General features: G+C 71.9%; 56 protein-coding genes and 3 pseudogenes (1 of these 59 only partly in view). 33 read left to right on the plus strand and 26 right to left on the minus strand.

Features of this window, described 5'->3' with window-relative positions; all coding sequences use genetic code 11:
• Positions 1-34 precede the first annotated feature (34 nt).
• A complete protein-coding gene (locus tag CRV15_RS30070) occupies positions 35-1,225 on the minus strand; it encodes a M20 family metallopeptidase (RefSeq protein ID WP_003957379.1) in 1,191 nt (396 codons plus the stop codon).
• Positions 1,226-1,244: 19 nt separating this feature from the next.
• The gene (locus tag CRV15_RS30075; RefSeq protein WP_230864326.1) at positions 1,245-1,841 is read right to left on the minus strand and encodes an XRE family transcriptional regulator; all 597 of its coding nucleotides are present in this window, start codon (positions 1,839-1,841) and stop codon (positions 1,245-1,247) included.
• A 766-nt stretch (positions 1,842-2,607) separates the two neighbouring features.
• Here CRV15_RS30075 and CRV15_RS37085 point away from each other — a divergent pair.
• Entirely contained in the window at positions 2,608-2,856 is a 249-nt protein-coding gene (locus tag CRV15_RS37085) for a hypothetical protein (RefSeq protein ID WP_230864325.1), read from the plus strand.
• The gene (locus CRV15_RS30090) at positions 2,853-3,113 is read left to right on the plus strand and encodes a hypothetical protein (protein WP_003957374.1); all 261 of its coding nucleotides are present in this window, start codon (positions 2,853-2,855) and stop codon (positions 3,111-3,113) included. The genes CRV15_RS37085 and CRV15_RS30090 overlap by 4 nt, the downstream gene beginning before the upstream one ends.
• A 160-nt stretch (positions 3,114-3,273) precedes the next feature.
• Here the strand turns inward: CRV15_RS30090 and CRV15_RS30095 are convergent, their stop codons facing one another.
• Positions 3,274-3,756 (minus strand): DUF397 domain-containing protein, encoded by a 483-nt coding sequence (locus tag CRV15_RS30095; protein ID WP_230864324.1) that lies wholly within the window; start codon positions 3,754-3,756, stop codon positions 3,274-3,276.
• On the opposite strand from CRV15_RS30095, the gene CRV15_RS30100 reads away from it, so the two are divergent.
• The gene (locus CRV15_RS30100; protein WP_003963077.1) at positions 3,722-4,084 is read left to right on the plus strand and encodes a hypothetical protein; all 363 of its coding nucleotides are present in this window, start codon (positions 3,722-3,724) and stop codon (positions 4,082-4,084) included. The genes CRV15_RS30095 and CRV15_RS30100 overlap by 35 nt on opposite strands.
• Positions 4,085-4,526: 442 nt before the next feature.
• On the opposite strand, the gene CRV15_RS30105 is transcribed toward CRV15_RS30100, so the two are convergent.
• From CRV15_RS30105 to CRV15_RS30150, 10 genes and pseudogenes are all read right to left on the minus strand, one after another.
• A complete protein-coding gene (locus CRV15_RS30105) occupies positions 4,527-4,904 on the minus strand; it encodes a hypothetical protein (protein WP_003957371.1) in 378 nt (125 codons plus the stop codon).
• Positions 4,905-5,121: 217 nt separating this feature from the next.
• Positions 5,122-5,304, minus strand: a pseudogene (locus CRV15_RS30110) (transposase); the annotation flags it as partial.
• Between the two features lie 107 nt (positions 5,305-5,411).
• On the minus strand, positions 5,412-5,588 hold the full coding sequence (locus tag CRV15_RS30115) for a hypothetical protein (protein WP_003957366.1): 177 nt from the start codon (positions 5,586-5,588) through the stop codon (positions 5,412-5,414).
• A gap of 153 nt (positions 5,589-5,741) precedes the next feature.
• Positions 5,742-6,155, minus strand: a complete 414-nt coding sequence (locus CRV15_RS30120) for a hypothetical protein (RefSeq protein WP_003963078.1) — start codon at positions 6,153-6,155, stop codon at positions 5,742-5,744.
• Complete coding sequence (locus tag CRV15_RS30125; RefSeq protein WP_009999093.1) at positions 6,148-6,606, minus strand: hypothetical protein; 459 nt, start codon at positions 6,604-6,606, stop codon at positions 6,148-6,150. Before CRV15_RS30125 ends, CRV15_RS30120 begins: the two co-directional genes overlap by 8 nt.
• A gap of 310 nt (positions 6,607-6,916) precedes the next feature.
• Entirely contained in the window at positions 6,917-7,477 is a 561-nt protein-coding gene (locus CRV15_RS30130; RefSeq protein WP_003957362.1) for a GNAT family N-acetyltransferase, read from the minus strand.
• On the minus strand, positions 7,474-8,982 hold the full coding sequence (locus CRV15_RS38040; protein WP_003957359.1) for an NsdA family TPR-like regulatory protein: 1,509 nt from the start codon (positions 8,980-8,982) through the stop codon (positions 7,474-7,476). The genes CRV15_RS30130 and CRV15_RS38040 overlap by 4 nt, the downstream gene beginning before the upstream one ends.
• Before the next feature lie 431 nt (positions 8,983-9,413).
• Positions 9,414-9,617: a hypothetical protein gene (locus CRV15_RS30140; RefSeq protein WP_003957357.1), complete on the minus strand. Its 204-nt coding sequence runs from the start codon at positions 9,615-9,617 to the stop codon at positions 9,414-9,416.
• A 60-nt stretch (positions 9,618-9,677) separates the two neighbouring features.
• Positions 9,678-10,535 carry a formylglycine-generating enzyme family protein gene (locus tag CRV15_RS30145; RefSeq protein WP_003957356.1) on the minus strand — a complete coding sequence of 286 codons (858 nt, stop codon included), beginning with the start codon at positions 10,533-10,535 and terminating at the stop codon, positions 9,678-9,680.
• Between the two features lie 9 nt (positions 10,536-10,544).
• Complete coding sequence (locus CRV15_RS30150; RefSeq protein ID WP_003957355.1) at positions 10,545-11,327, minus strand: aminotransferase class IV; 783 nt, start codon at positions 11,325-11,327, stop codon at positions 10,545-10,547.
• Positions 11,328-11,613: 286 nt separating this feature from the next.
• Between CRV15_RS30150 and CRV15_RS36390 the strand changes: the two genes are divergently transcribed.
• Both CRV15_RS36390 and CRV15_RS30160 read left to right on the plus strand, forming a co-directional pair.
• Positions 11,614-12,123: a hypothetical protein gene (locus CRV15_RS36390; protein ID WP_009999098.1), complete on the plus strand. Its 510-nt coding sequence runs from the start codon at positions 11,614-11,616 to the stop codon at positions 12,121-12,123.
• 74 nt (positions 12,124-12,197) lie between these two features.
• Entirely contained in the window at positions 12,198-13,115 is a 918-nt protein-coding gene (locus CRV15_RS30160; RefSeq protein WP_009999099.1) for an SAM-dependent methyltransferase, read from the plus strand.
• Positions 13,116-13,682: 567 nt separating this feature from the next.
• Here the strand turns inward: CRV15_RS30160 and CRV15_RS30165 are convergent.
• The 4 genes from CRV15_RS30165 to CRV15_RS30180 all read right to left on the minus strand — a co-directional run bounded on the left by CRV15_RS30165 (position 13,683) and on the right by CRV15_RS30180 (position 18,185).
• Positions 13,683-14,588, minus strand: a complete 906-nt coding sequence (locus tag CRV15_RS30165; RefSeq protein ID WP_044972731.1) for a phosphotransferase family protein — start codon at positions 14,586-14,588, stop codon at positions 13,683-13,685.
• 33 nt (positions 14,589-14,621) lie between these two features.
• On the minus strand, positions 14,622-16,013 hold the full coding sequence (locus CRV15_RS30170) for an NsdA family TPR-like regulatory protein (RefSeq protein WP_003963084.1): 1,392 nt from the start codon (positions 16,011-16,013) through the stop codon (positions 14,622-14,624).
• Positions 16,014-16,430: 417 nt separating this feature from the next.
• Positions 16,431-16,910, minus strand: a complete 480-nt coding sequence (locus tag CRV15_RS30175; protein WP_003963085.1) for a hypothetical protein — start codon at positions 16,908-16,910, stop codon at positions 16,431-16,433.
• 15 nt (positions 16,911-16,925) lie between these two features.
• Positions 16,926-18,185, minus strand: a complete 1,260-nt coding sequence (locus CRV15_RS30180) for a helix-turn-helix domain-containing protein (RefSeq protein WP_009999100.1) — start codon at positions 18,183-18,185, stop codon at positions 16,926-16,928.
• A 485-nt stretch (positions 18,186-18,670) separates the two neighbouring features.
• Here CRV15_RS30180 and CRV15_RS30185 point away from each other — a divergent pair, with 485 nt between their 5' ends.
• The 19 genes from CRV15_RS30185 (at position 18,671) to CRV15_RS30275 (ending at position 37,556) form a co-directional block, all read left to right on the plus strand.
• Positions 18,671-19,480, plus strand: coding sequence for an ATP-binding protein (locus CRV15_RS30185; RefSeq protein ID WP_003963087.1), 810 nt, complete (start codon positions 18,671-18,673; stop codon positions 19,478-19,480).
• Positions 19,481-19,566: 86 nt separating this feature from the next.
• Positions 19,567-20,112, plus strand: coding sequence for a hypothetical protein (locus CRV15_RS30190; RefSeq protein ID WP_003963088.1), 546 nt, complete (start codon positions 19,567-19,569; stop codon positions 20,110-20,112).
• Positions 20,109-20,321 (plus strand): DUF5999 family protein, encoded by a 213-nt coding sequence (locus tag CRV15_RS30195; protein WP_003963089.1) that lies wholly within the window; start codon positions 20,109-20,111, stop codon positions 20,319-20,321. Before CRV15_RS30190 ends, CRV15_RS30195 begins: the two co-directional genes overlap by 4 nt.
• A gap of 208 nt (positions 20,322-20,529) precedes the next feature.
• Positions 20,530-20,904 (plus strand): hypothetical protein, encoded by a 375-nt coding sequence (locus tag CRV15_RS30200; protein WP_106437491.1) that lies wholly within the window; start codon positions 20,530-20,532, stop codon positions 20,902-20,904.
• Between the two features lie 161 nt (positions 20,905-21,065).
• Positions 21,066-21,440: a hypothetical protein gene (locus CRV15_RS30205; RefSeq protein WP_009999105.1), complete on the plus strand. Its 375-nt coding sequence runs from the start codon at positions 21,066-21,068 to the stop codon at positions 21,438-21,440.
• A gap of 110 nt (positions 21,441-21,550) precedes the next feature.
• Positions 21,551-22,792 (plus strand): DUF6624 domain-containing protein, encoded by a 1,242-nt coding sequence (locus CRV15_RS30210; RefSeq protein WP_003963092.1) that lies wholly within the window; start codon positions 21,551-21,553, stop codon positions 22,790-22,792.
• A gap of 184 nt (positions 22,793-22,976) precedes the next feature.
• Positions 22,977-24,719, plus strand: coding sequence for an ATP-binding protein (locus CRV15_RS30215; RefSeq protein ID WP_003963093.1), 1,743 nt, complete (start codon positions 22,977-22,979; stop codon positions 24,717-24,719).
• 75 nt (positions 24,720-24,794) lie between these two features.
• Positions 24,795-25,235: a roadblock/LC7 domain-containing protein gene (locus tag CRV15_RS30220; RefSeq protein WP_009999107.1), complete on the plus strand. Its 441-nt coding sequence runs from the start codon at positions 24,795-24,797 to the stop codon at positions 25,233-25,235.
• 1 nt (position 25,236) lies between these two features.
• Positions 25,237-25,620, plus strand: coding sequence for a DUF742 domain-containing protein (locus tag CRV15_RS30225; protein WP_003963095.1), 384 nt, complete (start codon positions 25,237-25,239; stop codon positions 25,618-25,620).
• Positions 25,607-26,188 carry a GTP-binding protein gene (locus tag CRV15_RS30230; protein WP_003963096.1) on the plus strand — a complete coding sequence of 194 codons (582 nt, stop codon included), beginning with the start codon at positions 25,607-25,609 and terminating at the stop codon, positions 26,186-26,188. The genes CRV15_RS30225 and CRV15_RS30230 overlap by 14 nt, the downstream gene beginning before the upstream one ends.
• Positions 26,185-26,763, plus strand: coding sequence for a GAF domain-containing protein (locus tag CRV15_RS30235; protein ID WP_003963097.1), 579 nt, complete (start codon positions 26,185-26,187; stop codon positions 26,761-26,763). Before CRV15_RS30230 ends, CRV15_RS30235 begins: the two co-directional genes overlap by 4 nt.
• A gap of 40 nt (positions 26,764-26,803) precedes the next feature.
• Entirely contained in the window at positions 26,804-28,009 is a 1,206-nt protein-coding gene (locus CRV15_RS30240; protein WP_003963098.1) for an acyl-CoA dehydrogenase family protein, read from the plus strand.
• A 64-nt stretch (positions 28,010-28,073) separates the two neighbouring features.
• Positions 28,074-28,619: a hypothetical protein gene (locus CRV15_RS30245; protein WP_003963099.1), complete on the plus strand. Its 546-nt coding sequence runs from the start codon at positions 28,074-28,076 to the stop codon at positions 28,617-28,619.
• 85 nt (positions 28,620-28,704) lie between these two features.
• Entirely contained in the window at positions 28,705-29,769 is a 1,065-nt protein-coding gene (locus CRV15_RS30250) for a cytochrome P450 (protein ID WP_003963100.1), read from the plus strand.
• A 120-nt stretch (positions 29,770-29,889) separates the two neighbouring features.
• Positions 29,890-30,354, plus strand: coding sequence for an NUDIX hydrolase (locus CRV15_RS30255; RefSeq protein ID WP_003963101.1), 465 nt, complete (start codon positions 29,890-29,892; stop codon positions 30,352-30,354).
• A gap of 340 nt (positions 30,355-30,694) precedes the next feature.
• On the plus strand, positions 30,695-31,483 hold the full coding sequence (locus tag CRV15_RS30260) for a Scr1 family TA system antitoxin-like transcriptional regulator (RefSeq protein ID WP_170220923.1): 789 nt from the start codon (positions 30,695-30,697) through the stop codon (positions 31,481-31,483).
• 168 nt (positions 31,484-31,651) lie between these two features.
• Positions 31,652-32,617 carry an endonuclease/exonuclease/phosphatase family protein gene (locus tag CRV15_RS30265; protein WP_003954304.1) on the plus strand — a complete coding sequence of 322 codons (966 nt, stop codon included), beginning with the start codon at positions 31,652-31,654 and terminating at the stop codon, positions 32,615-32,617.
• A gap of 193 nt (positions 32,618-32,810) precedes the next feature.
• On the plus strand, positions 32,811-34,583 hold the full coding sequence (locus tag CRV15_RS36395) for a hypothetical protein (protein WP_003963103.1): 1,773 nt from the start codon (positions 32,811-32,813) through the stop codon (positions 34,581-34,583).
• Between the two features lie 207 nt (positions 34,584-34,790).
• Positions 34,791-37,556, plus strand: coding sequence for a DEAD/DEAH box helicase (locus tag CRV15_RS30275; protein WP_003954306.1), 2,766 nt, complete (start codon positions 34,791-34,793; stop codon positions 37,554-37,556).
• Positions 37,557-38,030: 474 nt separating this feature from the next.
• On the opposite strand, the gene pip is transcribed toward CRV15_RS30275, so the two are convergent.
• Both pip and CRV15_RS30285 read right to left on the minus strand, forming a co-directional pair.
• The gene (pip, locus tag CRV15_RS30280) at positions 38,031-38,993 is read right to left on the minus strand and encodes a prolyl aminopeptidase (RefSeq protein ID WP_003954307.1); all 963 of its coding nucleotides are present in this window, start codon (positions 38,991-38,993) and stop codon (positions 38,031-38,033) included.
• A 261-nt stretch (positions 38,994-39,254) separates the two neighbouring features.
• A complete protein-coding gene (locus CRV15_RS30285; RefSeq protein WP_003954309.1) occupies positions 39,255-40,373 on the minus strand; it encodes a hypothetical protein in 1,119 nt (372 codons plus the stop codon).
• An 859-nt stretch (positions 40,374-41,232) separates the two neighbouring features.
• Between CRV15_RS30285 and CRV15_RS30290 the strand changes: the two genes are divergently transcribed.
• The 6 genes and pseudogenes from CRV15_RS30290 (at position 41,233) to CRV15_RS30310 (ending at position 45,153) form a co-directional block, all read left to right on the plus strand.
• Positions 41,233-42,168, plus strand: coding sequence for an MFS transporter (locus tag CRV15_RS30290; protein ID WP_003954310.1), 936 nt, complete (start codon positions 41,233-41,235; stop codon positions 42,166-42,168).
• Complete coding sequence (locus CRV15_RS30295) at positions 42,165-42,635, plus strand: NUDIX hydrolase (protein ID WP_003963105.1); 471 nt, start codon at positions 42,165-42,167, stop codon at positions 42,633-42,635. The genes CRV15_RS30290 and CRV15_RS30295 overlap by 4 nt, the downstream gene beginning before the upstream one ends.
• A gap of 37 nt (positions 42,636-42,672) precedes the next feature.
• Positions 42,673-43,731: a bifunctional class I SAM-dependent methyltransferase/NUDIX hydrolase gene (locus CRV15_RS37540; protein ID WP_003963106.1), complete on the plus strand. Its 1,059-nt coding sequence runs from the start codon at positions 42,673-42,675 to the stop codon at positions 43,729-43,731.
• Entirely contained in the window at positions 43,728-44,282 is a 555-nt protein-coding gene (locus CRV15_RS30305) for an AAA family ATPase (RefSeq protein ID WP_003963107.1), read from the plus strand. The genes CRV15_RS37540 and CRV15_RS30305 overlap by 4 nt, the downstream gene beginning before the upstream one ends.
• Positions 44,283-44,354: 72 nt before the next feature.
• A pseudogene (locus tag CRV15_RS37795) lies at positions 44,355-44,417 on the plus strand (PIG-L deacetylase family protein); the annotation flags it as partial.
• A gap of 88 nt (positions 44,418-44,505) precedes the next feature.
• Positions 44,506-45,153, plus strand: a complete 648-nt coding sequence (locus CRV15_RS30310) for a PIG-L deacetylase family protein (protein WP_009999115.1) — start codon at positions 44,506-44,508, stop codon at positions 45,151-45,153.
• A 642-nt stretch (positions 45,154-45,795) separates the two neighbouring features.
• On the opposite strand, the gene CRV15_RS30315 is transcribed toward CRV15_RS30310, so the two are convergent.
• From CRV15_RS30315 to CRV15_RS30345, 6 genes are all read right to left on the minus strand, one after another.
• Positions 45,796-46,602: a hypothetical protein gene (locus CRV15_RS30315; RefSeq protein ID WP_009999116.1), complete on the minus strand. Its 807-nt coding sequence runs from the start codon at positions 46,600-46,602 to the stop codon at positions 45,796-45,798.
• A 369-nt stretch (positions 46,603-46,971) separates the two neighbouring features.
• The gene (locus CRV15_RS30320; protein WP_003954316.1) at positions 46,972-47,763 is read right to left on the minus strand and encodes a phosphotransferase family protein; all 792 of its coding nucleotides are present in this window, start codon (positions 47,761-47,763) and stop codon (positions 46,972-46,974) included.
• A gap of 56 nt (positions 47,764-47,819) precedes the next feature.
• Positions 47,820-48,566, minus strand: coding sequence for an AAA family ATPase (locus CRV15_RS30325; protein ID WP_003954317.1), 747 nt, complete (start codon positions 48,564-48,566; stop codon positions 47,820-47,822).
• Positions 48,567-48,573: 7 nt separating this feature from the next.
• Positions 48,574-49,500, minus strand: coding sequence for a radical SAM/SPASM domain-containing protein (locus tag CRV15_RS30330; protein ID WP_230864323.1), 927 nt, complete (start codon positions 49,498-49,500; stop codon positions 48,574-48,576).
• Positions 49,482-49,829, minus strand: coding sequence for a YbbN family protein (locus CRV15_RS30335; RefSeq protein ID WP_009999118.1), 348 nt, complete (start codon positions 49,827-49,829; stop codon positions 49,482-49,484). The genes CRV15_RS30330 and CRV15_RS30335 overlap by 19 nt, the downstream gene beginning before the upstream one ends.
• A gap of 981 nt (positions 49,830-50,810) precedes the next feature.
• A complete protein-coding gene (locus CRV15_RS30345; protein WP_003963115.1) occupies positions 50,811-53,222 on the minus strand; it encodes a tetratricopeptide repeat protein in 2,412 nt (803 codons plus the stop codon).
• A 942-nt stretch (positions 53,223-54,164) separates the two neighbouring features.
• Between CRV15_RS30345 and CRV15_RS30355 the strand changes: the two genes are divergently transcribed.
• On the plus strand, positions 54,165-54,905 hold the full coding sequence (locus CRV15_RS30355; protein WP_003954324.1) for a PIG-L deacetylase family protein: 741 nt from the start codon (positions 54,165-54,167) through the stop codon (positions 54,903-54,905).
• Positions 54,906-54,967: 62 nt separating this feature from the next.
• Here the strand turns inward: CRV15_RS30355 and CRV15_RS30360 are convergent.
• A pseudogene (locus CRV15_RS30360) lies at positions 54,968-55,315 on the minus strand (GFA family protein); the annotation flags it as partial.
• Between the two features lie 201 nt (positions 55,316-55,516).
• Here CRV15_RS30360 and CRV15_RS30365 point away from each other — a divergent pair.
• Together CRV15_RS30365 and CRV15_RS30370 are read left to right on the plus strand one after the other, a co-directional pair.
• Entirely contained in the window at positions 55,517-56,710 is a 1,194-nt protein-coding gene (locus CRV15_RS30365; protein ID WP_003963116.1) for a nucleotide sugar dehydrogenase, read from the plus strand.
• A 166-nt stretch (positions 56,711-56,876) separates the two neighbouring features.
• Positions 56,877-57,076, plus strand: partial view of a helix-turn-helix domain-containing protein gene (locus tag CRV15_RS30370; protein ID WP_009999123.1) — the 5' portion only. It continues 793 nt past the right edge of the window; only the first 200 of its 993 coding nucleotides appear in the window; the start codon lies at positions 56,877-56,879; its stop codon lies off the right edge, out of view.

Genomic DNA, 57,076 nt, shown 5'->3' on the forward strand with positions numbered 1-57,076 from the left:
CGGTCTGGGGAGAATCTGGGACGCGTATGGGACGTCAGCCGTCCAGGAGGTCGAGGACAGCCTGGTGGTAGACGCCGTACACCGTGGGGAGTCCGGCCAGATGGGCCCGTTCGTCGATGCCGTGCAGGCCCTCATACGGCACGCCGAACCCGGCAGTCGCGGGGATGCCCTCCCCTGCGAGGAGGTTGCCGATGTTCGACGGTCCCGCGGTCTTCGCTCTCACCGTGAGACCCGCCTCGGTGGCGGCGGCCAGGAGGGCGGCGGCGGGCTGCTCGTCCTCGGCGAGGCGGAACGGGGGCCAGGCCGCGACCGGGGTGACCTCGGTGGGCCGCGGACCGGGCAGGCCGGTGTCCAGTTCGGCGACGGCCTTGCGGACCAGCGCCTCGGCGTCGTGCGCCCCGAAATGGGGGGTGGTGCGGACGTCGATGTGGAGATCGCACCGGTCGGGAACGGCGGAGAAGCCCTCGCCGCCGTGGAAGGCGGTGACCGACAGCTTCGGCGGCAGCGGAAAACCCGACGAGCAGTCGACGCCGGGGAGTTCGGCGGCGTCGAGGAGGCGGACGAGGTGCGCGGCCCGGGAGACGGCGCCGACGACGTTTCTGCTGGACCCGGAATGGCCGGACGGGGCGTGAACGGTGAGGGCGGCCCGCCACAGTCCCCGTCCGCCGACCACGACCTCGTCCATACCGGGGTAGCCGATCATCACCCCCGCCGGACGGACCGCGGCCGGGTCCGCGAGGTAGGCGCGGGCGCCGCCGAACCCTCCGGTGTGCTCGTCCACGTCCAGCAGCACCGCGAGCCCGCCGCGCAGAGACGCGGCTCGGGGGGCGAGGTCGGCGGCGATGTGGCAGAACACCGACGCGGCGAGCTTGGAATCGGCCGCACCACGGCCACGCAGCCATCCGTCCACCACGTCCCCGCAGTCCGGGGGGAACGACCACGCGGCCTCGTCCCCGTAGGGGGCGGTGTCCACGCAGGCGTCCAGCGTCCACCACGGGCCGGGCAGCCCGCCGCGGATCTCCACCAGGAGCCCGACCAGTTCCCCGGCACTGTCGTGCAGACGGCGGTGCGGCAGGCCGCGGACGGACAGCCAGCCCTCCAGCACGCCCAGCACCGGCCCGTACGGGTCGATCCCTCCCCGGCTCGGACGCCGGATCAGCTCGCTCGCCAGCTCGACCACCGACGCCATCCGGGTGCGGACAGTCGGCTGAAGATCCTCGCTCATCGGTTCTCCCCACGACATCTCAGGTGTGCCGTACCGGCAGTGCGCGGACGGCCTCGATCGTCTCCACCGGCCGCGCGGACGCGCACGCCTCCCGCCCATGGTGGACCAGCCCCACCGCCCCTTCACGGCTGAGCAGGACCCCGCAGTCGAAGGCGTCCTGCCCGTGCAGGCTCGGCAGCGGCACCACCGCGGCCGATTCGGAGGCGACGAAGAACCGCTCCAGTACCTCGGCCGGCTCCACGAGCCCGATGTGCAGTGTCTTCACGCCGTTACGGCGCGCAGACGGGTCCCGCAGCTCCAGCAACCGCACCAGGTGATCGGCGAGTACCCGGTGGCGCGGCGGCCCGTACAGTACCCGGTAATGCACCACGTCCGGCCGCTGGGCCACCATGTTCTCGATCGCCGCCAGATACGCCCGCTCCCGGGAACGCGACCCGGTCACCACCAGCTGCTCCCGCGCCCCCGACACCACCGAGATCATCGCCTCGACCAGATCCGACCAGCGGGTCAGCACCCTGACCACCGCCGCCGGACCGGACGTCTCCAGCGCACCGGCCACCGTGCCGTCCTGATGCGCGAACAGCACCTCCGGCCGCGCCCCGTACAACTCGCACAAGCCGGCCCGGTTCCGTAACCCTGTACGGCGCCTGCCGGACTCCCACGCACTCATCAGACTCGCGTCCGTCGCCCCGCCCGTAATCGCGTTCAGCGCGTCAGCCGCCTCGTCCAGCGTCATGTTCCGCGCCAGCCGGGCCCGCCTCAGTGCCGATTCCACACCACCGGCCACCGGATCACCGCCCCTCCCACCACCTCAGCCCAGCTCGTCACCAGCCCCGGAAACCCGTTCCTCCGGAGCCGGCCCGCAATCACTCGGCCCAAGCCTCTCCGCACAGCCACCACCGCACTCCACAGCACGTAGTTGAGAAACCGCACAGTGTCACGTACTTGAGGCCGGCACCAGGGCGGAGCCGCGGCAGATCGCCACCGCCCGGCGGCGTTCCGTGTTCCACACCGACCTCGCCCGCGCGTACGCCCAGCTCCCCCGGCACCGGGAACACGCCGTGCGACACCTGCTGGACACGGAAGCGTCGGCGCCCCAATAGATCCATGTCGATCCCATCGCCCAGGACACCGCCCACCTCGTCACCGGCGCCCGTGCCGCCTCCGAACGTCGCGTCCTCGCCGGGCTTGCGCACCGGATGAGCCTGCCGGTGTGAAGGGCGAGGTCCCTCTTCCGGGCGGCGCGCATGGCTCCGGTGAAGGCCCCTGAGCTGCTGCGCGCCCCCTCTTTCAGCGTCTTCGGGTGGGCGCTTGGGCCTACGCTTGGCCAGGTCATGCGCACGGTGGTGGCCGTGTCGGCGGAGATGGGAGGACCTTCCGGTATGCCTGAGCACAGTTCGATGAGATGGACCGTCCGGCACGAGGAGCGGGTGGAGGTCCCGGCCACGGTGGACGGCATCCGGGCCGCGCTGCCCGAGGAGCAGCGGCGGCGGTTCGAGGAGGAGCTGGGGCGGGCGACGGTGGAGACCGTCGCCGACGTGGTGCGGCACTGGGTTCTCGACCTTGCGTCCGGTCCGGAGGACGAGGACGAGTTCGCCCGGCTTGAGGCGGAGAACCGGGGTGCCGCGTGAGCCGGTACGAGATCGCGTATGCCCCGGTGGCCGAGGCGACGCTCAAGCAGTACGCCGGGGAGCGGGGCTTTCGTACGGCGATGGCGTCGACGCTGGGCCGTGACCCGTACGGGCACGGTTCCAGGGCGGTCGGAGGCGAGCGTGACCGCCGTGAGGCGACCGTCGCGGGGGTTTTCATCCGCTTCTACGTCGCGGAGAACGTCGTGAAGATCACGGTGGTCCGGATGGTGCCTGCGCCGTGCCAAGGGCGGCTGTAGATGTCTGTGGTCCACTCACCCGGGGTGAGTGGACCACAGTCGTGTGCGGAGCTGAACGCCCGCGCGCAGGCCTCGCCCAGACACGGTCGCGGGAGTTCCGCCGGGGGGCGCGGCGAGGACGTTGGCTATGGGTCTGGTGCTCGGCTCCGGGCGCGGTGGGTCAGCTGGGCTGGACGAGGTGGTCGAACTCGCCGTCCCGTACGCCGAGGAGGAAGGCCCGCAGCTCGGTGGGGGTGAAGATGTGCGGGGTGCGGTCGGGGTTCTTGGTGTCGCCGATGAGGATGTGTCCGTCGAGGGCGCCGATCCGGATGCAGTGGCCTCCGCCTCCGCTGTGGGAGGAGACGGTCCACTGGACCCGGGTGAGGTCGAGGCCGGCACGGCCGGCGGCGGACAGCATCTGGGCACGGACTTCTTCGGTGCGGTGCCGGGCGCGGCACAGGGTGGCGATGTCGTCGCGGAGGTACTGGACCAGGGCGGTGCGGCCGTGGGCGCCGCCGTGGCGTTCGTCCATGGCGGAGAACGCGGTGACCATGTCGCGGACGGCCGCGACTTCGGCCATGCCGACGGTGCGGCCGGTGTGTGCGGCGCGGGTGCGGGCGGCGATCTCGGTGACGTGGGCCAGGGGCAGGGCTGCGGCGGCCACCGAGAAGGAACGGACCCGGGACTTCACCTTCCGCAACCAAGACGGCATCCGTCTGCTCTCCTTCAGCGGCGACAGCAGCACCCCCACCGTCGCCGTCGTCGACTACCTCGACCTGAAGAACACACCACCGCGCACCCTGGCCGTCGACCGGGCGGCGGTAATGGCCGACGTCGTCACGGAGCTCCACCAGCTCGCCGACTGTCTGAACGCCGCCGTCGTCATCGTGGAACAGCTCACCCGGGCTCCCTTGACCGGGACGCCCCCCGGGCGGCTCACGGACATGAAGCACGAGAAGCCCCTCCTCGCACACGCCGAGACCCAGATCTGAGCCTGTGCCGCGCTTACGGAGCCTTATCACTGATTCCTCTCGTACACCCTCTGATCTCGCTCGCCGGACCCGGCTCGTCTGGTAGTTTCGAGCAGTCCCGGCTTTATCAGTGCTGCTCCCCGCCCTTCCCGACGTCTCCCGGGTCAGACTGCGCTCAGCTCCTCGCCAGGCTGCTGCCACAGTCTGGCGAGGAGGTCTTGCACCTCCTTCGGTTCACCCCGCCTCACGACGCACCGCCTCGTGGCACACCCACCAGATATGACAAGACCGCCACTTCGTGTTAAGTGGCGGTCAGTCTTGCGTCAATCCTGCTCTGGGCGCGATCCGTTTGAAAGCGGATCTGTACCCCGTCGGAGCAATCTGCTGGCATGGGCACTTTGTGCAGACACTCCGCCGTGCAGGCAGATCCCGTAGGTGCCGGAGGTCAGCTCATCATTCCGGGTCAGGCGAACTTCTCGTACCTGATGGTCCTGTCGGACTGGATGTACATATTGTATTCACCTTTACCGGAGGCGTTGTCTCCCTGCACGTGCTGGCGGAGGCTGTAGTCCAGTTGGGTCGTGTACCAGACGTAGTCGCCGCTCTGGAAAATCTGCAGCCGGTTGGCCGGGTCATCAGGTCCGATGGTGACCTCGATGTAGTGGCTCTCGTTCATTTCGGCCTGGCTGTCACACCAGGGCGTCCACATGGTGCAGGTGTTGTTGTTGCCGGCGTCCAGCACGAGCTGGTTTCCGGGCTTCGCAGGACTCTCCTGGTTGACTATTTTTGCCGTCTGGTCGGTCTGGTCATAGATCCGGTCGACCGAGCGAACGTCAGACATACTCACCTCTCGCAGCCACGCAGATGAAAAGCTCCGCACTAACTACCTCGCGGCCCGCGCAAGGCGGGTCACGGCGGCGATTTCAGACTGGAAGTTAATCCGTCAAATCTAACCGAACTATTAATGCGACAGCGAAGTTAGCACGGCGCACCAGACTACACAATAATGAAATTTGGCCATTATTACTGAGGTTGAACTCGTGATGTCGCTGGGTTGCTCAAGTGGATCTGATGGTCAGGCCGGTCTCGGCGAGGCAGCCGTCTATGAGGTCGCTGCGGTACTGGATGTGCCGTAGGCCGCGGCGGATGCGCTGGACGAGGTGTTCGGGGGTGTGGAAGGCGACGTTGGAGAGCCGGCCGCGTCGCAGGAGGGACCAGATCCCTTCGACGGGGTTGAGGTTGGTTAGGGCCGCCGACGGCCGCCCTAACCACGCGGGTGGTTTGAACCCGTCGCCCATCACAGGCTGGGACTGTGACGGACACCCCTGCCCCTCGGGGTGTTCGCCGCTCAGTGGATTCCCCAGCGGGCGGTGCGGTGGCCGGTCTGGAGGGTGTGAAGGCGGTGGTGGAGTTCGCGGCCGGCGCCAGGGTCCTGGTGGTCGGCGCGGCGGATGAAGGAGCCGGGGGTGCGGAGGTCCCGTATGCGGGTCAGCTCGGGCAGGCCGGGCCAGGTCGGACTCACCACCCCGGCCGCGAAACCTCTTACTTGATCACCCGGACCGGATGGTCCCGAACCGGTCTGTCAGAGTGGCCGGACCGGGCGGTTCCGGCACCGTTGGCCGCGTGGGTGTTGCACGCGGGCGGTGAGTCGCAGGCGAGGCCCGACACGGATGCTGGTCTATGCGGGGCGTTGTTCCCACGGGGTGAAGGTGCGGTGCAGTGCCTTGTCCGGGTTGAACGGGGGGTTGATGCCGCGGTGTCCGATCCGGCCGCCGGTGTATTCCAGCTCTCCGTCGCGGGCGCGGAAGTACAGGGCGCCGTCGCCGCGCTGGACGGCCGCGATGTCTTCTTCCAGTTGTGCCAGTTCGTTCTCGTCGCCGGGTTCCCAGTCGTATTCGCTCCAGGTGATGCCGCTGACGGAGAGGAGGGTGGTGCCGGGGAGGATGACGGCGGTGAGGTCGGTGGTGGCGTTGCCGGTGGCGAGGAGGACGCAGAAGTCGTCGGACTCGACCAGGTGGGCGTTGTAGGTGGTGGCGGCTCTGCGGAAGATCGCCCGCACGGGGTGGATCGGGGGGTCGGTGCTGTCAGTCACAGGGGTTCTTCCGCGGGTCTCCGGCTCCCCAGTTTCCGTAGCGCATTTTTCCGTCCACCTTTCCTGATACACGGAACATGATGCGGTAGGTGCCTTTCTGGCACTTGGTGTAGTGCGTCCAGGCGACGTACTTCTTGCCGAGTTTGACGGGAGTGTACGGCTGGGGGCGGTTCCTGGTGGCGTTCCGCCAGGTGCCGCGGGTCTTCTTCTGGAGCTTCGTGTCGATGACCAGTTTGCTGACGGGCCGGTTGCCGGCGCAGACGGCGGTGGCCTTCGCGATGATCACCTTCCGGCCGTACTGCTTCTCCTGTCCCCTGGACTTGTGCGGCGAGGCGCCCTTGGCGCCGCAGGCCACCTTCCGCGCCGCCGGAGCGGCCTGCGCCGCGGTAGCCGCCGGCAGTGGGGCGGCGACGAGCGCGAACAGCACGGCGGCGGTGAGGAAACGGGTCACGATCGCACTCCCGGGTTCAGGGCCTGGCCGACACCCGCGATCAGAGCGCAACCGCATACCCTTCTGAGGGGTGTTCGCCGGCGGTTCACCTTCCGGCGGGCGCACAGACCGCACGGCGAGTGCGCCCCCGGCTGCACCGCCCGGCCGGGCGCCGGAAGGCACATCGTTCTCCGGAGCCGCGGCTGGGCCGCCTGGATTCAGGTGACCGTGTCGCTGACAGGCCGACCGGGTGTCAGGGACCTCCTTCCTGCCGGCCTGCATGCCGCTGGGGAATCCTTTCTGACTTCCAGGGGCGGGACCGGGCGCTGGTTCAGGAGGTGCTGCCGAGGTCGAGGATCATCGCGTTGTAATAGGGGGCCTCGTCCCAGGGGTGGGAGAGGCCCACGGTGCGGTAGCCCCACGCCTCGTAGGCGGACCGTGCCGGGGCCGCTTCCGGTTCGGGCCGGACCGTGAGTGTGACCCGCTCCACGGGCAGCCCTTCGAGGAGCGCGGTGTGGAGGGCGGTGGCGATTCCCCGGCGGCGTGCTTCCTTGCGTACGGCCAGTTCGATGATGACCCAGGTGCGGCGGCCGTCCTCACGGGTGAGGTCGCAGGGAAGCGGCTCCTGGACGTTGGCCCACCACCGGGTGTCGGCCGGGAGGAGAAAGCCGTAGGCGAAGCCCGCGATCCCGTTGTCGGTGCGTGCCAGGATCAGGCGCATTCCCGGGCGCCGGGTGTGATGGTCATAGTGGTCGATGAACTGCCGGACATCGCTGGGGCCTTCCGAGTAGGGAGGTTCGGCGTAGACCTCTTCGTAGACGGCGAGGAAGGTGTCGAGCTGCGCGGCGGCGTCCTGTCCCTCATACCTGTCATACCTCGGGCTGGTGGTCATGCCACGTCCCCGGTCCTCAGACGTTCGGTCAGACTGTCGGCGGCGTCCTGCGCGCCTGTGGTGCCGATGGTGCGCAGCGAGGTGGTGACGCTGTCGAGTTTGCGGGTGACCCGGCCGGATTCGACCTCGTCGAGGTGCTGTACACCCTCCATGGCGCAGGCGGCGGCTTCTTCGGCTTCTCCGGCTTTGAGGAGGATGTCTGCGGCGGTGAGCCGGTACAGCGCCCGGTTGCGTCCGTAGATGCTGTCGTGATGGGCGAGGGCTGCGCGGAGGAAGTGGGCGCCGGCGTGGTGGTGGCCGAGGTCGGAGTAGAGCAGTCCCTGGAAGTAGTCCAGCTCGGCCGGTCCGTGGAAGCTGGTCCACTCGGGGGCGGGGCGTCCCCGTCCGTCACGGTCGATGAGGCGGATGGCGTCGGCCATGCGCCGGCCGGCTGCCTTGCTGTCGCCCATCAGAGCGAGCGCACGGGCTTCCCGGGCGGCGATGAGTGACTGGACGGTGGGCGAGCCGAGCCGGGTGGCGCGTTCCTGGGCCGCTCGTGCGAGGTCGAGGCCGTCGCGGAAGCGTTCCTCGTGGCAGGCCTGGAGACTCATCGACGAGAAGATGATGATCTCCAGGTTGACGTCGCGCAGCATGGTTGCCGTGGTCAGGGCTTCGCCCCAGTAGCGGCGTGCGTTGTTCTGGTCGTCGGCGTCGTAGTAGAGCCATCCGCAGTGTTCGGCTATCTCGCCTGCGAGGAGGTGGAGCTGGCGGCCGATCGTGTCGGGGAAGTCGCTGGTGTTGATGATGCGGCGGACACGCCGCAGGTGTCGTACGGCAAGGGAACGTACGTCGCCGCCGCCGAAGGCGTTGTCGAGCTGGAAGAGGCCTCGCAGGCCGGCCCGGAGTTCAAGGAGATGGGATGTGCCGATGACACCGGACGGACCCGGTCCGGGCACCGGCCGCCCCTGAGGTGGCAGCCTCATTCCGGCTGCCGCGCCAAAGGTGTCGGCAACGAACGCACGACGATTCACGCCTGGATCGCCTCTCTGTGAGGGGGATTCTGCACTCCCCACAGTGACACCAAGCGGTGGGTCATGGAACCCGAGTTCGGTCGGGCAGGTGCCGAACATCGCGTGCAATACCCGCCACGCACGGGCTCTCGGCGTGGGAGGCAGTGGCTGACGCCACCGGCGGAACTGGCGGTCGGTCAGCGTGACCGATTCGCCCAAAACATCGGCAGCGGCGTGGAATGCCCGCAGGAAGTCCGCCGGACGTTCCCATCCGTGCAGTCGGCAAGCATCCTCGAAGGGGGTAGAAGCAGCCACATCGTCACCTCCGGCTAACTCAACGTTCGCGAGCGTAGCGGCTCTTGGAGGGGTGGGAGACCCGACTCGGCGAAGAGTCCGGCTGAAAGTCCGGTCGAAAGTCCGCCGCTCCGGACCCGCCCGGGGTTTTCTCTTGCACGAGGACGCCAACGCGGAACACACCCGCCGGGGAGCGCACAACAATGGCCAGTGCACATGCACGACGTGGGCAAGGCCCGGGCCTTGCCGGGTCGCCGGGACAGCCCAGCGAGATCACCTGTCGGGAGACCGGCTGCCTGAACCGAACCGGTGCCGGTGACGCTGCCGGACATCGGCACACTCGCCCTGCGGCTCCGGGCCGCCGGCTGCGCACCACCATCGCCCAGACCGCTCGACCGGGCGGCGCCCTCCGGCGTCCCGGGCACCTGCGGCCCCGGGGGAGCGCACCGCTGACGGCTGCCCGGAAGCGGAAGCGCGTTTGCGCGCCGGTGCCGTCCAGCCGGGTCGCAACCGTCACCGGCCTCCCGCTGGACCCTGACCCATCGCTCCCCCACGGCGAGGAAGCACTCACAACCCTCAGCCGGGACCCCACCGTACGCCCGGTACCCGGCACCCTCATGACCCCGCTCGGCACGCCGAACCCGGAGGCCGGGCTACCGGCTGGCGCCCTCGGGCCACAGGACGGTGACCGGGGTGTTGGTGCGGCGGGCGTAGGCGACGGCGTCGGCGGTGCCGCCGAAGCCGCGGGCGGGCAGCCCGTCCCACACCGCCACGAGTTCGTCGCACCGGTCAACGAGGAGTTCGTTCCCGGCCTGGCGCGCCTGGGGGGTGGGCTCGGTCAGGCTGGTCCGGTACACCGTCGTGGCCTGGTCGGGATGGTGTCCGGTCGCGTGTTTCCCGGTGGGGGTGGGTTGTTCTCATGGGGGGCTGACGCATCGGAAGGTGGTGTCGTTGTCGCGCATGCCGGCGTTGGCCGTGTTCTGGAGCGAGGGCAGTGCGCGTTCGAAGGGGGAGGTGAAGGCGGAGCCCTTCAGTTCGTAGCGGCGTGGGTTGGCTGGGGGGTGTTCCTCGGTGGAGCACCATTCCCAGCAGTTGCCGCAGAGGTCGAAGGCTCCGTAGGGGCTGATGCCGGACTGGTAGCGGGTGACGGGGGTGGTGGTTCCTATGCCGGCTTCGGCGACGTTGCATTTGGCGGCGGTGGGTTCGTCTCCCCACGGGTAGTGGCGTCCGTTGGGTCCGCGGGCGGCTTTCTCCCACTGGCGGGCGGTGGGGAGTTGTTTGCCGGCCCAGTGGGCGTAGGCGGTGGCGTCGTGCCAGGACACCCACACCACGGGGTGGTCGGCCAGGGCGGCGGGGTAGTGGCCTGCGGTCCAGTGGGGTGGCGGGGGGTGTCCGGTGGCGCGGACGAAGCGTGTGTAGTCGCGGTTCGTGGTCGGGTGGACGTCGACGGGGACCATGAGTTTGCCGTCGGCGGGGTGGGTGACGGTGCGGGGGTGGCGGCGCAGGAGTTGTTCGGTGCGTTCGTCGTGGTCGGCGGCGGCGCGTTCGGTCAGGAGGGCGGCGAAGCGTTCCTGGGCGGGGTGTCCGGCGCGGGCGAGGAGGGTGTCGAGGGCTTCCTGGTTGCCGGGGCGCAGGGTGATGGTCGGGCCGCGGTGTTCCCAGGTGGTGAGCTGGCGCTGGCTGACGGGGACGAGGGCGGCGAAGTCGCGGGTTGTTTTGCGCAGGGCCTGGCGCAGGAGGGCGACTTCGCTGCCGGTCCAGCGGTTCACTCCCATCGTGGTCTCCTACAGGTCTTCGCCGGGGATCTTGAGGTAGGTGTCGCGCAGTGCGGTGAGGGCGGGGTGGGCGGTGTCCAGGGGGTGGTCGTCGATGGCGGCCAGCGCGCGGACGCCGATGGAGGTGTTGGTGGCGAAGGCGGCGGTCATGCCTCTGGCCTGTTCGGCGGTGACGGGGGCGACGGTGTGTGCGGTGTGTTCCTGGAGGAGGGCCATGGTGACGCCGGGGAGGACGGGGGCCTGGGGCCACACGATGGTGTTGTCGGTGTCGATGAATCCGATGTTCCAGGTGCCGCCTTCGGAGACGAGGCCGTCCGTGCCGGTGAAGAGGGCGTCGTCGAAGCCGTTGAGCTGGGCGGTGCGGCGGGCGTGGAGGGCGCCGAAGAGGCCGCAGTGTTTGACCTGGGGCAGGTCGCGTTCGTAGGTGATGGTCTGGGCGGTGAGCGGGGGCGGGGGCAGGTCGGCTGCGGGGCGGGCGGTGACCAGCAGCTGGGGTGTGGTGGCGTCGGCGGGGCGGGCCAGGTTCACGGCGGGGTCGTAGTGGGTGACCCGGACGACGCAGGGGCCCGGTGTGCCGTCCAGTGCGGTGGCGACGAGCCGGCGGACGCGGGCGGGGTCCACGGTTGTACCGAAGACGGTTTCGCTGTCCCGGGCGAGCCGTTCGAGGTGGAGCGACAGGCCGCGGATGCGGCGGTCGGCGTCGGCCCGCATGGACGTGAAGTGGCCGTACGAGGTCAGTGCCAGGGGCAGCAAGTCGGCGGCGGTCGCGGGCTGTTCATTGAGAAGGGTCATGGCGTCCAGCATGTCACCACACCCGCCGCCCACCGCACCCGAACCGGCATTACTGACGGGTCAACTTCTTCAGGACTTCCTTCCCTCCCCCACCCCCGGTGCTGTCTCCTGGTCACCATCGGGACACGCTCTGTGGAACACGGAGGATGGTCCCGCGCTGCCCGCGCCCGCCGGCCGGACCCTGCCCCCACGGCAGGGACCTCCCCTTTCCTCCCGCGCACGGGCGCTCCCGCCGGACCCGGCGTCCGGCACCAGCCCTCCCCCTGCTCACAAGGACGTGACGCACATGACCCTCTCCTGGCCCCCTCGCTCCAGCTCACCCACCACGGTGCTGTCCGCATACACCACTGTTCTGGGCTGGCCGCTGTCGGCGGACGGCGCCCCGGTCGAGGCTGCGGACGTGGAGCGGGTGCGGGAGCGCTCGCCACGGGCGGTGTGGTCGGTGCTGTGCGGGCAGCGGTTCGACGTGGTGGCCGTTCCGGCGCGGCTGGGGCGGGAGTTGGCGCTGCTGATCGAACGGGACCTGGAACAAGCTGTCGACGGGGCGGTGCTGCCGTGTCTCCTCGGCGGCGAGAAGCGGTTCTTCCTGGTCCGGGCCGGCAGCGCGCGGGACATCCCCACGGCGGGCGGTGTGCAGGTGCTGTCCGGGGAACAGCGGCTGGTACTGCCGTCGTCGCCGGAACTGCGGTGGGAGACACCGCCGTGGAGCCGTACCGAGCCGGTGGCGGTGGAACTGCCGGATGGGGACATGCTCGTCGAACGGCTCGCCGCCACCGCGCCGGATGCACGCCGGTGACCGCGGCCCCGCGTACAACAGCGGCTCAGGCCGCCCCCGTCCGGGCATTCCCGGCGTCGCGAGGTTCGATGAGGATGACCTCCCCCGGTGAGCCCGGTGGCGGCGGGTCGGGCAGTGAGGTCCGGCCGGCGCTCCAGGACACGACGGTCGCACGGTCCGCGCGGGTGCACGACTGGCTGCTGGGCGGCGTGGAGAACTATGCCCCCGACCGGGCGGCCGGTGCGGCGCTGGTGGAGGTGGTGCCCGGGGCGCGGCAGCTCGCCCACAGCGGCCGGGCCTTCCTGCGGCGCGCCGTGGGGCTTCTGGCCGGGGAGGCGGGTATCGGGCAGTTCCTGGATCTGGGCTGTGGGCTCCCGGTCCTGGACGGCAACGTCCACGAGGTCTCCCAGGCGGCCTGTCCGGGGACCCGGGTCGTCTACGTCGATGTCGATCCGGTGGTCCTGGCTCACGCGTTCACCACGCTGGACGACAACGCGGACACTCTGATCGTCGGGGGCGACATCCGGCACCCCGGTGCGATCCGGGAGGCGATCGGGGGCTTCTTCGACTGGGACCGGCCCGTCGCCGTCCTGATGGCCAACGTGCTGGACTGCCTGCCCGCCGACGGAGCGGACGATCCGGACGGTCCGGCAGGTGTTGTCCGGGATTGGGCCGCTGTTCTCCCTTCCGGCAGTCCGGTGGTGATCCAGCAGATGGTCTGCGCTGACGCCGGTGTCCGTGAGACGGTCACCGCGGTCATGACCGGGGCGACCGGCGGCCGGTGGGGCCGCATGGCTACGCCCGGGGACCTCGGCCGGTACGCCGCACCCCTGCACATCGGGCCGCCCGGCCTGGGTGACGTCACGCGCTGGCGCCCGGACTCCCCCGCCGCGCCGGGTCCGCTGTGTCCGTCGGGGGCGGCAGCCTGGGGTGTGGTCGGCCGTGCCCCCGGGGCGGGTTCCCCGCCCGGGACTGTAGGCGACGGCGGCCTCCGCTCCGGCCGGGGTCCGTGAGCCCTGGCCTGCAGACGGCCGTCCCGGGGCGCGCCCCCCTCGTTCCGGCCCCGGAGGCTGCCCCCGTGGCCACGGGTACGGAGGCGCCCCGGGACGGCCCCGGGCCCCGACCCCGGGGGATGCGGGCCGGTGGGGTGGCTGACCTCCACCGCACCGGAACCCCATTCCCCCTGGGGTCGGGGTGAGACCGCGGCCCGGGTGGCCCCTGTCGCGGCCTCCCGGCTGCCCGCGGGGACAGCACCCTGCGGGCAGCCGGTCCCCCACCCACTTTCCACCGCCCCCTGCTGTCCCTTGCGTCTTGTTGCCCCCTGCCCCACAACCGTCCCTTATCCACTGGTTTGAGAGATGTTGAGGTTCTGGAAGATGACCAGTCCGGCGCTTTCCGCCGCCACCGCCCGGTCCTGTGGTCTCGCGGCCGGGATGCAGCCGCCCCGCCCGGTCCGTCCGGCCGTGCCCGGCGTGGTGGGCGGCGCGGTGGGCGGCGGGGTCGTGGGGCCGTTGGTGTGGGGGTGCTGCCTGCGGCGTGCCGGGGGCGGACGCCGGACTCCGGTGGGTGCCGGGGTGGGGTCACAGGATGTTCCAGAGCAGTCCGTCCTCGTTCTCTCGCATGCCTTTGATGCGGCGCTGGACTTCGCAGAGGGAGCCCGGGGTGTGGGCGGCTTTGCGGGCGTTGGTGGTGATCATGCGGAGTTCGCGGATGTCGCGGAGGACGGGGTAGCCGGGCCAGGCGGTGATGTCGAGTCCGTAGGCGGTGGCGAAGTCGGTCCAGTGGCGGTGGCCGTGGCCGAAGCGGCGGCAGTGGATCTCGACGGTGACCAGGTCCCATTCGGGCTGGCCGTGGGCGATGGTGTCCCAGTCGCACAGTACGGTGCGGCCGCCGGCCGGGTCGTGGAGGGCGTTGCGGTGCTGGGGGTCGCCCTGGACGATGCCGGGTTCGAGGGCGTATTCGACCTTGCTCAGGGCGTGTTCGAGGCGGTCGGCCCTGGTGGTGAGGAAGTGCAGGGTTTCGGGGTCGAGGGTGTTGATTGCGGTGAGGGAGCGGCGGATGGCGGTGAGGTTGTCGAGCTGTCTGACCGGTATCCGCGGGGCGGGCAGCCGGTGGAGGGTGGCGAGGGGTGCTGCGAGGTCGGCGGCGGTGACGGGTTCGGCGGGCTGGGGGTAGTAGGTCCAGACGGTGGCGAGGGCTTCGCCGGTGAGGCGGGCGGGCTGTGGTGTGCGGGGGTGGAGGGGGACGGTGGGGAAGTTGTGGTCCTGGAGCCAGCGCACGAGTGCGACGGTGCGTTCCACGGTCTGCGGGGCGGTTCCCTTGCGGGCGATCTTGAGGACGGTGTCGCCGAGGCGGACGACGGCGTTGGTGTGGCCGCGGAGCATCCGGGGGCTGGTGCCGTCGAGGCCCAGTTCCCGGCACGCGTGGGTGATCAGGGTGGTCAGTTCGTCACCGGTGTAGCCGCCGGGCAGGTGGGGGTCGGTCATGTCTTCCAGGCTGGGGGGCATGGGGGGTTTCTGTCACGTCTCGGTGGTGGGGAGTGCGAGGGCGTCGCCGAGTGCGCGGGCGGCGGGGGCCGACCGCAGTCGTTGCGGGATGGCGGTGAGGACGTCGTGGGCGCGGGCGCCGATCAGGTCGGTGCGCTGCGCGGCGGGGAGTTCGAGGTAGGCGCTGGTGGCAAGACGGCAGGCTTCGGCGGGGTGCCGGTCGCGGGCGAGGCAGATGGCCTGTTCGAGGTGGAGGAGTGCGGGGTCGATGCCCGGGTGGTCGCCGTAGAGGGTGAGGGCCCGGCTGCGGACGCGGTCGGCTTCCCGGGTGTCGCCGAGGTAGGTGAGGGCGCCGCTGAGGTAGAGGAGCAGGCGGCGTTCAGGGAAAGCGAAAGCGTCGTCCGGGTCGCCCGGTGCGGCGCGGTCGAAGGTGTCGCGGGCGCGGTGGATGGCTTCGCGGGCGCGGGTGGTGTCGCCGTGGCGGGCGAGTGCGCGGGCTTCGGCGGCGGCGGCGAACGCGGCGGTGGGGGTGGTGCGGTGGCGGGCCAGTATCCGCGCCTCGCGGGCGAGCGTGACCGCGGAGGTGAGCGGGCCGTAGTAGTAGGGGAGCATCGCGGCCTGGGCCCGGACGCGGGCGCGCAGGTCGGTGTCGGTGCTGTCGTCGGCGGCGGTGCGGGCGGTGGCGTACCAGGCGCGGGAGTGGCGCAGGCGGCCGAGTTTCATCAGGGCGTCGGCGGTGAGGGTGGCGAGGACGGCGGTCATTTCCGACAGTCGCATCTGTGCGGTGGCGGGCTGCCGTTCGGCGGCCAGCGTCCGGATCTCGTCGAGTTCGGGGAGCAGGTGGCCGAGCATGGGGACCGGTGCGGTGACGAGGTACTGGCGGCGCAGGTCCAGGAGGCGTTCGTCCAGGAGGTCGAGCTGGCCGGGGCTGACGGTGGCGCGGGCCAGGGTGCGGTCCACACGGTGACGGGTCCGGTCGAGGACCTGGTCGAGCGCATCGCCGTGGGCAACAGCCGCCGGGCTGTGTGCGGGGCTGTCCTGGGCGGGGCGGCCCGGGTGCACTGTGGCCGGGGCGGTGGTGGGCGTGTAGTCGCCGCTCAGTCCCAGGCCCCCGGCGCTCGTCCCGTACAGGCGGCACAGCAGGTCGATGGTCTGCGCCCGGGGACGCCGCCCGGGGCTGGTCTCCCAGATCCGCAGCTGGTCCTGGTCGACGCGGGCGGCCCCGGGCATGTTCCGGGTCATGTCGCGGTAGGCGTCCACGGCCTGCTGGAGCGTCCAGCCCCGGGCCAGGCGGTGGCCGCGCAGGAGACTCACCGCGCAGCACCGTGCGATGGCGGCGGCGGTCCGGTCACCGGACCACCCCTCGGTGCGGGCCTGCTCCCGCGTCCGGGCGGCGCAGGAGGACGGATGCCGTCGGTCGGCCATGAGGTCACCTCCGCGAACGGTACGTGCGCCGAGTGTAGTGAAACGGGTGTGAACCCCCGACGGTTTTCCGTGACTTCTCACGGAACGCGCGACGGGTTCCGTGACTGTGCACGGGCCACGGACCCATCGGTGAGAAGTCGCGGTTGTCCATCGCCGCACCGGTCGGTGAACCTGGCGTCCCTCTCCCGCCGGTCAGACGCGCTGCACACACACCCGGTGCCGCAGAGGCCCGCCGATGCCGTTCCCTTCATCCGCTGGAGGTCTGCCGTGAACAGCTGCGCGCCGTCCGCCGTCTGCGCCTGCGGACCTGCGGCGACAGGGACACCGGCTTCTCTGCCCTGCACTCCTGTGGGCCGTGGTGAGTCCGGGTGCCGCCGGATGGGCCGTCGCGCTGGGCTCCTGCTCGGCCGGGTGCTGTTACCGGCTGGCGCCCTCGGGCCACAGGACGGTGACCGGGGTGTTGGTGCGGTGGGCGTAGGCGACGGCGTCGGCGGTGCCGCCGAAGCCGCGGGCGGGCAGCCCGTCCCACACCGCGAGCAGTTTGTCGCACCGGTCGATGAGGAGTTCGCTGCCGGCCTGGTGCGCCTGCGATGTGGACTCGGCGAGTCCGGTCCGGTGCACGGTCGTGGCCTGGTTGAGGAGGGTGTCGTAGTCGTGGTGGTGCCAGTCGGGGAGCCCGGCCCGGTATTCCCCGGCCGGGACGACGGCTTCCAGGCGGCCCCCGGCGGCGAGGACTTCCTGTGCCCACCAGGTGTCGGGGCCGTCCGCGAGGCAGCTCACCGCGATCAGCCCGGCCGGATCGTACGCCGCCGCCAGCACGGCCAGGCGGCGGCGTACGTCCCGGGCGACGGGTCCGGGGAGGCCGCGGTGGCCGGTGATGCCGATACGCAGGGGCATGGGCGGGTCCGTTCTCTAGAGGTAGGCGGTGTGCAGGAGGGTGTCGAACTCGTCCGCGTACCCGCCAGCAGTGCCGTGGCGTCCGGCGGTGCGGCGGAAAATACGGGCCCGGTCGGCGACACGTCCGGAGGACAGGCGCAGTCCGGCGTGCAGGGCGCGGGTGGCGAGGGCGAAGGCCGCCTCGGGATCGCGGTCGCGGGTCAGGTGGGTGGTGGCGGCGTTCAGGGTGATCAGGGCGCGCTGTTTGTCGTGGCCGCCGGTGACCGCGGTCGTGAGGTCGTGGTCGGTGATGCGGATGCGCGGGCTGTGCGGGAGGCGCGCGGCGCAGGCGAGGCGGCAGGCGCTGAGCTTGCGTTCGTCGAAGGTGAAGATCCAGGGCCAGGCGGCCGGGTCGGCCTGGGGGATGCGGCCGGTGTGGCGGGCGCAAGCGGTGAGAGCGCGGTCGCAGGCGGCGTGGTCCTGTCCGGCGGCGTGGGCGAGGGCCTCGATGGAGGCGAGCCAGGCCGCGGCGAGCGGCGGGAGGGGGCCGGTGAACTGTCGGCGGGCGCCTTCGATGCGGCGCAGCGCGGTGTGGGGGTGGCCGGTTTCGGCGTCGAAGGAGGCGAGGCTGCCGAGCTGGTAGGCGGTGAGGAGTTCGTTGCCGGTGTGCTGGGCGGTGGTGATGGCGGTGCCGTACCAGTGGCGGGCGGAGCCGTGGTCGGCGGTGTCCCAGGCGAGCCAGGCGGTGAAGGAGGCGGCTTCGGAGGCGGCGGCGGACATGCGCTGGTGGTGGGCGGGGTCGGTGGTGCGGGCGGTCAGGGTCTGGATGAGCCGCAGGTGGGGGTGGGCGGCTTCGGCAAGGTCCCGCGAGGGTGTGGTGGCGTCGAGGCGCCGGTAGGCGGAGGTGACCTGGCGCAGTATGCCGGGTTCATCCGGAGTGTGGTGGGGGGTGGCTCCGGGCAGCAGCGGGACCGCCGCGGCGGCGGCCGCGGTGAGGAGGTCGCGTCGCAGCACGGGTCCTTCACCCCCTGTCGGGTGGGCCAGGCCCACCAGGTCGTGCGGAAGCCCGGCGGCCGTGGCGACGCGGGCCAGGATGTCCATGTCGTAGCCGCCCCGGCCACCCCGGTTCTCCAGCCGGGAGAGCGCCGCCTGGGACAGGCCGCAGCGGTCGGCGAACTCCCGCTGGCCCAGGCCGAGGATCTGCCGGACCCGGCGGATCACCGCACCGTAATTCCCCTGCCCGGCAGCGTCCTTGAGGTCCCCGAAGGCGTGCCAGTCGACGTTGTGATTCCCCACAGTAGGCAGCATCCCACGCCACCGCGTAGCGGTGATCCGCCGGACGCATACCGTGATCCGCCCGGCGGATCGGCCCTGGATCACGACAGGGATCGCCGGTTGGCTTTGCCACCCATCAGTGCACCACCCGGGCGGCGGCCGTCGCCGGGAACCACCGCTGCGCTCCCGGAGGCGCCGATGCTGTCGGACTGCCGCTCAGCCGCAGGTGCAGTTCCCGTCACCGGTGAGCATCCCCGGCGCGCGGGCCGGTGGTGGCGTTTCGGCCGGGGGCCGTGAGCCCTGGCCTGCAGACGGCCGTCCCGGGGCGCGCCCCCCTCATTCCGGCCCCGGAGGCTGCCCCGTGGCCACGGGTACGGAGGCGCCCCGGGACGGCCCCGGCCTCCCAACTGCCGCACCCCGGAAGCCGCCGCCTCTCAAGGCCCCGGCCCCGATCCCCCTTTCCGAAGACCGTTTCCCTTGTCGACGCGTTGTCCAGGAGGTCTGCCGTGAACAGCTGTGCGCCGTCCGCTGTCGTCTACGCCTGCGGACCTGCGGCGATAGGGACTCTGGCTTCCCTGTCCGCCGCGGCCGAGGCCCGCGGCTACACCGTGCGCGGCGCGGTGTGCGACGCGGTCGAGCCGAGCGGCCTGCCCGCCTCGCGGCCGGGGTGGTCCCGGCTCCGCAACCTGACCGGCGGCGCCCGGCCTGTGGTGGTGGTCGCCTCCCGCCGGGAGCTGGGCCCCTGCCCGGATACCGGGAGCGTGGTCGAACTGACCCCCGCTTCTGCCCTGCCGTCCCCCGCCCCTGCCCTGCTGTCCTCCGTCCCGCGGACGGACACGACGGCGCAGACGACGGCTGGGGTCGTGGGGGTGGGGAGGCCGGGAGTGCTGGTGTGGTGTTCGGCCTTCCCCGCCGGACGGGTCCAGGTGGCCGCAGCACGGCTGCTGGTGCGCGCCTTCCTCAAGGCCCGGCCCACGGACGGGTGCCGGTGGGACGCGGACGAGGTGGCACTGGCCGTCCACGAACTGGTCGCCAACGCCGCGCACCACGGCTCCCGGCCGGGCGACCCGGTGATCCTCACCCTCACGTGGGGTGAGCAGCTCCTGGATGTCACGGTCGAGGACCGCTCCCCGCAGCTGCCGCGCCCCCGGCACGCCGGGTCCGGTGCCTGCTCGGGCCGCGGTCTGGGCATCGCGGCCGGGATCGCCCACGCCGTCGGCGTCAGCAGACGCCCCGCCGGGCCGGGCAAGACCGTGTGGATGAGCGTCTCGCACCGTCTGCCGCCCCGCCCGCGGTACTTCACCAGCACCATCTGACCCCGGCTCCCGCTGCCCCTTCGGGGCACATCCCTCTCCTCTTCCTTCCTTCTCCCCTGCTTTCCCTGTGACTGGAGTGAACTTCTGTGGCGAATACGACCGCTGTCGCCGTCCTGGCCCCCGCCGGACCGCCCGGCCCCGGCACACCCCCGGCCTTTCCATCTCTTGTCGCCGGGACCGGTGTTCTGCGGGCGGAGGACACGGGGGACGGGAACCCTGTGCACCGTCCGCCGGAGCACGGCGTCCTGGCTTTCCTCTCCGACCTGGCCGCACGGGTCGTGCGGTTCCTGCTGGAGAACGAGGACGGCCCGCTGCCCATCGCGCCCGGTCACGCCCGTGGCTTCCTCCGCCTCCTCGCCTCGGTCACCGAACTCTTACTCCAGCACAGCACGCTCAGACAGCACGAGAAGAACGACGATGACGGGGGCGTGGCCCGGCTGGCCGCGCAAACCCGTATGAAGGCCCGCCGGGCGGTGGACCCCGGGGACATGGCCGCCCTGGTCGCGCTCGTGCAGCTCACCGAAGCCGTGAAAGACCTCCTCCCCCTCCTCCCGCCCACACCTGCGCCCGCGTCCGCGCCTGTGTTTGCGGGGGCCGGTCGCCTGCACGCCATGGCGGGCGGTGCCCGATGACGGACACCCGGCCCTGCTCCCACTCCCCCGTCTGCCCCGGGGCCCACTCCGCCGACCGCGAGGCCGCCCGGAGCGTCTGCGCCCACCCGGAACAGGGCTGGAGCTTCTTGTGCAACGGCGTCCTGGTCTTCGACGACACCGGCGGACTGCACCCCGACGGCACGGTCATCACACCCCACCGGCCCGCACCCGCCGCCGTGGCGGCATGAACCCCCGCCCCGCCTCCGCTTCCGTCTCCGCCGCCGTGGCGTGACGCGTCACGGACCGCCCCGCAGCCCCCCGCCCCCGTTCTCCGTCACTTTTCGCTCCGCTCCGGTCTCACAGGCCGGGAAGGCAGATCCCCTGATGCGCTCACCCGCTACGGTCCCGCCGGCCGTTTTCCTCCCGAACTGGATCCGCCGCACGCGCGTCAGCCGCGTGCCCAACGGGCGGTACTTCCAGGCCGTCCGCGTCCCCTACGAGAGGGCCCTCAAGGTCCTGGAGGACCACCCGGACCTGGCGCACGGTCCCGTCGTGATCAACCCGTTCGCCCGGATCGCCGTCTTCCTCCTGCCGCGCGGCACCCGGCCCGGGCAGTGGACGGTGCCCCGGACCCGGTTCCTGCGCCCCGGCGCGACCGTGGAGATACCGCCCGCGGTCGCGGTCGGCGGCCCGGACATCCACTGGCCCACCCCGCCCACCCACCAGCCCTACCAGGTGGACGACCTCATCACCGCACTGACCAGCCCGGACACCGGACCGGCGGGTCCACTCCCCGACGTTCCGGACCACCCCCGGCGCCAGGCAGCCTGACCCCTCCCCCCGCCTGCCCCGCTCTGCGGTGCGGGGTGCCCGATCCACGCCTGCTGAAGCATCTGGAGCATGCCGTGACCCCACCCTCATCATCGTCGTCGTCTGTTCCGTGGCCTCCCGGCCCCCTCGACCGCCAGGCCCTCCTGCACACCTACCGGAACGTGCTGGGCTGGCCCCTCACCCCCGGAGCCGGACCGGACGAGCCGACGAGTGTGCGGTGCACCCTGTTCGACGCGGTCGTCCTGCCGCACGCCGTCGGTGTCCTCTGCCTCGGCGAGGACCGGGGACCCGCGGTGCGCCCCGCGATCGACATCGGCGGGGAGCGCCTCGTGTTCCTCACCCTCCCGGGAACCGGACACCTCGCCGTGCGCTGCGGAGGGCTGGTTCTGTCCGGGCCCGGCGATGTCCTGCGCCTGCCGCCCACACCCGGCCACTCCTGGAGAACCCCGCCCTGGGACCCCCTCCGGCCCGGCCCCCTCCCCCTCCCCCTCCCCCACGGCGCGGAACTCTTCCGCCACGCCCCGCAGGACCCGTAGCCCCGCGCCCCGGGCGGGCGCCGTCCGCCGTCCCTCCTGGGCCCGGCTCCGGGCGCTTGTGCTTGTCCCCCGTGTTCCGTTCTCCCCCGGTAAGGAACCCCCTCTTTCTCATGACTGGATTGCCCGGACCCCTGTCCGATCCCGATGCGGAAGCCGCGGCCGCTCTTGTCCATGCCTGTGTGACGGTGCTGGGCTGGGAGTTCTCCTACCGCGGCCTGCCCCTGACCGGGGACGACGCCGTCCACCTGGTCTCCGGCGACCCCTATGCGGAGCTGATGACCGTGTGCAGGCGGTTCGACGCCGTCACCTGCCCCTACGGGCTGGGACGGCTCGCCGAGGCCCGCCTCACCCGTCGCGGCGCGGTGGTGCCGTCGTTCAGGACGGGGCTGGATTCGGTGACCTTCCTCGTCCTCCCCGACACTGGGTACCGGGCGGCGCGGGACCGGGTCACGGTGGCGTCCGGGGACGGCGGTTGGATCATCCCGCCGCCCGGAGCCGGACGCCACGCCCTCCCCACCCCCAACCTGGCAGCCCCCTCCGCCGGGTCGCACGGTATGGCGGGGGCCACGGGGCCCGCGCCGCACGGCGGACACCACCGGACCGCCCGCAGCGGGACGGCGGTGACCGCACTGCGAGCGGTGGGCAGCCGCCTGCGCGGACTGATGCCCCGCAAGGCAGCCGGGCACGAGGAGCGGGTTCACCGTGTCCCGGAGCCCACCGCCACCGCGCTGGGCGCGGGTGCTGGGGTCCTTGCAATGCCGGTGGAGTTCGTGGTGCCGGTGCGGTGGGGGGCGTGCCGGGAGGATGTGCTGCGGGAGTGGCCCGGGGCGCAGTGGTGGGAGGGGGCGCCGGTGCTGCCGGTGCTGGCCCGGGACCTGGCCGCCCGCGCGGCGGCCTGGCATGCCGCAGCGGTAGCGGTGGGGCCGGGTGCGGGGTTCCCGGACCCGTTGCTGGAGGGGTCGAACGCGCGGGCGTTGCACCGGGTGATCGCCTCGCACGGGTGGCCGGACCAGTTCCTGGTCGGGCGGGAGGGGGCGCAGGCCGCGCTGGAGATCGCCCTGACGTGCGACGGGCTGCCGTTCCTGCGTACCCTGCTGCGGCACCTGGCCACGGCGGTCACCCGCGGCCGTGCCCCGCGGCACCATCAGGCCCTGCTCTTCGACCGGGTGTGTGTCGCGGACGGCCGTCCCCAGCGGTACGGGACCCAGCAGCGCCCCGGCCCGGACGGGACACCGGTCCTGTGGCCGGTCGACGAACCCGGCCTCCTGCCCGAACGGCGAGCCGGAGCAGGGCTCGCACCCCACCCCGGCGCCCTCCTTCACAGACCCTCCGGCGGCACCGCCGCCGCCTGACCCGGGGGCCCTGCCCGCCCTGCTGCACAGATCGGCGGGTGAACAGGGAACAGGGCCTGCACCAGTGGCAGCCCCCGGGCCGGGCACCGCGAGCCGGTCTGCTGTTGCCGAGCCTGTCTGCCCTGTTGGCCCGCCGCATTCGCCAACCACCTGTTCTGTACGCACTGTTGACTGTTGAGGGTCCATGAACCTGTCCCTGCCGACGTTGTTCTTACGCCGGTCCGCAAGCGGTGGCCCGGAACACGGGGATGTTCCGTCGGCCGCGCGCGGGATACGCCGCTGGCGGTCGCGGCTGCGCGCCCGGAATCTCGCCCACGCGCTCGGCGGCGCGGCGGTGCCGTCCGGGGTGTGGGCCGTACACGAGGCCGGCGTCCTGTCCTGGCCGGTCACGGCCGTCGGGGCGGTCGCGGGCGGAGCGGTCATCGTGCTGCTGTGCGGACGGTGTGCCCGCGGTGACACGGCGAAACTCGCCGCCGAACAGGCCGTGCTCAGGGAACAGGCCGAGAGGACCGCCGCCGAAGGGGCCGTGCTCAAGGAGCAGGCCGAACGGCTGCAGGACGCTCTGGAGGACGCGTACGCGTGTGCCTCGCGGTACGGCATTCTGCTCACCGAGGGCCGGGCCTCGCTGTACGCCGTGCTCGGCCGCGCCGCGCCCGGACCGCTGGCACCCGGGGAGCGCGATCCGTTCCGGGTGGTCGGTCAGGCGCTTCCGGAGGTGCTGCGGGACGCGGTCGGCGCGGTGGCGCAACTGGGCCGGGACACGGCATGGAGCCGGGAGGCCCAGGTCGTGGGAAGCGTCGCCCCCCGGATGCACCTCACGATCAGCCAGCTGCTGGAGGTACTGGAGGAGCTGGAGCACACGATCGAGGACCCCACGCTGCTGCGGACGACGTTCCAGGCGGAGCTGTTCGCCACACTGGCACGCCGCTACTGCGAGAGCCTGATGGTGCTGGGCGGGAAGCCGTTCGGGGCGAGCCGGGAGCCGGTGGCGCTGGGCACGGTGACGCGGCAGGCCGCGGCGGAGACCATGCACCACCGGCGGGCGCGGATCACCGGGCCGCTGGACCGGGACCTGTGGCTGGTCAAGTACGCGGGCCCGGCCGTGACACACCTCCTCAGCGCGCTGATCGACAACGCACTCCACTTCAGCCCGCCGGAGAAAGAGGTCGAGGTGAGGGTGACCCGGCGGCCGGACGGGCTGCTGATCGAGATCGAGGACCAGGGCCTGGCCATGGGCCCCGAAGCCCTCGCGGCGGCGAACGGCCTGCTCGCCGACCCGGACCCACAGCGGGTCCTGGAACGGCTGCGGGACGGACGGATCGGCCTCGCCGTGGCCGCACGCCTGGCCGCCGCCCACCGCATCACCGTCCACCTCCGGGTGAAAACCGAACCGGAGCAGGGCATCATCGCCACCGTCCTGCTGCCCGACCGGCTGCTCCTCACCGGGACGCAACTGCCGACCGCCGACCGGTCCACCGCCGACCGGCCGCCGCACCCCCGCCCCGCCCCGGTGCCCGCCGCCCCGCTGGTCTCCGCCACCCCGCCCGCGGACGGCGATGACCGTTCCGGACTGCCGCGCCGCACCCCACAGCCACCCACCCATGCCGCCGCTGACCCCGGCGCCACACAACCAGCACCCGCCCCGACCCCGGGAACGGATGCGGAGGCGGCTTCGGGAGTGGCTGCGGAGGCGGGGGGCGGGCGGCCCCGGCTCCCCCGCCGCACCCGCAACGCGCCCGGCCCGGCCGGGCTGGAGCACGACCGCTCCGGGCCCGCCGGCGGCACCAGCCCCGGGCCGTCGCCCGGACTCGCGGGCGCCTTCCTCACCGCCGTCCGCACCCACACACCCACCGAAACCGCTGAAACCGCCAGGAACACCGAAACCGCTGAAGCCACCGAGGCTGCCGACGGGCCGCCGTCTCTCTGACCTGCCCGCTGCGCTCTTCCCCTCCCCCCACCTCTTGTCCCTCTTTCTCCTTTCCTCCGATCTGAGGAGTGTTTGATGAACGGTCAGGACACCACCGTGCCGGTGTGGAAGCTCAAGGACCTGGGCTGGCTGCTGGACGGCTTCGCGGCCCGGGTCGGGCACAACGTGCGCGCGGTTCTCGCCTCGCAGGACGGACTGATCGCCTCCGCGACCGGCCCGCTGTCCGACGACGACCGCGCCCGTCTCTGCGCCTCCGCCGCCGGTCTGCTCAGCCTCGGCAGGGCCACCGTCCAGGCCGCAAGCGGCGACCCGGCGGGCGGGGACGTGCAGCAGATGATCATCGAGCACCCGGCCTGCCTGGTGTTCGTGATGGCCGCCGGAGCGGGCAGCCTCCTCACCGTCGCCACCGACCCCCAGGCCGACCCCGGCCGCGTCGGACACGAGATGACCGAACTGATCCAGCGCGTCGGCGAACACCTCACCACCCCCGCCCGCGCCCTGCCGGAAGACCAGTGACATGGACACACAGTCCGGGTGGGAACCCGCCACCCGCATCCCCCTCTACGCCCTGACCGGCGGGCGCACCGTCCCCGAGCTGACGCTGCGGCTGGACACCCAGGTCCGCACCCTGCCCGCGCACACGGTGACAGATCTGCCGCCCGAGCCGCAGCAGTTGCTCGACCTGTGCGAGGGGGCCGACCGGTCGATCGCCGAGCTGGCCGGGACCCTCCACCTTCCCGTGCCGCTGGTCATGGTCATGGTCTCCGACCTCCTCAAGGACCGCGCGCTGCGCATGGTCATCCCCCACCCCTCCGACGGGGACCACCGGACCGCGATGATCAACGCCTTTCTCGCGGGCCTTCAGGCGCGGTGGGAGGTGACCAGCGATGCCGGATGCTGAATGCCTGGTGAAGCTGGTGGTGACCGGCGGTTTCGGCACCGGGAAGACGACGCTGATCGGCGCGGTCAGCGAGATCACCCCGCTGCGGACCGAAGCCGTCCTCACCCAGGCCGGCACCACCACCGATGTCCTCACCGGTGTGGAGGGGAAGACGACCACCACGGTGGCCCTGGACTTCGGCCGCCTCACCTTCCCCGACGCCGATCCGCCGGTGAAGGTGTTCTTCTTCGGCACCCCCGGACAGGAGCGCTTCGCCCACGGCTGGAACAGCATCGCCCACGGCGCCCTCGGCACCGTCGTCCTGGTCGACACCTCCCGCCTGGAGATCTCCTTCCCCAGCCTCACCTTCGCCGAGAAGCTCGGCATCCCCTTCGCCGTCGCCGTCAACCAGTTCGCCCACGACCCCAACCACTACACCCCCCAGGAAGTCCGCGACGCCCTCGACCTCACCGCCGACGTCCCCGTGATCACGTGCGACGCCCGCGACCCCGCCTCGGTCGCCCGGGTCCTGACCGCCCTGCTCACCAGCCTGACCCGCCCCCCATCGCCCCGCGGAGCATCACTGTGACCCACCCCGCTGCACCCCACCCCAACACCCAGGTCCAGGTCCCTGGCGGTGTTCCGGTCCTGCCCGGGCCGCCCGCCGTGCGGGCCGGGCGGCTGGCCGAACTCGGGCTCGACCGGCGCCCGCGGCCCGACCTCGACGAAGCCGCCACCGCCCTGGGCCGTGCCGCGGACGCCGACTACGCGATGGTCAACATCCTCACCCAGGACGGGCAGTGGTTCGCCGGCCTGTACCGGGCACCGAGGCCCCACCTGCCGCTCATCCCCCGCACCATGCCCCTGACCGACGGGTTCTGCCCCGCCCTCACCGCCCGCGGCGGCCTGGCCCTGGTCCTGACCGACGTCCACGACCACCCCCGGCTGCGGTCGAACGCCGTCGTGGACCAGCTCGGCATCCGCTCCTACGTCGGCGCCCCCCTGATCGACCCCGCCACCGGCATCACCCTGGCCACCCTCTGCTTCATCAACACCACCGCCCTCCCGCAGAAAACCGAGCACGACCAGCTCCACCTCATCAAAACCCGCCGCGACGAACTCAACCCCCGCCTCTTCCACCCCGCCCTCCCCGCGACCCCCTGACCCCACCCCCCAATTTCCCTGTCACCGAAAGCGGAGACCGATGCTGTCCGACACCCATGAGGACCTGCGCGCCCAGGTCCGTGCCTTCGCCGAATCCGAGATAACACCCCGCATACCCCGCATGGAGAACTCCGGCGACATCGAGACCGGTCTCGTCAAGGACATGGGCGCCCGGGGCTGGATCGGCGTCACCATCCCTACCGCCTACGGCGGCATGGGCGCCGGCCACGAGGCCAAGACCGTGGTGGTAGACGAACTTTCGCTGCACAGCGCAGCGATGGGGGCCGCCGCGCAGGCGTCGATCCTCGGTGTGGCGAAGATCGACCACTTCGGGACCGAGGAACAGAAACGGGAGTGGCTGCCGCCGATCGCAGAGGGCACCCTGCTGCCGACGATCGCGGTCACCGAGGCCGAATCGGGCGGGCACGTCCTCGGCATGGCCTCCACCGCCCGCCGCAAGGGCAGGGGCTGGGTCCTCGACGGACGGAAGGTGTTCGTCGGCAACAGCGCGATCGGCCACCTGCACGGAGTCGTCGTCCGCACCGGCGAAGGACCGGGCGGACTGACCGCGTTCCTCGTCGAACACGACCGCAAAGGAGTCAGCGCACCGCCCCACCCGCCCCGTATCGGCCTCAAAGGGTTCTCCTTCGGCGAACTGCACCTCGACGCCGTCCACGTTTCCGACAGCCACCGCATCGGCGACATCGGCGACGGACTCGCCGTCGCCTACTCGTCCAGCGTGCTGTACGGGAGGCTCAACCTCGGGGCCGTCGCCCTCGGAATCCTGCGCGCGACCCTCGCACAGACCACAGCCTTCATCTCCGGCCGTGACCGGATCACCGGCCTGGGCGTCGTCCGCGACCGTCTCGGCGACATCACCGCCCACGTAAAGATGGCCGAGCTCGCCGTCTACCACGCCGCCCGCAGCCTCGACCGCGGCGAGCCCTGCGACCAGGACCTCATCACCGCGAAACTCCACGCCGTCGAAGCCGCCCAGCACGCCACCCGCCTCGGCATGCGAACCCATGGCGCCACAGGCCTCCTCACCAGCGTGCCCATGGAACGGTTCCACCGCGACGCCCTGTGCCTCGAACCCCCCGCCGGCACCAGCGACATCCAGCGCCACCGCCTCGCCGAGGAAGCCCTCACCCCCGGCCGGCACCGACCGTGGTCCCAGCGGTTCGCCCGCCCCCTCACCCCGGCCCCGGCCCCGGCCCCGGACACCCTCCTCGCCCACACAGCCTGACCACCAGCCCGGCCGACGCCCTGCCCCGCCCGCCGTGTCACCACCCACCTCTCGGGACACCCGCATGACCACACACGCCACCCTGCCCGCCCCTGATTCCGCGATGGCCGGGCCGTGCGACGCCGTCCGGGAGCCGGTCCGCACGGTCACCGCCCCGCCGTCTTCACCCGCAGACAGGAACTGCCGCACGCCCCCCATGCCCATCGCCCTGCCGGAGACGACGCCGTCGGCGCTGCGGGAGCGCCGGGCCGTGATGAACCGTGCCCTCGAAGCCCGTGTGCCCGCCGGGCATCTGGTCGTCGTCCCCTACGTCCTCACCCGCCCCGGCCACGGCCGCGAGGGCCATCTCGCCGAGCTCCGGCAGCTCGCGGACCACCAGGGGTGGCGGCTGTGCGGCGCGGAGAGTGACGACTGCGGCGGTACCGACCCCGCCGTGCGGCCGGGGTGGGCGCGCGCTGTCCGGGCGCTGGCCGACGGCCGGGCCCATGCCGTCGCCGCCGTCAGCCAGGTGACCGTCAGTGCCCACCCCGCCCTCTACGCGCGGGAACTGGACCGCATCCGGGACACCGGCGGCGCACTGTTCCTCCTCCGGCCCGAAACCCACCTCTGACCCGCCGCCTCCACTGCCACTTCCGCCCCGTCTCCGTCTGGCTGCCGCTGCCCGAACCGGTCCTGTTCTCCGAGGGTGTTGCCCCGTGTCCTTTCCGTCTTCCAGCGTCGATCTGCTCGATGAGCGGGTCCTGGCCGATCCCTGTCCTGTGCACGCGGCGCTGCGGGCCGTCGGGCCGGTCGTCCGGCTCGCCCGCCACCACGCCTGGGCGATCACCCACCACCAGGCCGTCGAGGAAGCCCTCACCACCGGCATCCTCATCCCGCGCCCCGCCGACAGCAGCACCCCCGCCTGCCCCGGACACCACCCGCGGCCAGACACCGCCGCAGTCCGGGCGGTGCAGACCGTGCTCCGGCAGGCGCGGGAGGTACTCGCCGGGCACACCCACGCCGGAGTCACCGACGCCGCCGCCGCGGCACGGCACCTGACCGCACGCACGGTCCTCGCCCTGGCCGGCACCCCCCGGCCGGCCCCCCTGCGCCTCCCCGCCCGCAAACCCGTCACCGCTGCCCTGGCCGCCCTCCTCCACCCCACACCACCCCCCACCCGGCCGAAAACCCGGCCGGCCGGGCCCGGCGCCCGGCCGGATGGGGCCGGGAAGGGCCTGTCCCCGGTGGTGCGGTGCGCGCTGGCGCACGCGGACGTCACCGCCGCGGGGCTCACCGAGACGCTCTGGCAGCTCGCCCACCACCCTGACCAGTGGACCCGGGTCCGCGCCCAGCCGAGCCGTCTCGCCCCGGCAGCCCTCCACGAAGCCCTCAGGCTCCAGCCACCCCAGCCGCACCAGGTGTTCACCGCGGCGGCCACCGTGCTGCTGAGCGGGGTGGAGGTGGCGGCCGGGGACGAGGTCTGGCTCCTGCACCGCGCGGCGGGCCGCGACCCCGCCCAGTGGGGCCCCACCGCCGACAGCTTCGACATCCACCGCCCCCGCACCAACCCCCGCCTCCCCGGCTCGCACTGTCCCACCGCCACCGCACTGGCCAGGGCCCAGACCACCACGCTGCTCCAGGCCCTGGCCGCCCACCCCTACCTGACCCCGGCCGCCGCCCCCGGCCGCACCCACACCACCACACAGCACACCTGGCTCTTCGCCCCCCTCACCACCAACCCCACCACCAGCCACAACCCCCGCGGACTCCCGGCCTCATGACCACCAGCACCTCACCCCCTCCGCCCGGTCCGGAGCAGTTCCGATCCGGTCTGACGTGGTCTTACGTGCTCCGACCCGACCCTGGCCGGTTGATCCCGGCAGACCGCGAGGTACCCCTTCATGCTCCGTACCGCCCCCTCGGCCGCCGTGCACCCGGCAGCCGGGTTCACCGCCTCTCACAGATCTCCCGGCCGCGTCACCGCGGTCATCACCCGGCCCGGCCGCGGGGAGGTCCTGCTGGTCGCCCGCCGCGGCCCCGGAGGCGCACTGCGCTGGCAGCTCCCCACCAGCGGCATCCGCTCGGGGGAGACCGCGGCCGCCGCCGCGCGCCGCGCCGCCCTGGACGACACCGGGGTCCGCGTCGACCCCGATGTCCGGCTGGAGCACACCGGGGCCCGGGCCGAATGCCGCCAGATCCACATGGTGTGCACCGTGACAGCCGGAGTCGCGTACGTGCCCCCCGGCCGGGGCATCGCCGACGTCGCCTGGGTCTCCCCCACCGCACTGACCGCCTACCTCCCCAGGCTCTGCGCATCCCTTCACCGCCTCCTCAACCCCAGACCCGTGCCCGGTCTCACGCCGTAACCCGCCAACCCCGACCCCGGCCCCGGCGCAGCCGACGTCCCCGTCCGGCACGCGCTCCCCCCTGCTGCTCCGGCCGCACGGCCCTCGCTCCCCTTTCTTCCTCGCCTTGTTCGTCTTCCGCTCGTTGCACCAGTTGAGAGGCGTTCTTTCCGTGTCTGTCCGTCCGGGTCCGGCCCCTGTCCTGCCGCACCCCGCCTGTCCTGCCCGGTCCGCTGGTCCGTCCGGTGATCCGCCCTTACCGTCCGCGCCGTCCGTGCCGCTCGTCGGTCTGCCCGGCCGTGCCGTGCCACCGCCGCTGCTCGCGGCCGGGACCGGGTGCCCGGTTCCGGCCGGGCGTCTCGTGACGGCCACGTATCTCACCGCGCTGCGCCGGCGCCGCGGCCTGCGGGTGGAGGACGTATGCCAGGCCATCGGCCTGCGAACGGGCCATATCGAGGCGATCGAGGCCGCGCAGACGCGCCTGGACCCGATCACGGCGCAGCGCCTGATGGGCCTCTACCGGCTCCCCGATCCCGCGGAGCGGGCGAGTGTGCTCGTTCGTCTGAGTGGTGAGCCGGGCGGGGACGTGGTCCGTGACGAGGACGCCCGGTGGCCGGAGCGGCTCGCCGCCATCGAGGCCGCCGCCGGGCGGATCACCGTCTGCTCCGGCCGACACATCCCCCCGCTCCTGCGCAGCCCCCTCTGTACCCACGTCCTGGCCCGCACCGGCACCACCGAGCACCCGCAGGCAGCAACCCGCCCCCTGACCGACGGTCACGCCCGGGTGACGGCGGTGCTGTGCGGGTCCGTCCTGACACGCGGGCTGCCGGGTGCGGCGGGACATGCCGTGATGGCACAGCAGCTGCAGCACCTGATCGACCTGACGGAGTCGGGCCGGGCGGAGATCCGGATCGTTCCCCAGCGCCGTCTGCTCGCGCTGCCGTACGGCAGCCTCACCGAGATCGGCGGGGACCGGACCCTGTATGCCGAGGAGACCACCATCGGGGTCGTCTACTCGGCCGGCCCCGGAAGCCGTCACGCCCGGCAGACCATCAGCACCGCGCTCCGCCACGCCTGCAGCATCAGCGAGAGCCTCACGCTGCTGGAACAGGCCCGCACACGGAACGCCTCCTCCCTTTCTTCTCCGTGATGGCCGCACCCGCACCAGGCCCCCGTCTCGCCCCGGCTCCAAGGCCCCGCGCCCCCCAGGGGGTGGGCCGCAGGCCGCCCCGGCGGGTCTTCCCCGGCCGGGCATCCGTCACCGCTTCATCTCCCAGCCACAACGCCTCCATCACTCTCATCGATCGGAGAAACCCCTGTGCCCGGTACACCGCCCGACCAGATCCGCGTGATCTTCTCGAACTTCGAACTCGACGGACGCGGCGACGAGCAGAAGCTGGCGGCCTTCTACAGGCTGCTGAGGGCACACGATCCGCATCTGGTGGGAAGGGCCGAGTTCCTGGCCGGACCGGGCAACGGCCAGAGGCGGCTGCTGGACGCCGAGGCCGCGCTCACGCCCGAGGGTCGGCCGTGGCTGCGCCTGCGGGGTTTCATCGGCGCCCAGGCCGTCGGCGAGTTCCGTACCGCCGCGTTCGTCCGCACCGACGTCTTCACCCCGGTGAGCGCCGGAAGTATCGGCGACCCGACAGGGTGCCCTCCCACCTGCGTCACCCTGCGCCTCACGCCGTACCCCGGGGACCCGGACTGCTTCCGGGAGTTGACGTTCACCGCCGCCCACCACAGCTACGCCTCCCCGCCCGCACGCGCCCTCGAAGCCCAGGAACTCACGAGGCTCGCGGACCGGCGCGACCCCAGGGACCGCACCGCCCGCTACCCCAACGGCCGCCCCCGCGAAGCCCTCCTCACCCTCGACACCAACTCCTACCCCGAACCCGGCCTGCCCGGCGACGTCCCGATCCCCCGCCCCGCCGACATCCAGGACCGCACCCACCTCACCCACCGCTTCACCCCGACCGGGACCGGCGAGTGGGTGCCCGACACCACCAGCGACCGCACCCTGCGCGCGGCCGGCCTGCAGGATGTCGCCCGCCACCTCACCGAGAACGGCCGCACCGGTGTCCTGGCCCCCACCACCCCCGGCTACGCCGACCAGGGCGGGGAGCGGCGCGCGTGCCGGATCGACCGCGCCTACGCCTCCGACGGCATCCTCACAGCGGTGGAGGATTTCACCGTTGTCGACTGCGCCGGGCTGAGCGACCACCACGCCCTGCTGATCACCCTCTCCCGCCGCAGGCTCGCCGAGACCCTGTCCCTGACCGCATGACTTCCGCGCGCTCTTCCGGCACCGGGCGCGAAGGTGAGACGGCTCCGGCCGTCACGGCACACCGCCCTGCTCACGGGGCCCGCCGGCCGTACTCGTTCCTGGCCAGCCCCCAGGCGACCCCCAGCCCGCCGCTGCCCCCTGTCAGAGGCCGGACCCGTGTACCGGGCCCCCGTCACCGAGAGAAGACCACGCCATGACCCCTGTCACCACCGCGGACATCGACGCCGCCTGTGCCCGTCTCAAGCCTGCCGCGCGGGAGGTGTACCGGCTGCTGGGACGCGGACCGGCCCGCAGCATCACACCCGCCCTGACGGCCGCGGCCTGCGCGATGGAGCCCGGTACGGCCGCGCAGCATCTGGAGGAACTCGCACAGGCCCGCCTCCTCACCACCGCCTCTCCCGACAGGGCACTCGTGCCGTGCTACCGGTTCCCGCAGGCCGCGCGCCTCCACGCCCGGCAACTCCCCGCCGCTGACGAGCGGGTGTGCTCGGTGGCCCTGGAGCGGCTCGCGGACTGGACGCTGGCGTGCGCACGCGCTGCCCAGGATCTGCTCACCCCGGCGCAGGCCGCTCTCGCCCGGACCCTGCCCGTCCCTCCCGCGCCCCCGGTGCCGTTCACCGATGCCACCGGGGCTCTGGCGTGGCTGGAGGGCCAGCACGACAATCTCCTGCCGCTCCTCGACGCCCTGACCGGACACGAGAAGCACACCATGGTCTGGCGCCTCACGGACGCGTTCTGGCCGTACTTTCACCGGTGCCACCCCTACGAGCTGTGGACCGCCGCCCACACCCGTGCCCTGGTCGCCGTCTGCCGCACCGGCCATCCGGCCGCCGAACGGCAGATGCTGCTTGCCGGCGCCGCGGGGCACGCCGCCTCCGGCAACCACGGCGAGGCCGTCGACGGGTACACCCGCGCGCAGGCGGCCGCCCGCGCGGCCGGTGACCAGCGGGACGAGGGCCGGGCACTCCTCGGGCTCGGCACCGCCCGCCTCGACAGCGGCCACCCCGCCAAGGCCGCACCCCTGCTGCGCAAGGCCATCGTGCGCTGGACCCAGTGCGGTCACGAGCGCGGCGTGTCGCTGGCGCTGACCGCGCTGGCCGGGTGCTCCCTCCCCCAGGACCCCGAGCAGGCCATCCGCCACCTGACCCGGGCACACGAGACCCTCACCGCCGAGGAAGACTCCCACCATGCTGCCTGTGCTCTCGCGCTGCGCGGCCATGCCCGTTCCCTGGCCGGATACCACCGCCAGGCTCTGGAGGATCTCTCCCGGGCCCGGGACGTCCTCAACCACGGCGGTGGCGGTCCGCTGGAAAAGGCCCGGGCCCTGGAGTTCACCGCCGCGACACACACCCGGCGCGGCGACGCCCCCGCCATCGCACGGCCCTGGTACGAGCGGGCCGCGGCCGTCTACGACCGCTTCCGGCCCACCGAGGCCGCACACATCCGCCACCAGGCCGGCCTCCCCGAACCCGCCCCGGACACCACCAGTGTTCCTCCCGGCGACCGGCCCCAGCGCGCCGGGACGCGGGAGACAGCGGGCCCGGCCGGGCAGAAGGAAACAGCACCCGCCGGCCGCCCGCACCATACCTCTTCCCGATTTGACGAGGATCTCGAGTTGCGGCTCGTGTCCGGTCCGCCGCGCTACGCCAGGAGCACGGACAGGCCGGTGAAATATCTGATCGTCGTCTGCGAGCACGGGGACGTCATCGGTTACCTGTGGGCGAACGACGAGGACCGTGCCGCGGGCTGGTGCCGCCGGGAATCGCAGGGAGGGCACGCGTTCAACCTGGGACAGCGGTGGGTCGCAGCCCTCCGTAACGCGAAACGCCGGGGCCTGACACCGGTGCAAGCCCTGGAGGAGATTCTGGACACGTCCGATGCCCGGCTGCCGAGTCACATCGCTTGCCCGTCCTTTCTGGACGCCCCCGATCTGCAGGCTCTGAAGGACCTGGCGGCCCGTACGTAGAACAGCCCTCGGATGAAAGCCCCTTACGGCCCCCGCGCCGGGGCTGTTTCGGACCGGGTGCCAGTCACCGGTCACGGCACTCACGCGCGCCGCCCGGGCGGACGCTGAACGCTCTTCCCCGGCCCATCGCCCGGGGAACGGGCGGACAGGAACAGCACCCCGCATGACTCCTCCTGCACCGGACATCAGAAAGCGGAGAAAGCGAACGTGGTTGTGACAGCAAAGCCCTTGTGGCCGCACCAGCGCGAGGCGTTGAAGGATCTCGGGGCGGCGCTCGCCTCTGAGAGCCGTGCCACCAACGTGATGGCGTGCGGGACGGGGAAGACCCGGGTGGGGGCCGAAGTGGCCCGGCTCGTGTCGCCGGACGGGCCGGTGCTGATCGTGGTCCCCACCCTCGATCTGGTCGCCCAGACCCTCACCGCCTGGCGGGAGGGCGTCGGACGCGAGGCTCTGGGCCGGGTCGTCGCCGTCTGCGGCGACAAGGAGGTCATGGACCGGGACGTGTCCGACGACCTCGGCCGTCACCAGGTCACCGTCGTCTCGGACCCCGGCCACCTCGCCGGCATCCTGCGCACAGACCACGGGCGCCTCACGGTGGCGATCACGTATCAGAGTCTGCCCAAGCTGGTCGCGGCGCACGAGGTCCGCGGAGTGCGGCCGTGGGGGCTGATCGTCGTCGACGAGGCGCACCGTTCGGCGGGGCGCGGGGGCCGGCAGTGGTCGGTGGTCCATGACGATGTGCGGGTGCCCGCGGTCAGGCGTCTGTACATGACCGCGACGCCGCGGCTGGTGCGTGCGGGGGACGGGGACGCGTCCGAGGTGGTCAGCATGGACGATGAGAAGGTCTTCGGCCGTGTGGCGCACCGGCTGAGTTTCGCGCGGGCCCGGGAGCGGGGGCTGCTGGCCGGTTACCGGGTGGTGGTCTGTGTGGTCACGGACGGGGAGATGCACCGTCTCGCCACGGAGTCCGACGGTGACGGCCGTACGTTTTTGCAGGTCGGGTCGACCGCGGTGGCCGCGTCCATGCTGGCGCGTCAGGTCGCGGTCCTGCGGGCGGCCGACACCTATGGGGTGGGGCGGATGCTGACCTATCACCGCACGGTCTCTGATGCGCGCTGGTTCTCCCGGACACTGCCCCGTACCGGTGAACTGCTGGGACAGCCGGCCGGTCTGACCACAGGCTTCGTGCACGGGTCCCAGCCGCGGGCGCAGCGGCGCGCGGAGTTGGCGAAGCTGGTGGACGGCAGTCTGGGGCGGGTGGTGGTCTCCAATGCGCGGGTGTTGTCGGAGGGGTATGACGCTCCGGCGGTGGATGCGGTGGCGTTCATCGATGCGCGGAAGTCGGCGATCGATACGGTGCAGGCGGTCGGGCGGGCGCTGCGGCTGGGCGGGAGGCGGGACAAGATGGCGCATATTTTTGTTCCGGTGGTGTTGGAGCCCGGTCAGGACCCTGTGGGTGCTTTGCAGGGTTCCGCGTACGGTCCGGTGTGGCAGGTGGTGAGTGCTCTGGCCGCTCATGACGAGGCTCTGGGGGCGGAGCTGGATGCCCGGCGGCATGATCTGGGCCGGTACCGTTCCCCGGGACGGGAGGGTTCGCTACGGGAGTTGCCGGGGTGGCTGCGGTTCAACGGTGTTCCCGTGCCGCCGCGGTTCGCGGAGGCGATCACGGTGGCGACGGTCCGTTCCACCACATCCTCGTGGGAAGAGAATCTCGGTGCCGCGGCCGGCTACGCGGAGGAGCACGGTGATCTGCTGGTGCGGAAGGATTTCGTCACCGTGTCGGGACTGGCGCTCGGGCAGTGGATCCGCTGGGTCCGCCAGCTCCACAGCGACGGCAAACTCTCGCAGGCGCGGCGTGCCCGGCTGGATGAGCTGGGGATGGTGTGGGACGTTCTGGATGAGAACTTCAGCCGCTGTCTCGAAGCCGCCGCGGCCTACCGTGCCGAGCACGGCCATTTGCGCGTTCCGCGCGGCTATACCGTTCCCGGCCCCGGTGGGTTTGCGCTCGGTGCGTGGATCGCGAATGTCCGGTCCCGCAGGGACCGGCTGTCCGCCGGGCAGCGGGAGGCGCTGGACGCGTTGGGCATGGTCTGGGCGGTGTTCGCCCAGGACTGGGAACAGGGCGTGGAGGCGGCACGGGCCTACCGTCAGCGGGAGGGCCACCTCCGTGTCCCTCCCGGCCACACCGAAGCAGACGGCAGGGGTTCGGAGGGGTTCGCCCTGGGGCTGTGGCTGGCCCGCAAACGCGACCAGCGCAAACATCTGACCGCGGACAGGACCGCCGAACTCGACGCGCTGGGGATGGTCTGGAACCCGTGGGAGGACACCTGGCGCCGCTATTTCGAAGCGGCACGCGCCCATCACGCCCGCCACGGCCACCTCGATCTGCCGAAACGGCAGACCGTACGGCTCGCGGACGGCGTGGAGGCCGACCTGGGCAGCTGGCTGTCCCGGCAGCGTGCCGAGATGAAGGCCGGTACCCTCAGCGCCGAACGTACCGCGGCACTCGACGCTCTGGGCGTGAACCTGACGGGAGCCCATGAACGGTTCTGGCAGACGGGCATCACCGCCGCCCGTGCCTTCCACGCTGAATTCGGCCATCTGAACGTTCCCGCGAGCCACACCACGCACAGTCCCGGCGGGGAGAAGGTCAGCCTGGGGAAATGGCTCTCGAAGGTCCGCGACCGCCACAGCCGCGGGCAGCTGACCGGCGAGAGGATCTCAGAACTCGACGCCCTGGACATGGTCTGGGACGTCCACGAAGTGACCTGGCAGGAGTACTACACCGCCGCCCAGCGATACTACCGCACACACCACCATCTGCGGATCCCCGTCAAGTACGTCACCGGCGCCCCGGAAGAACTGCGCCTCGGTAACTGGATCAGCCGCCAGCGGGCCGACTTCAGAGCGGGAAAGCTCTCGGTGCAGCGCATCAAGGCCCTCACCGGCATCGGCATGCGATGGCCCACCTGACCCACCGGCCCCGCCCACCCCCACAGTGGTGCCGAGGACACCCAGGCCAGCCGCCCTCCCGTACACCACATCACGCCCCCGGGACACTGAGACACGAGCACCGTCAACGCCCCCTCCCGGGGGCATCCTTCCCCGGCGGTACCGGCGCCACCCCGCCACCAGCCCCGCCGACGGCCCGGCTGTCCCCCGGGCGCCGTTGTGACCGAGCATCGTAGTTGGCGGATCACCTCCGCATCAGGCACAGCTCACAGGTATGCGGAGGAAGCTAGTTGGCGGATCTTGAGAGCGATAGCTGGCGGATCACGCCGAGGCAAGGATACAGCGGCAGTTCATCGCCGCAGGTGAGGCCTTTGGCCGCCGGTCGAACGTCATGATCCGCCACACGGCGTGCTTGGCCAGCCGGACGACATGGGTATGTCAGCGGTCGGCGACACGTGAGGTGTCAGTGACTCTGGATCGGCGGGCGGTCTGGACTCATCTCTGGTGAGCGAATCTGTCGAGGGCCTTGAGTACATGGGCGCGGGTCGTGTCGCTGCCCAGGTGGCCCGCGTTGTCGACGACGGTCAGCTCGGCATCGGGCCAGGCGCGGGCGAGTTCCCATGCGGTATCGAGTGGGCCGGCCAGGTCGAGCCTGCCGTGGACCAGCACGCCCGGGATGCCGGCCAGGCGGTGCGCATCGCGCAGGAGTGCGCCTTCCTCCAGCCACGCTCCGTGGGCGAAGTAGTGCGAGCAGATGCGGACCAGGGCCAGTTGCGCGACCGGCGGGCGGTCACCGTACGGGTTGGAGGCGCCGTTCGTTTCCCCGGACAGGACCGCGTCCTCCCAGGCGCACCAGTCGGCCGTGGCCTTCTCCCGTACCGCGGGGTCCGGATGCTCCATCAAGCGTGCGTAGGCCGCGACGATGGCACCGTCTCGTGGTGTACTGCCGGCTCCTTCGAGGAAGCGTTCCCACTGCTCGGGGAAGAACCGCCCCGCACCCCGGTAGAGCCAGTCGATCTCGGAGCGCCGGGTGGTCGTGACGGCGGCGATGACGATCTCCGACACCCGCTCCGGGTACGTCTCGGCATAGGCCAGGATCAGCGTGGAGCCCCACGAGCCCCCGTAGAGCAGCCAGCGGTCGATACCCAGGTGATCGCGGAGCCGCTCCATGTCGGCGATCAGGTGCTGGGTGGTGTTGTGGCGCATATCGGTCGTGGGTTCGCTTGCGTGGGGAATACTGCGGCCGCAGCCGCGCTGGTCGAACAGGACGACCCGGTAGCGGTCCGGGTCGAAGATCTGGCGTGCCCCGGTCCCGCATCCGGATCCCGGCCCGCCGTGGACGACGAGTGCCGGCTTGCCGTCCGGGTTGCCGCAGGCCTCCCAGTACACAAGGTTGCCGTCGCCGACGTCGAGCATCCCCTTCTCGTACGGCTCGACCGGCGGGTACAGCTCGCCCATCTTCCAGACCTCCTGACAACCAAATGCAACATGAACAAGGCTTGTAGTAGACAACATGGATGAGGTGACGCCGTCGGCGACTCTGACATCTGACCGATCAGCGGGCTGGGTTCGCGGCTGGTCACTAGACGGTTGTCCCGGGCGGTAATCACGATGTGTGACTGATGGTCGCGATGACCTGTCTGGCGTGGCCTTCGAGGGCCGTGCAGAGCCAGGAGGCGGGGACGGGCGGTTCTTTCGATTCCCAGCGCCTGAGCTTCGTCAGGTGCGGCATGTCCAGCGAGAGCGTTCGGTCGTGGGGCCGCATCGGTGGCTGGAAGACTGGTGCGAGGGCGAACTCGCTTCCCGTGATGTAGCTCCAGACGAAAGCGGATGCGCACTCTCGGGTGTGCTCGTTCGGCTTCCGGCCTCGGCCTGGAGGACGTTGTCGGCAGAGCTCGTCCCATGTCCTGTCGTCGATGGACCAGCGGGAGAACTGCATGCGGCGGGCCCGGTAATCGGCCTTCTCCTGGCCAAGGACGTGCTGCGCCAAGAGTCGCAGCGTGGCCGGCAAGTCTCCGTTCTTGAGGTCGCGACGGGGATCCAGCGCAAGGGACTGCCCAGATCAACGCCAAGCTCGCGCTGCCAGAGCAGCCTGACGATGTTGGCCCGTCCGACGGAAGGCACGCTGGTCGCGTCCGCCAGCGCGGAGAACGTCATCACGCGCCCCTCCCGGCCGCCGATGATCGTCAGCAACTGGTCCCGCATGCCCAGCAGATCCCTCACCGGCCGACGACGCGACGACAAGTGGTCAAGAACGCTCCAGACGTGCGGGCGCCAGCCCGCGATCACCGAGTACTGCCAGCCGCAAGCCGCCGCTATCTCCCTGGCCGCCGCGAACTTCAGCGCGTCCTCGTCCTTGATCAGTCCCATCGGGCGTACGTCCATCAGCCACATCCCGCCACCGATCACGGCCAAATAGTCCGGAATGCGCCAGGACGACCCGCCCCTGTGTCCGAAGTCCAGCCGGAACGGCTGCGACAGCACCTCCGACGCCCCCACGAAGTCCAGCGCGACCAGCAGCCGCACTTCCTCCAGCGACTCGAAACCGTGCCCCCTGCCCGTGGACGCCATCACCTCCAGCCCGGGCCGGTGCCGCTGCTTCGCCCGCCAGGTGAACCCCCGCATCGGCCGCGACGACAGCACCGGAACATGAGCCATGTCGCGGACCGGCCAGCAGACCTCACCGGCACCCACCCGCCACGCCGAACTCCACCGACAAATCCAGCCGTCCGCGAGATCAAGTTCATCCCGAAATACGGCATCCCCGCTGTACCCCGCGACCAGCTCGTCGAGGCGACTCGAGTCCGACCGGATCCTTGCCCTGGCTACCTCGCTCACTCACCCAGAGCATCACCACCCGCATCGCGACAAGGCCCGATCTTCGGAACTGACCACAACACAGCGCTACCGAAGCAAGATCCGCCAACTACTGCGCTCGTCCGCCAAGTAAAAATCTCGGTCGCAGCCGTGTCCGGGCACCCTCAGTGACCCGCACCGGCGCCCAGACAGGGTCCGGCCGAGCAACGTGTGTTCGAAACCGCCGGCTGTCTCGTTGTTCCGGGTGCGGCCCTCGCCAGGGGCGGCACCCTGTGCACCGGAGACCCTTTCCCTACGTGTCACCAGGCCGGATGAGGAGAAGCCCGTGAGGCCCACGACTATGACGAAGGGCGTGGCGACGCCACGATGCCACGTGGCCGTTCCGCCTGCGGGCGGATCAAGCAGTCTGCCCGCCGAGGAGGTGTCATGACCACGAACGGGGCGGGTCCGGCTGCCGGGTCGTCTGGACGGGCAACCGGTGACCTGCCCAGGCGGGCCGCAACACCCCCGGCAGCCCGCCCGGGCCGGGACCGCGCCCCGGGCCCGTCAGTGCACCAACCCCTGCCCCGTTCCGGAGGCCCCATGAACACCCCCGGCGACAGCCGCCCCACAACCGCCGTCTTCCCGCCGCCGGCCGGTACGCCCCCGTACGCGGGGCCGGTGGCGGGCGGGACACGAATACGGGTGCCCCGTGAAGGGCCCGGGCGCCGGGCCCTCCACGCCGGGGCCCTCGCCGACCGGGTGCCGAAACGACGCCAGATGATCGCCGGGGACCTGGCCTGCGCCACCGCCCTGGCCTGCGTCCCGGCCGCCGCCGCGACCGGCACGCTGACCCTGCCGCTGCTCATGACGGTCGCCGCGGTCCAGGGCGCCGGGGCAGGTGGTCCACGACGCGGCGGCCATCAGCTACCTGCCGGAGCTGGTCGACCGGTCGCTCCTGCAGCAGGGGAACGCGAGGATCGGCGGAGTGTTCGCCGTCGCGGGCGCGACCGGGAACCACCTCGGCGCCGCACTCGCCGCCCTGACCGGCCCGGCCCGCGCGCTGACCGGCGACGCCCTGTCCTACCTCGTCAGCATCTGGTGCACCACCCGCATCCACACCCCCGGCCCGCCGCCCCTGCCCGCCCCGGTGCGGGAGCCGCTGGGCGGGCAGATCCGCGACGGACTGCGCTACGTCGCCCGGCACCCCACCCTCGCCACCCTCACCCTCGTCAACGCGACGATCGCCGTCGGCGTCGGCGTCGGCGTCCTGGTCACCCTGTGGCCGCTGTACGCGCTGCGCACCCTCGCCATGCCCGGCACGGTCTTCGGGATGATCCTGGGCGCCGGGGCGCTCGGCGCCGCGACCGGCGCGCTGCTCGCCCCACGCCTCGCCCGCCGCTACGGGCCGGGGCCGATGATGCTCGCGGCCCTCGCGCTCACCCTCCTCACCCAGATCCCCCTGCTGTTCGCCGGGCCCGGCGCCCCCTGGCAGACCGCCCTCGGCGCCGCCCAGTTCGTCCACATGGCGTGCGCGGGCGCCGCCGGGGTCACCCAGAGGACGGTCCGTCAGCTGGTGGCGGAGCCCGCGATGCAGGCCCGCATGCAGGCCGTCTCCACCTGGCTGTGCGCCGTCGCCCGACCGCTCGCCGTCCCCTTCCTTGCCCTCGCGCGTTCCCCGCTGCGCGGCCTGCGCCGAATGCCGCCCGCCTCCGGCCCGGCCGACACCCCTTCCGCCCCTGGGGGTGAGCGTGCCGGTGCCGCTGTCCCGCCGCCGGCCGCAGAGCCGGACGGTGCCGCCCCGTCCGGTACCGGACCGGAAGGCGGCGCACGGTGAGCGCCGCGCCCGCCGTGGTCGGCGGCCACCTCTACCTGGAGCGCGACGGCCTGGCCCTCCTGGGACGGCGCCATCCGGACGTCGTGTTCGGCGGAGGGCTGTGGCACACCCTCGCCGGCCACACCGAGCCCGGGGAGTCGGTGAGGGCCTGCGTCGTGCGCGAGGCCCGCGAGGAAGCCGGACTCGTCCTCGACCCCGCCGATCTCCACCTCGTGCACACCGTCCACATGCCCGGCGCCGGTCCGGGCGCGGCGCCCAGGCTCCAGCTCTTCTTCACCGCCGCCCGGTGGGCCGGGGAGCCGCGGGTCCTGGAGCCGGAGTGCTGCACGGGATGGGAGTGGTGGCCGCGCGAAGCGCTCCCCGCCGGCACCGTCCCCTACACCCGCGCCGCGATCGACGCCATCACCCACAGCCCCCCGTACACGGAACTCGGCTGGGACTACCCCGTTCCCGGCCGGACCGCCTGAACCCCACACCCGCCACACCGACCACGAGGAGAGCGCCATGGGCTACGTCACGCAGACCGCATGGGAAGAACACTTCGCCCAGGGCAAGGGCTTCCGCCCGCTCGGAGACGGTGAACGGGCCCTGCTGGCAGGGCATGTCCCGGTGCCGGAGGGGGGTGGGCGGGCGCTGGACGTCGGCGCCGGGACCGGGGAGCTGGCCGCGCATCTCGCCGCCACCGGCTACCGGGTGGACGCCGTCGACTACGCCGACGCCGCGCACGCGCGCGCCGAGGACGAGCACCCCGGCGACGGCCGGGTGCGCCGGCTGACGCTGGACATCGAGCACGGCGACTGGTCCGAACTCGAACCCGCCTACGCCCTGATCACCCTGCGACTTGTGGTTGCGTTCATCGGGGACCGCACCCGGACCCTGCACGGGCTCGGGAAGCGTCTCGCGCCCGGGGGCGTGCTCGTCGTCATCACCCCGCTCGCCGCCGCCACCCGGCCCGAACAGCGGTCGATCGCGCTCGACGAGGACGAGATCACCCTGCTGGCGGAGGGCTGGGAGAGGGTGGAGCGGCTGGACGCGGACGGGCTGGTCATGCTGGTGCTGCGCGGGCCGCGTCACCGGCACACGCAGGCGGTGGAGCGGCGGGGGGTGGTCAGCGGTCCGGCGCTGGCCGCCGCGCTGGCGGTGGTGACCGACGGGGCGGGCCGGGTCCTGCTCGGCCGCTCGCGCCGGGGCATGTGGGAGGCCCCGTGCGGGAAGATCGACGGAGCGGAGGACTTCGCCGCCGCGGCCGTCCGTGAACTCGCGGAAGAGACGGGCCTCGTCGCGCGGGCCGCGGACACGGAAGTGATCGCGCCCCTGCACGACGCCTTCCAGGGGGTGCCCCGGCTCACCGTGGTGGTCCGGATCACCGCCTGGTCCGGGACCCTCACGAACCCCGAGCCGCACCTGTTCACCCGATGGGAATGGCACCATCCGGATAATCTGGCATGTATCGGGCAGGTGTTCACCCCGGCGCTGCACAGCCTCGACGCGGTCTGGCCCGGAATCGTCCCCAGCCTGCCGCCGGTGACCTCCTACCCGATCGCCACTGCGGAGTACGCGTGATCATCTGGATCAACGGCGCATTCGGCGCCGGGAAGAGCACCCTCGCCACCGGACTCATGGGCGCGCTGCCCGGTGCGGTGACCGCCGACCCCGAAGCCGTCGGCGACCTCCTGCGCACCACGCTGCGCGGCCACAACCGCGCCGCCCGCGACTACCAGGACCTGCCGCCCTGGCGGAGCCTCACCCTCGCGTTCGTCACCGCACTCGCCGACCACACCCGCGGCCCCGTCATCGTCCCGATGACCGTTCTCGACCCCGTGTACGCCACCGAGCTCTTCACCCCGCTGCACCGGCGCCCCGCGCCGTTCCACCACCTCGTCCTCCACACCGGGCCCGCCGAACTCCGCGCGCGCATCGAGGCCAGCCGGGAGTACCCCGGTGACCTGGTGCGCAGCGAGGCCGCCCGGGCGTTCCGGCGCCGTCGCGCCGGTGACTACCAGCAGGCCGCCGCCGGGTGGATGCACGCGCACGGGCACGTCATCGACACCAGTTTCCTCACCCCCGGGCAGACCCTCCAGGCCGCCCTCCACCACCTTCACACCACCGACTGACCGGTGCCGCCCCGTCGGCCCACCCCCACGCTCTCCGGAGAGGACCCCCTTGGCCATGACCGCCACCATCCCGTGTTCGCGCACCCCGACGACGAATCCCTCCTCGCCGGCGGCGTTCTCGCCCGGCACGCCGACCGCGGTGCGCGCACCGGCGTCGTCACCGCCACCTGGGCATCGGACAGCCCCCGCGCGGCCGAGCTCACCGACGCCCTCACCGTGCTCGGTGCCGGCCCGCCGCGGATGCTCGGCTACGGGACTCCCGCAACCCGGCCGCCGCCCCGGCCGGGTCCGGCTGGTCGACGCGCCGCTCGACGAAGTGATCGCCCGGCTCGTCGCCGAGATCCAGCAGTTCCAGCCTGACATCGTCATCGGGCACGACGCTCTGGGCCAGATGACCGGGCACGCGGACCACAGGCGCACCCACCAGGCGACCGTCCTCGCCGTCGAGGCCGCCGCACTCCCGGGTCTCCATCCGGAGGCCGGGGAGCCGTGGTCGGTGGGCGCGCTGTACGCGGCGACCCACCCGGACTCCGGTGTCAGCGACCTCGCGCCGCTGCTCGCCGGGGTGGACAAGAGCCTGCTGACGGTGCCCGACGCATACGTCACCGCCACGGTCGACGTGACGCAGTACCTCAACCGGAAGTGGGCGGCCATCTGCTCCCACCGGAGCCAGCTGGCCGGCGCGCGGGCGCTGCCGGCCCTGCTGTCCCGCCTGGACAGGCCGGTGCGGGCCCGGATCCTGGGGACCGAGTACTTCACCCCCGTGGGGCCAGTGCCCTTCCGGGACAGTGCGGGCGGGCCAGCCCTGTGCCCCGGAGCGGTCCGGGAGCCCGGGACGTACCCGGGGGTCCGCCGCGGTAAGTGGTCCTGACCATGCTGCCCGGTGCCGTGGAGCAGGGGCATCGCGTTCTTGAGGCAGTTCAGGACGGCGGTGGGGGTGCCGCCGTCGTAGCGGGCGTCGGCGTGGCGGGCGGTCTCGGCGGCCATGCAGAGCCGGTCCAGGTCGGTGCGGCCGACACGGCGCCCGGTGCGGCTCCGGGGTGGGGCGGGGTCTGCGGGGGTGGCAAGCCAGCGCAGGGCGGGGCCGGTGAAGGCACCGACCGCGAACGGAGTGTTCAGGAGAGTGCGGCGGTCCACGGTGCTCCAGTAGGAGGCGGCGGCATCGAGGGCGTGCTGGGGGGTCCCGGGGGAATTCAAGCCCCACCTCGGCGTGATCGGGGTCCGGCGCGCCCATGCCGATGCCGACCGGGGTGACCGGGCGGCCGAGTCGGCCGTGCCAGGGACGGGGATGTCGAGTTCCCCGACCATCTGCCCAACGCGCAGCAGCTCACCGCCTTCCTCAACCACAGGCAGCCCTGACCGGCCCTGCCCCTCTCCCGGACGGAGTTCACCACCGCACTTTCCCCGGCCGCCGTCCCGGACAGCCGACAGATGCGTAAGGGCCGGAGCGCAGGGCCGAATGGCCGGGACCGCAGGCCGGACACCGGGACAGGAGCCAGCCGTGTGGTGCGGGTCAGATGCCGGTGCCGGTAATGAACTGCCGGTCCGCGGCCGGGAGGTCGTCCTCCGTCAGGACAGCACCGGCCGGGGGATGGAACGCCTTCACCGGCTGCCCGTACCGGGAGAAGACAACACTGAAAGATTCCCCGCCGCCGGTCCCCTCCACCTTGTACACCACCGGTCCCGCCTCGGTGATGTAGATCCCGAAGTTCCCGTCCCCGTCGCGTTCGGTGAAGGCCAGGAGCCGCCGACCGTCCATGGTCACCTTTTCGGGCTCGGGATTCCCCTCCGCCGCGTCCTGCGGTTTCGGCACCGTGGCGGACAGGCCGCACAGCTGGATGCCCTTGCGGAAGGCGGGCGACGACCGCTTGCCCACGATCCAGCGGTCCGCGACCCTCGCCACATCCGACTCCGTCTCCCCCGGGCTGCGGCGGCGCTCCCGCGCGGCGGCCCTGATCTGTGCCTCGTCCATCTTCATATAGGCACTGCCGCCGCGGGTCCTGATCATCTGAAGGGTTCCCTGGCCCCCGTAGGCGATCTTGATCAGGTACTGCCCGTCCCGGGCCGCCCGTACCGTGCCGCGGAGCTTGTGTGTACCGGTGTCCATGGTGATGTCCATGGTGACCGACGGGGCCCGGTGGAAGGCCGTCAGCGCGGCGGTGACCGCAGTGCCCGGCTCTTCCCCGCCCGCCTTCTCCGCGTTTCCGCCCTGGTTCTCCTCCCGGCGTTCCTCCGGCTTCCCGGGGTCCGGGGTGTCCGCGCCGCACCCGGCGCTGCCGAGAGCAGCGACGGCGAGAACGGATACGAGAGCGCGGGACACACGCGGCACAACGGCAGACACAGAAGACCCCCCCAAGGGCATGAACGGACACAGGCAGGCAGCAGGCCCAGCAGGCCGGGGCCGACAGCCCCACCCCCCGACAGGGGCGGCACCGGAGACAGCCGGTGAAGATCTTCGCACCCGCCGCGCCCGGCCACGCCACCGCCCGCGCCGGTGAACCCGGCCCCCGAGCACGATGGAAGACGGCTGCCCGGACGGGTCCGCAGCCAGGGAACTCCGGACGGTGGGCGTCCCGGCAGCTCACCGCGGCCCGGCCCGGCGCACCCACCCGCCGTCGTTCAGCGCGGCCACGAGCCCAGCATCGACGCGCCCCGGCCAGACTTTCACATAACGAACTTACGCGATCTTTTAGACATACCCACGCAGAAGCCGCTGTGCGTGGTCCTTGAGCGGAGGGCCGAGGTGGGGGTGGTCGCCGAGTTGGGCCCGGTGGAGGAGACGGGCTGCAGCGTAGAGCTGGGCACGGTGGCCGTCCGGGGTGTCGAGGACGGGGAAGTGTTCGCGCACCCGCTGGGCGAGGGCCGGGTTGGTGAGGCTGTAGCAGTAGAGGGTGGCCGGGTCGGTGCCGGCCGGGCCCCGCCCCCAGAGTTCCCAGTCGAGGATGGTGAGAGGGCTGAGGAGGTTCGCCCAGTGCAGGTCGCCGTGGACCGTCTCCCACCGATCGATCCGGATCTCGACGTCCTCGCCGAAGGCGGCGCGGACCCGGTGGTCGATCTTGTCCTGATCGGTGCTGATCCGGTCGGTTGTGGTCGCGGCCAGATGCTGAAGCGCCTGGCGGAGGTCGGTCCACCAGGTGCTGGGCGGGTCGAGTCCGGGTGGTGCGGTGTCGGTGGGTGAGCAGGGCGTTCCAGGCATGAGGGTCATGACCTCGGCGCGTTGTCGGCGCCAGTCCGCTTCATCCCATTCGTAGATGCCGAGGACGTGGGGTTTGGGCAGTCCTTCCAGTGCGTTCGCGTCGGTGTTGCCCGTCCAGCCGTGTCCGTGTGCCCACTGGGTCTGCTCGGAGACGACGCGGAGCCAGCGGGGCCCGTCCGGGCTGTGAGTGGGAGCGCTGATCGAGCGGTCGCGCCAGCCGAAGCCCGGCTCGCCGGTGACGGTGAGGCCGAAGTGGGCGGCGGCGCGGTCGAGATTCTGGCGCATCCAGACGCGGAAGCGCCGGTCGGCTTCGGTGACGTCGTCGGGGCCCGGGGTGGTGGTCACGGGACGATGTGGCGGAGGTAGGCGTTGGGGTTGCCCAGGTAGCGGCGCCAGTGGTCGACCAGCTCCAGGTCCTCCCACGCGGTGCGGCGGAAGCCGTGGTCGCCGACCTCGATAACGTCCGCGCCAGGCGTGGCGGCCAGGATGGGCGAGTGTGTGGCGCAGACAACCTGGGCACTGCGCTCGCCGAGCTGGTGCATCAGCCCGACGAGCTGGAGGCACGCGGTGAACGACAGCGCGGCCTCGGGCTCGTCCATGACGTAGAAGCCGGGAGCGTCGAACATGGCCCGGAACATGGTGAGAAAGCCCTCGCCGTGGCTCATGGCGCTGGTGTCCTCGTCCCAGTACCCGGGGACGCCGCCGAGGTTCTCGGTCATGTCGAACGCGGTCTCGGCCCGGAGGAAGAAGCCCTTCTTGCTCCGGCGAGGGCCGGCGAGCATCCGGGCCCCGGCCCGGGTTGTGTCCGCGCGCAACACTTCACCCAGCGGGGTCCTCGTCGGATCGGGCCGCCCGTGGACCCGGGCCAGGCGCCCGCCGTACGCGTCCAGCTTGAAGCTCTCCGCGATGGCCTCGACCAGCGTGGACTTCCCCGAGCCGTTGTCCCCGACCAGGAACGTCACCGGCCGCATGAAGGTCAGCCCCTCGTTGAGGAGCTGCGCGACCGCAGGCACCGTGAACGGCCACCGAGCACGCTCAGCGCGGTCCGGGGCCAGCCCGTGCGGTACGAAGACCCGGTCGACAAACACGTTGCTCCTAGTCGTAGTTCGGCTGGCAGCCCCCTTTTGGCGTACAGGGACCCGCTCCGGTGGGCCAGCAGGAGGGGTTGCAGGCAGGTCCGCAGGCCGGCCCGCATTTCGGGTCGCACGGCGGCGGGGGCTTCGGTTTCCCGTCCGCCATGGTCACCTCGCGGGCGGCAAAGTCGGCCGCCAGCTCCTCCCGTACCCGCTGGGCTCCGGGGCTGGCCAGGATATCGGCCAGGGCGGTGTCCATCACGTTCCCGACGGGCAGCCAGCGGGAGAACACGCACGGCCACACCGAGCCGTCGGGGGACACGGCGATCACCCCGGAGACGCAGTGACCGCAGAGCTGGGAGGTGTCGGGCGTGCACTCACGTCCGCCTCGGCCGACCTGTCGCAGCCGGTCCGTGCCGATCTGCCGGACCCCGATCGTCTCCAGCTCCCGCTGGGCGGCGACGGTCCGCTGTCCTTCGCGTACGTCGATGACGCCCGCTCGCAGGGGGATCTCCCGGCGGACGGCCTCGGCGATGTTCGCCCGGGTCCGGGCGTGGCTCGGACGGCCGGTGACGGCGGCGTGCTCGGCCGGGTCATCCGAGTAGTAGCTGGTCGCCAGGGAGACCCCGTCCCGCTCCAGTACCGGCCAGAGCCCTTCGGGGACGTGGACGAGGTTGGAGAACACCTCCACCCGCAGCCCGCGGTCGAGCGCGTACCCGATCAGGCCGGGAAGGCCGGGGTGAAGCATGGGCTCGCCACCGATGAACTGCACCGCAGTGACGCCCTGGGCGGAGAGCTGCCCGATCACCCGGCGCCAGTCCTCCAGCCTCATACTCCCGTGGCTACCGTGAGGGCCGGAGTCGGCATAACAGTGCTCGCAGAGAAGTTGGCACTTCCCCGTGATCTCCAGCCAGGCGAACCGAATGTCACTCACTCGTTGCCTCCCCATGAAACAGACTGGGAACCGATCCACACCGGGCGATACCCCCGCGACAACCGGGCCATGCCGGTCTCGACCTGGCCACGACTACGGCTCAACCTGTCCGCCCGGCTCGGCCGGTCCGGCGGGAACCCAGCCGCCTCATCGCCGAGGCCGAGCTCCCCCCATCCTTCTTCACTGCCTCCGCCGCAACTCCGGGCCCTGATGCTCGCCGCCAACATGGACGTCACCCGGCACACGTCACTCCACTCGGCACGGAAGACGGCGAGGACCGGCCCGGCGGCCCTGACCACCTTCGCGTCGAAGTCCGCGTCGGTGACCTTCACGACCGTTCTCATGGGCATCACTCCTTCACGGTGAAACGGGCAGCGGCGGTCCGCCGATGCCGGGCGCGCGGGCCGCTGAGGCCGGACTTCCTACCCGATCACAATGAACGTGAACGCCCGGTCGTTCTGGTTGTTCTCGGCGTCTCCCGTGGCGACCTTGAACGATTCCTTCGTGATGCTGCGGATGACCGAGTTAGCCCGGATCTGGTAGCCCCGTAGAGAGTCGTGGTGGGCGCGGGCTGGTTCTCGAACTTCGCGTTGAAGGTGATGACGTACTCTCCCGCGCCGGTCTTCGTGACCGTGAATCCCGTTCCGGACGCGATGGTGCCGTCGCCGTTGACGGTTCCCCAAACCTGCATCGCCGCCATGACGGATCCTTCCGGTGGCGGAATTCGGCACCAAGGTGCCGCCCGATGACCGAGCCGCCCCTGGCGGCCGACAGATTCAGTGCAGCGGCATTCCCCCACTGTCCACGGCCCCGGGTTCCGGCATCCTCCGCGCCTGCCGGGTTCGAGTCATATACACCAGGCATCGTCACCCGCAGTGACGTTCACCCAGAACACCTCTGATCAGACTTCACCCGAAGAGGTAATACCGTCCCGTATAAACCAGCCCAATTCAGCCATGCACCCGCAGGTCATGGCCATTCCATGGCGGATCAGCGGAATGCCGCACGTTACCGGGAAGGGAGATACCTGCCCTGGAGTACCGGAGGTGAGGCACCGCCATGCCCCAGGAAGGGCACCCGGAGGGGGCGGGCTGGAGCCGCTCCGCGCGGCCAAGGCACACGGAACGGGACGGCTTCGGCAGCCGGTCCAGCCGGACGGGCCACCGCGCCGGGCAGCGGCCCGGAGCGGACCCGGGGTACCGGTGGCAAGCGTCTCTTCTCGGTATGTGATCTCGGCACAGACCACATGTCGGCAAGTGTGATGCCCTCGGGTAAAAGCTCCATGCCGTAACGCGTGCCGTTGCCATGGAGCAGGAGGAATCAGCTCAACCAGGGGTGCCTCGCCCGCTGTCCGCCAGCAGGGCGCAGGCCTCCGCCTCCTCGGGGGTGCCGAGGCCCGCGCACAGAGCCAGGGCCTCCCGCCAGCGGGCGCGGGCGGGGGCCGGGTGGCCGAGGGAGTCCAGGGCGTGCCCCAGGGTGAGGAGGGCGCAGGCGTGGATGGTGTCGCCGCCGACGCAGCCGAGGGTGAGGGCTGTCTCGGCGTGGTGGAGTGCGTTCTTGGGGTTGTGCGGGAGGTGGGCCTGGGCGATGCGGACGTGGGTGGTGCCTTCCCAGAGTCGTTCCCGGCTGTCCTGGAAACCCTTCAGTGCTTGCTGGAGCTGTTCAAGGGCTTGTGTGTGCCGGCCTGCCTTAATCAGCGCGATGCCGAGGGAGTAGCGGGCATTCGCGACGCGCAGATGGGTTCCCTGCTGGAGCAGGATGCCGAGTCCTCGCCGGGCCAGCTGGAGGGCTTCGTCCGTTTGGCCCTGAGTGAGGTTCACGCGGGAGAGATTGCACAGGAGGTTACCCTCAGACACCTTGTTGCCCGTCGTGCGGTAGTGGTCGAGAGATTTCCGGAAGAAGTGTCCGGCGTCGTCGATCCGCCCCTGGTTGAAGGCGCTGATTCCCTGGTCGTTGACGGCCCAGTAGAGGCACGTCGGGTCATCCGCGTGCCGGGCGAGGGACTCGGCCGCTCGTGCGTGCTCGTCGGCCTCCCCGTAGCGGCCCGCCGTCATATGGACGGCCGCGAGAGCGGTGTGGGCGCGGCCCTGGCTGCGCAGGTCGCCTGCAGTGCGGGCGGCGGTGAGGACGGCGCGTGCGGCGGTTTCGTACTGGAGGGAGCTGGTGCCTGATTCGGCGAGTTTATGGGCGGCCCAGAGCAGGTCGGCGGCGTGGCGGAGGTGCCCGTCGGCCGCGGACTGGCGGGCGCAGGCCAGGATGGTGTCCGCCTCGGCCCAGAGCCAGTCCAGGGCTTCGTGCCGGCCGGGGAAGGGCAGTCCGCGGTGGTCGGCGTGCTCCAGGTGGCGTGGCAGCCAGCAGCCGGGCTCCTCGGCGGTGTAGACGTGGGTGGCGGTGGCCAGGTAGAAGGCGAGCAGTCGCAGGAGCGCGGCTCTGGTGGTGTCGGTTGGTTCGTCCTGTTCGGCGCGGGAGCGGGCGTAGAGGCGGACGAGGTCGTGGAAGCGGTAGCGGCCGGGGGCGGCGGGTTCCAGGAGTGAGGTGTCGACCAGGGATTCCAGCAGGGCCTCGGCGGCCGGGGGCTGCAGGGCGAGCAGCGCGGAGGCGGCGTCGAGGGAGATGTCGGGGCCGTCGGGGAGGCTGAGGAGCCGGAAGGCGCGGGCGGTTTCCGGTTCCAGCTGGCTGTATCCGACGGTGAAGGTGGCGTGGACGGCCAGGTCCCCGGTGGCCAGTTCGTCTATTCTGCGGTGCTCGTCGGCGAGCTTCGCGGCGAGGACGGAGACGGTCCAGGTGCGGCGGGCGGCCAGCCGGGAGGCCGCGATCCGGATCGCCAGCGGCAGGAAGCCGCAGGCGGCGGCGGTGGCACGGGCGGCCTCCGGCTCGGCGGCCACCCGGTCCCGGCCGGTGATCCGGGTGAAGAGCGTCAGGGCTTCGCCGGGGGTGAGTACCTCCAGGTCCACCGGCCGGGCGCCTTCCAGGCCGGTCATCCTGGCCCGGCTGGTCACCAGGACGGCGCAGTTGGCAGTACCGGGAAGCAGCGGCCGGACCTGGGCGGCGTCGCGGGCGTTGTCGAGGAGGACGAGGGTGCGGCGGCCCGCCAGCAGGGAGCGGTAGAGGGCCGTGCGGTCCTCCAGGGAGTCGGGGATCGCATCGTCGCGGACGCCGAGCGCGCGCAGGAACGAGCCCAGCGCCGCGGCCGCTGCCACGGGCTGGTTTCCCGCGCCCTGGAGGTCTGTGTAGAGCTGTCCGCCGGGGAAGTGCTCACGCACCCGGTGGGCTACCTGGACGGCCAGGGTCGTCTTGCCGATACCGCCGGTGCCGGTGATGGTCACCGTGTTTATCGCCGTCCCGGCGGCGGTGAGATGCTCGCTCAGCTCCCGCACCAGGGCAGCGCGGCCCGTGAAGTCGGCCATGGCGGGCGGCAACTGAAAAGGGGGAGCAGTGCGCGGCGCGTGGGGCGGGCCTTCCGCGTCGGCGGTGCGGAGGTCGGCCCGCCGGGCGTGGCCCCTGTGCGCGGCTTCCTCCAGCCGCCCGGCGGCGGTGGTGTCGAGTTCCAGGGCCTTGGCGAGGGCCAGTACCGTCCGCCGGTGGGGGCCCCGGGAACGGCCTCGCTCCAGATCGGCGACCGCACGTACGCTCAGTCCGGCGGTATGGGCCAGTTCCTCCTGGCTGAGTGCGGCACGCAGACGTAACGCGCGTAACTCCCGCCCCAGCTCCCCTACTGCCGGTGGCCTGGTGTCCATGGCCGTGCCCCCTCGATCCGTGCGGTCGTGCCGAAGCCGTGCCCGGCTCCCTGGGTGTCCGGCTCGGTCCTTACCGTACTGTCCGCCCCGGCGGCCGGGGTCGGTGTTTCCCGGCAGAATTACGCCGCTGGGTCTGCCGGTGAAGACTTCCTGGCGACGCAGAGGACACCACGGTTGGATCGGGGTGTCCGGTACGGGACGGAGCGCTGCCCTGCCCGTACCAGGGCCGGCCGCGGACGGCGCCGATGTGCTACGGGGGTACACATCGGCGCCGGGCACGGCCTGCGGGGGTTCCCGGTCCGAGGCGCGCTGGATGATCAGCCCCAAAGGTCGGTGGGCGGGCGGACGCCGCATTCGGCGGCGGGCACCCGGGCTGCGGGCTGCGGGCTGCGGGCTGCGGGCTGCGGGCTGCGGGCTGCGGGCTGCGGGCTGCGGGCTGCGGGCTGCGGCACATCCTCGCCGCCCGCACCGAGTGCGGCCGAATCGGTCCGGGCCTGCGTCGTCCACGAGGCCCGCAAGAGGCCGGGCTCGTCTCCGGCCCCGCCGGCCTCCGCCTCGTGCACACCGTCCACATGCCCGGCACAGGTCCGGACGCAGCACCCGGATCAAGGACGGCCGGGAGTATCCCGATGATCCGGTGCGCAGCGAGGCCGCCCGGACGTACCGGCGCCGACGACTGCCAGCGGTCCGCCACCGACTGGGGGCACGCGCGCGGACACGTCATCGACACCGGCTTCCGCATCCCCGGGGCAGACCCTCCAGGCCGCCCTCCACCACTCCACACCACCGGCTGACCGGTACCGTCCACGCGAAGCATGCATCCGGCCCACTCGCCGTCCCCGAACCGGCACGCCCCAGTTCCCGAACGCTGTCCGGAGAGGATCCCTTCGCCATGACCGCCACCACCCCGCCACCGTCCCTGCCCATGCCGTCGGTGCTGGGGTGTTCGCCCATCCCGATGACGAAGCGCTGCTCCCCGAGGGTGTCCTGGCCAGGAACGCGGCCTCCGGGGGCCGCACCGCGGTTGTCACCGCCACCTGGGCATCGGACAGCCCTCGCGCGGCCGAGCTCGCCGACGCCCTCGCCGTGCTCGGCGCCAGCCTGCCGCGGATGCTCGGCTACGGCGACGCCCGCAACCCGGACGCCGCACCGGGCCGGGTCCGGCTGGTCGACGCACCGCTCGACGAAGTGATCGCCCGGCTCGTCGCCGAGATCCGGCAGTTCCAGCCTGACATCGTCATCGGGCACGACGCGCTCGGACAGATGACCGGGCACCCCGACCACCGGCGCACCCACCAGGCGACCGTCCTCGCCGTCGAAGCCGCAGCACTCCCGGGCCTTCACCCGGAGGCCGGAAAGCCGTGGACGGTCGGCGCGCTGTACGCGGTGACCCACCCGGACTCCGGTGTCAGCGACCTCGCGCCGCTGCTCGCCGGGGTGGGCAAGAGCCTGCTGACGGTGCCCGACGCGTACGTCACCGCCACGGTCGACGTGACGCCGCAGATGGGCCGGAAGTGGGCGGCGATCCGCGCGCACCGCAGCCAGCTGGAGCGGCCAAGACCTCTTCCCGCTCTCCTGGACCGTCTCGGCGAGCCGGTCCGGGCCCGGATTCTCGGCACCGAGTTCTACACCCGCATCAAGCTCGCCCCCGGTGGCGGCGCCGGTCGTCTTGGGGAGCTCTGACCATCCGGTGCCTGTTGCCTGTGGCTGTGCCCGTCCGGTCCGGGTCCGGAGGCCGGGCCGGGTCAGCCGGTGGTGGTGCGCTGGGTGTCGGGAACCTGGGGCAGCCAGGACACCGCGGTGTCGCGGAAGGACTGGTTGACGGGTACGAGATCGTCGCCGTCGGGGTGGTCGAGGGCGGGCAGGTTGACGCCCATCCGGACATCGCCGTAGTCGAAGGCGGCGATGTGGCTGCCGCAGTCGGGGCAGAAGCCACGCCGGGTCTGGCCAGGGAAGGTGTCGTACCACTTCGGCTCACCACCCTCGCCGGTCCAGGCGAACCCGTCGAGGGGGAAGGCGACCCACGACATCATCGGGCAGCCGCCGCGTTTTGGGCAGTCGGGACAACTGCAGGTGTGCGGGTAGTCCGGCGCGCCCTTGGCGGTGAATTAGATCTGCCCGCAGTGGCAGCCGCCGGTCCGGACGGCCACCGTGTCGGGTGTGGCGTTCATCGGGTCATCGTCCCTTGTTTTACCGTGCAGTTGACTTGCGTCAGTGTGTCATCGCCGTCAGGGTCTACGGGGTGTTCCCGGGCCGGGCTCATCCCCCGCACAGACGTTCGACGGTGGTCGGCCGTGTTCCTGCTGCGGGTCGTCGCGGGCCGGTACGCTCGCCGGGCCGGGGCGGGTATCCGCCGGGCAGCGACGCCCGAGCGGCGAGTGTTTTCGCCCGTTTTCCATCGTCGTGAGATCGGATTTGCCGAAGTGGTGCAGAGGGAAGTTCAGCAGCGGAAGATCGCCGTGTTCGGTGCCGGGTACATCGGTCTGGTGACCGGGGCGTGCCTGGCGCAGCTGGGGCACGAGGTGGTGGTGCGGGACATCCAGCCGGAGCGGGTGCGGCTGCTGCGGTCGGGCGAGGTGCCGATCCACGAGCCGGGGCTGGGGGACCTGATCGCGCGGAACAAGGAGCGGCTGGTCTTCACCACCGGGCTGGAGGAGACGCTGGCGGGGGCGGAGGTGGCCTACGTCTGCGTGGACACGCCGCCGTCCGCGGCCGGGGACGCGGATCTGTCGCGGGTGTGGTCGGTGGTGGACTCGCTGGCGGGGGCCGGGCATCTGCGGGCGGTGGTGGTGAAGTCGACCGTGCCGGTGGGGACGGGGGCACGGGTGCGGGCGGCGCTGGACCGGGCGGGTCTCGGGCATGTCGGGTACGCGTCGAATCCGGAGTTCACCGCGGAGGGACGGGCGGTGGAGGACTTCCTGGCGCCGGACCGGGTGGTGATCGGGTCCTCCGATGCGGAGACCGCCCGGCTGATCGGGGAGCTGCACGCCGGGGTGGACGGTCCGGTGGTGGTGATGGACGTCGAGTCGGCGGAGATGTCGAAGATGGCGGCGAACGCCTTGTTGGCGACGAAGATCAGCTTCATCAACGAGATCGCCACCCTCTGCGAGCTGACGGGCGGGGACGTGGAGATGGTAGCGAAGGCGGTGGGCATGGACCACCGGCTCGGGCCGCGCGTCCCCAGGGCCTGCTTCAGCTTGGCGATCACGCGCCGCTTCTGCGCCGCCGGCTCAGCCGTCGCCGATCAGCGGGTCCAGGGCAGGTCGCCGTCGACCTCGCCGCTCAGGGGGGCGACGACGTCCAGGGCGGTGTCGAGCACCAGCTCCACCGGGCGCGCCGGCGGTGCAGTCCAGGGAAGGTCGCGCTCGTTCCCGCCGTCGGCGGCGGCGGCCGGATTGGCCAGCAGCAGGACGTTCAGCAGGATTGCACCGGTCGCCGCCGCAAGGAACGCGCTCTTGTTACGCATCTGGATTTTTCCCCCTCGTTGAACGCCGCATCGGCCGTTCATGCTGTTTCGTTTTCTGAGCTGAACCTTACGGAGCTGGACTTTCGAGCCTATTTTTCCTCGATTTCGAAGCACGGAAATGCTCGTGAAAATGGGTGAAAAGGAGGTCGGCATACGCTGCGCGTACCAATCGACGACTGGAGGCCGGAGTGCTCACGGAGATCGGGCTCGGCACGGACGCCGCGTGCGTGTACCGCGCTCTGCTGAAGGAGCCGCGAGCGGAGACGGGCGCGCTCGCCGCACGCCTCGGCTGGTCGGCCGACCGGGCCTCGAACGCCCTCGATGAACTCTTCTGCCTCTCTCTCGTGCGGCCCTCGCACGAGCACCGGGACAGTCGGCGGCTGGTGGA

Source organism: Streptomyces clavuligerus (genome assembly GCF_005519465.1).
Classification (GTDB): domain Bacteria; phylum Actinomycetota; class Actinomycetes; order Streptomycetales; family Streptomycetaceae; genus Streptomyces; species Streptomyces clavuligerus.

What these genes read in the sequence shown, in the direction of transcription:
- CRV15_RS30070 (WP_003957379.1), bottom strand. Translation starts at nt 1,225, where the DNA reads ATGAGCGAGGATCTTCAGCCGACTGTCCGCACCCGGATGGCGTCGGTG.
- CRV15_RS37085 (WP_230864325.1), top strand. Translation starts at nt 2,608, where the DNA reads ATGCCTGAGCACAGTTCGATGAGATGGACCGTCCGGCACGAGGAGCGG.
- CRV15_RS30105 (WP_003957371.1), bottom strand. Translation starts at nt 4,904, where the DNA reads ATGTCTGACGTTCGCTCGGTCGACCGGATCTATGACCAGACCGACCAG.
- CRV15_RS30130 (WP_003957362.1), bottom strand. Translation starts at nt 7,477, where the DNA reads ATGACCACCAGCCCGAGGTATGACAGGTATGAGGGACAGGACGCCGCC.
- CRV15_RS30145 (WP_003957356.1), bottom strand. Translation starts at nt 10,535, where the DNA reads ATGGGAGTGAACCGCTGGACCGGCAGCGAAGTCGCCCTCCTGCGCCAG.
- CRV15_RS30150 (WP_003957355.1), bottom strand. Translation starts at nt 11,327, where the DNA reads ATGACCCTTCTCAATGAACAGCCCGCGACCGCCGCCGACTTGCTGCCC.
- CRV15_RS36390 (WP_009999098.1), top strand. Translation starts at nt 11,614, where the DNA reads ATGACCCTCTCCTGGCCCCCTCGCTCCAGCTCACCCACCACGGTGCTG.
- CRV15_RS30160 (WP_009999099.1), top strand. Translation starts at nt 12,198, where the DNA reads ATGACCTCCCCCGGTGAGCCCGGTGGCGGCGGGTCGGGCAGTGAGGTC.
- CRV15_RS30165 (WP_044972731.1), bottom strand. Translation starts at nt 14,588, where the DNA reads ATGACCGACCCCCACCTGCCCGGCGGCTACACCGGTGACGAACTGACC.
- CRV15_RS30170 (WP_003963084.1), bottom strand. Translation starts at nt 16,013, where the DNA reads ATGGCCGACCGACGGCATCCGTCCTCCTGCGCCGCCCGGACGCGGGAG.
- CRV15_RS30175 (WP_003963085.1), bottom strand. Translation starts at nt 16,910, where the DNA reads ATGCCCCTGCGTATCGGCATCACCGGCCACCGCGGCCTCCCCGGACCC.
- CRV15_RS30195 (WP_003963089.1), top strand. Translation starts at nt 20,109, where the DNA reads ATGACGGACACCCGGCCCTGCTCCCACTCCCCCGTCTGCCCCGGGGCC.
- CRV15_RS30210 (WP_003963092.1), top strand. Translation starts at nt 21,551, where the DNA reads ATGACTGGATTGCCCGGACCCCTGTCCGATCCCGATGCGGAAGCCGCG.
- CRV15_RS30215 (WP_003963093.1), top strand. Translation starts at nt 22,977, where the DNA reads ATGAACCTGTCCCTGCCGACGTTGTTCTTACGCCGGTCCGCAAGCGGT.
- CRV15_RS30220 (WP_009999107.1), top strand. Translation starts at nt 24,795, where the DNA reads ATGAACGGTCAGGACACCACCGTGCCGGTGTGGAAGCTCAAGGACCTG.
- CRV15_RS30225 (WP_003963095.1), top strand. Translation starts at nt 25,237, where the DNA reads ATGGACACACAGTCCGGGTGGGAACCCGCCACCCGCATCCCCCTCTAC.
- CRV15_RS30230 (WP_003963096.1), top strand. Translation starts at nt 25,607, where the DNA reads ATGCCGGATGCTGAATGCCTGGTGAAGCTGGTGGTGACCGGCGGTTTC.
- CRV15_RS30240 (WP_003963098.1), top strand. Translation starts at nt 26,804, where the DNA reads ATGCTGTCCGACACCCATGAGGACCTGCGCGCCCAGGTCCGTGCCTTC.
- CRV15_RS30245 (WP_003963099.1), top strand. Translation starts at nt 28,074, where the DNA reads ATGACCACACACGCCACCCTGCCCGCCCCTGATTCCGCGATGGCCGGG.
- CRV15_RS30255 (WP_003963101.1), top strand. Translation starts at nt 29,890, where the DNA reads ATGCTCCGTACCGCCCCCTCGGCCGCCGTGCACCCGGCAGCCGGGTTC.
- CRV15_RS36395 (WP_003963103.1), top strand. Translation starts at nt 32,811, where the DNA reads ATGACCCCTGTCACCACCGCGGACATCGACGCCGCCTGTGCCCGTCTC.
- pip (WP_003954307.1), bottom strand. Translation starts at nt 38,993, where the DNA reads ATGGGCGAGCTGTACCCGCCGGTCGAGCCGTACGAGAAGGGGATGCTC.
- CRV15_RS37540 (WP_003963106.1), top strand. Translation starts at nt 42,673, where the DNA reads ATGGGCTACGTCACGCAGACCGCATGGGAAGAACACTTCGCCCAGGGC.
- CRV15_RS30320 (WP_003954316.1), bottom strand. Translation starts at nt 47,763, where the DNA reads ATGCGCCAGAATCTCGACCGCGCCGCCGCCCACTTCGGCCTCACCGTC.
- CRV15_RS30330 (WP_230864323.1), bottom strand. Translation starts at nt 49,500, where the DNA reads ATGGGGAGGCAACGAGTGAGTGACATTCGGTTCGCCTGGCTGGAGATC.
- CRV15_RS30335 (WP_009999118.1), bottom strand. Translation starts at nt 49,829, where the DNA reads ATGAGAACGGTCGTGAAGGTCACCGACGCGGACTTCGACGCGAAGGTG.
- CRV15_RS30345 (WP_003963115.1), bottom strand. Translation starts at nt 53,222, where the DNA reads ATGGACACCAGGCCACCGGCAGTAGGGGAGCTGGGGCGGGAGTTACGC.